We start from the raw sequence: 56,022 nt of genomic DNA on the forward strand, positions 1-56,022 counted from the left end.
GTGTATTCGCATAGCACACCAAATGGAATTGTTGATTTACTAGAACGATGCAAGTGCATTTCCTCAGAGATGATTCGACATACTAAATGTGGGTATGTAGGGCAAATAAGTATTGATAGCAAGCCTGTTCAGCCGAGGAGAAATCATGAATTTATTATCCAATCACTTCCTTGCTCTTATCACGAAATTAGTCATGAAGAGGGCTTGATTTGGAGAGCAAGGAAAAAGGTTCCTTTACTTTGCTCCCAAATCAATATTCAACATCTATCCAGATACTATGAATCGGTTCTATTTCAAATTTATAAAGCTTCAGGTTATGGAACTCTAAAGATTGAATTCTGGTGTATCGAGCCACACAAAAACTACAAGTTTGTTCATCACTGGTTTTGCTCCTACAGGGAAGTTGCTCTAATTGAACTTAACCCACCTTCCGAATAAGCTCTAAGGAAATAGAAAAAACTATGTAATTACCTTAAAAAGAAGTCTTTAAATCTTTACCTCAGTAAACTGCACAATCGAAATCATTGGCAGAAGCGAGGAATGCTAAAAAATAATACAACTCACCTAGTTCCAGATGGAAAAAACCACAACGGCTAGGGAAGCAGCTTAACATTAAGCACTTCTCTAGCCGTTCTTTTTTAGCAAACCAAATGAAAACATGACCGGACTTCTTATTTCCGTTTCAGTTGCTACGAAACCAAGTTCGCACACCAAAGTCTTTCAAAAAGATTAACCCAGCATTAATTCGCAGTTAGTACTGGGCAAATCCCTAATTCATATTTACCAACACTGATTTGCGGTCAGTGCTGGCAGAGTTTTCCGTGAATTAAAAGGAACCTATCTTATGATATCGAACATCAAAGAGCAATCGTCAATTAAAATTTGTATTGAGACTGCACCAACAGCCCCCACGATAAATATCCAATCGAGTCCACCGTTTGCACCAACACTCTATGAATATCTTGCTTTGCTTCCGGCGTTGCTTACTGCTGTTACTCCATTAATTTTGGGATTAAGGAATAACAAATTTTCGGAGTCAGGCAGACTAAATCCTAAGGGTAACGATTCTTCGGAGTTAGACAGACCAAACAAGGATAAGTGACCCGTTTTCAACATCCCGACCAATAGTTCAGCTTCAAGTGCTTATATAGACCACTACTACCAAAATCCAAACAACTCTTAACAAATAGGCGGCGAAGCGGAGTGTCTGCCGATGCCTGCACCGTTTTGGGTAGCTCATCAACGAGTGGATTTGTGGCAGTGGCAGACACCGCTCTTGATTGAGCTTGCTAGGTTTTGAGGTGCGTCATCACCTAGAGGGAAAATCCTTTATTTTGTCTAAGTTCTTGTTGCTGTTCTTCTGATATTATTTGTTGCAATACACGCTCTGCTTTTTGCCAAAGCTGAATATCTTCTCTTTCTACTGTCCCGATATTAATCGGTGAATACTCAAGCTCACCTGACTGGTTTCGGTTGACTGCCACTCGAAAAATCTCACCCCGTTCATCATGGGTAAATACAAATTCTCTACCCTGCTTCTCCAGAGTGGCACGTTTGAATCTAAGGCTATTTGAGCCAGTTTCTCTTAATTGCCAATTGATGAGTTCAACAGCAATTGGCACAGCTTTAGCTAAGAATTCCGATTCAATACACTGCTTTTGGTCGAGTGACTGTTCTGGTTCTGACTTTTGAGTTACCAGTTGATTGCTAGCGATTAGTACCAATTCTCTAGCTTCATCTTGTGTCCATCCGGCTGGACTGGCAAAGATAATTTCTTCAACATCTTGGGGTAGTTTATTATCTTTGAGCGCCCGTATAGCAATTTCTTTATCTCGGTCAGTCACTAATAAGTTTTGCAATTCGGCGCTGTAATACTCATATAACTCGGCTGGAAGATTATCTTTTAGCTTTGGTTCATCTGTGGTTATAGTTGGAGTTTGATTAAGAGCAACTGCATCCACTGGTTTTTGCGATCTATGGAGTTGCTCCAAATAAACAATCGCTGCTTCCAGGTCGTCGAATATGGTTCTTCCGGCTGATAGCTGCTGCTGATTTTGAGAAAGTTGTTGTGTTAATTCTAATACTGTTTCAGTTAATGCTGAAGAGACAGTCGATTGCTCAATATAATCAGAAATTGATGAAATGGCTCTCTTCTCTAGATATGATTGTAACTCAGTCGCAAGAACTGCATCCAGGTCTTTAAATGTAGCTTTAGCTGTAACAAGCTGCTCTTTGTATTGAGAAATTTGTTGCGTTAATTCTAATACTGCTTCAGTTAAGGCTGACTCGACAGTTGATTGCTCAATATAATCAGAAATTGATGAAATAGCTCTTTTCTCTACATGGGATTGTAACTCAGTCGCAAGCACTGTATCCAGGTCTTTAAATGTAGCTTTAGCTGTAACAAGCTGCTCTTTGTATTGAGAAATTTGTTGCGTTAATTCTAATACTGCTTCAGTTAATGCTGAAGAGACAGTCGATTGCTCAATATAATCAGAAATTGATGAAATGGCTCTTTTCTCTACATGGGATTGTAACTCATTCACAAGCGCTGTATCCAAGTCATTAAATGTAGTTTTAGCTGTAAAAAGCTGCTCTTTGTATTGAGAAATTTGTTGCGTTAATTCTAATACTGCTTCAGTTAAGGCTGACTCGACAGTTGATTGCTCAATATAATCAGAGATTGATAAGATAGCTTTCTTCTCTCTATGGGATTGTAACTCTTGAGTAATCGCCGATGATAGCTCGTCGAATGCGGTTCTACCTGCTTCGCTCCTCTGCCGATATTGAGACAGTTGTTCTGCTAATTGTGGTAACGTTTCACTTAAGGTTGACTCAACTGTTGACTGTTCAATAAAATTAGCAATTGCATCCACTATTCTTTGTGATCTAAGTTGCTCAGAAAGAGCAATTGCAGCTAATAGGTCGTCGAATGCGGTTCTACCTGCTGATAACTGCTGGTTATATTGAGAGAGTTGTTCTGCTAATTGTGGTAACGTTTCAACCAAGGCATCATCAACTGCTGACTGTTCAATAAAGTTAGAGATTGTATTTATGAGTTCTGAACTGGCTCGTTGGTCCGCATCTGATTTAGCTTGGTTTAGCTGGTGTTTAGTTTCGGCTATAGCTTTAGCTTCTTTCGGGAATATGGTTGATATTAGTTGTTGATTAACTGGCTTATTATCTAAAGATTCTAAGAAACTATTTAAACGTTTAATTTCGCTATCGTCCCGGAATGGGTCGTAGTTTATCCCCAATTCTGTCTGAAGCTTTGTAAAAGAACACTTATATTTATTGAGATTACCTCCCTGTTTCCAGAGCAAACGGGGGCTACCATCTTCATTAACTGAGCCAATATCAATACCAAACTTGATACCTCTTACCCCACCGTGACCGTAATAACTGACGATGGCTTTAACTTGATACTCTCTCCATAACTGCTCAATTAGCTGGGGCATTGTGGGTTTATTTACTGCCACTTGCTCAATCGCCCGTCGCATTATTTCTTCGCCTGGAAGTCCATCGCGCTCAACTCGTTCAAGTTGATTCCGGGTCATAGCTTTCTGCTTACTCTCCCAACTGCTTTGAACTTGGGTTAGCTGAAATTCTCGCTCTAGCAGTCGGGCGGAGTGTTCCGAATGGGCGTAATTGTTCCAGGTGCGAATAGATTTACCATCTAGGTTATTCACTCTAGATGCAACGATGTGGGTGTGGTCGTGTTCTTTGTCTGAGTGTCGCGCTATGAAGAAGTCATAGGCTGGTAGTTCTGTTTCTATAAATTCATCAACTAGCTCTTTTAGTTTGGTGTCAGTTATCCTTTTCTCAGGCTGTTTGACTTGGGATTCATCACCTTTTAACTGCGACAACACAATGATATTCGCAAAGTGCTTCTGAGACAGATTAGCTAATTCGTCATCATTGAGAGTTCTGTCAGTCTTAGGTACACTAAGCATTAAGTGATAGCATGGGTCTTTTAGTTGGGGGTTAAGGTGGGCTGATAGGGTAAACTGCTCTACCAATTCATTGGTACTTCTCCCGTACATATTCCCGCCAATAATTTTGGCTTTCTCTTTCTCAAGCACATATTTAGTAGTGCCACGAAATGATTTGTTAGCCTTGACTTTGGTAATCATTGCCCTTCTACCGATGCTTGAGTGAGTGATTGGCGAGTCTGCTCTAAAAGTGCTGTCAGTTCTTCAAGAGTTTTCAGATATGATTTCACCTCATTACTCAGGGGTTGGCTACCAATTTTCACAGCTTCGTTAATAGCTCTGGTCTGCTGATTCAGGTTGTTCCCAATCTTCTTTAGCTCGTAAATAGCCTGTCGGTTAACTTCGGGGATAGTTAACTTAGGGTGTGGCAAAGGGTAATCAAATAATCTCGCTCTTATATAGTCGCTTTGCACCACTCCACTACACCGTTGCTCTAACCTAGCTTTCTCGGCATAGCTAGCCCTAAACGTGATGGTTACTTCTCGCTTATCATCTGGTGCTACTGAACGATTGGTTAATGTGTCAGCTAGTTGATTACTGAGATTGGTACGAGGGTCTGCTTGCATAACTAGTTAGGAATTTGATTATTTTAATTTTTCTTTTTCACCGGGTTATTCGCTGTAGCTGCGATGGTGCGAAGCACCAAGCAGGTAGGCGAATAACCCGGAACCTTTTCTCACTTATTAACCCCTTGAAAAGACTTATTTAAAGGGGGTTTGGGGGACACCCCCAACAAGCAACCACGCCGCTTTTACTGAAGGTAAAAGTAGCACGAAGTGCGTTACGGCGTATTGCTTGCCTATGGCCCCACGACAGGCTAGGGTAAACCAGAACTAGGGGGCACAACCGGAGACTGGGGGAGTACGAGACTTTGGCGAACCACGAGTGGCTGTTTGCAATTACCTCGGTGTAACCGAGGGCATGGTCTATTGGGCAATGCTGGCCATACTAGTGATACGAAGGATGTTGATTCATGGGTAACTGCTTTTTTAGACTAGTCTACCTCACGAGGATACAAATCTTTTTCTGTTGATATTCGTCACATCATGACAAGAAACTTAAACTTTTTTTGACCACGATTTTTTTACAATGGAATAATTTATTACTAATGCTGAATATGTCGCGCAAACCAAAATCTGTCCCTTTATCAAAAATAGAAGATATTCAAATCAGTCTCAAACAGAAAGCTGCGACACCTAAAACTATCAGCCTGTCAGATTTAGTTCTCAGTTTGGCTAAACCTATTCAAGATATGTTAGACGCTGGCTACTCTTATGACGATGTTTCTGATGTGTTTAAAGGTCATGGGGTAGAACTAGCGGCCAGTGGTCTGAAGATTTTTCATAAAAAAGCAACAACAATAACGGAGAATAGTTCGAGTAATGAATCATCAAATAAAGCGGTTGAAGAATCAGTTAATTCTGACTCCGAGCCAGAATCAACTGATTCTTCAACCACAACTAATAATGATGTTCCAGCAGTAGAGCAAGATAGTTCACCAATTGATAGCAGTGAACCATCCGGCTCATCATCAACTAAAACTAGTAAACGAAAGAAAACAAATCCTAATACTTCTTCCCAATTTAATATCACTGATAGGAGCGAAATATGAAACGCATCGTGATGATACTGGGGGGCAAGGGTGGTACAGGTAAGACTGCCTTTACTCGCTTGCTATTGGATGTAATGCACAATAAAGGAATTAATTATTTAGCTTATGACGCAGATACAGAGAATCCAGAACTGTACGAGTACTATCAAAACTTTGGCTCAGGAGTAAGGCTGTTAAACTTCCTGGAGGTGGCAGAGGCGAAACGCTTCTTTACGGAAATCAAAGCGGAATCACCCGACTCAATAATAGTAGATATGCCGGGGGCATCAAGCAATAAAACTAGGGAGATTATCAGTAAATTTGGGCTATTCAAGATTGCAGGGGATTTAGGTTATCGAGTAACGCTGGTGACTGTGCTTAACCTTGGTTATTCAGTCATCACTAGCTTAAAAACTATGGCGGAATTCTGCGGCGATAAAGCAGATTATGTCGTAGTGAAAAATCTGTGCTGGGATAAAGGTTCAGGTTTTCAGCGCTGGGAGAATAGTAAAACATCGGCAGCGATAGCCGAATTAAAAGGTATAGAAATAGAAATGCCAGAGCTAGACTACTCGACCTTTGACACGTTGACAGAGAAAGGTCTACCTTACTCGGCTGCTACTGAAGAGAACGGATTTCCCTTTGGAGATTACCTGCTAGTGAGTGGATTTTTAGATCAGGCTAAACCAGAGCTTGAAAAAGCTGGGGCTTATTTGGGGTTGCAGCAACCAGAGGTAAGTCCTGCTGCTGAATCGTCTAAGGCTTCAACATCAAAACAAACATCTATCACTGCATCTACTTCTCGCCAGGGTAAAAAGAAAGCTAATGAACAGCAACGGTAATAGCAACGGCAATCCTCACTCTGAAACTGCTGATTTAGTAGAGAGCAGTGAACAGGGTGAGATCAAGATAGCACTGGGCAGATTATATAGAGAGTTTGAAAATTTTAAGCAGTCACAGAAAACTGAACGCGAAAGAGATAGGGCAGAGTTACAAGCATGGGCGCAAACGAATTTAATTCAGAATCAACTCCTCAGCAAAGCGATGGTGACAATCGAGATGCTGACGACCGAATTGAAGAATCAAAATCTCTCCTCGAACGAGTACGAGCAGAGCAACGAGAGTTTGAGACAAGAATTAACTCCCTTGCTGACGCAGTTAAAGAATATGCCCAAGTCATCAGCGACATTAGAGAGCTTAGAGTTCAAAGGGCTAAAGAGCGAGATAACAGAATTAAAACAGAACTGGAATCAATTGTTGAATCACACGCAGAGATTGACTACGGTTATTCAGGAGTTGAAGAACAGCCCTCGCCCCGAACCCATCACCATAGAGAAAGAGGTTTATCGCTCTGAACCCATAAGTAAATATGGGACGATGGGGTTGTTTAGTGCATTATTTACTTTGTTGATTTTCCTTGGATTCAATCAATTTATTCCGGTAAAAACCTCGGATGATTTCAATAACTATCTACAAGCTATCTGGCAGCGTACTGGTTATAGCAATGTCAAGCTACAACGGATAGAAAAGCGTTTGGGGACTGACCGAAATCGAAGATGAAGGGCAATATATAGTGATTGGGGCAAACAGGCTTAAGGTAATACTTGCCCCAATCATACAAATAATCAGAGATAAGAATCCACAAGTTTACCTTGAGTTGACCACTTCTCATCAAGAAGTCTACAAGCAACATAGACAACTTTTTGAGGGTTACGCTTATGTTTTCCATTTATCCCCCAGCAACGGACAGTGAAATCACTTTGATAACCTAAAACAAGTGCAAGCTCGTCATAAGTTAACTGCCATTTTTTCTTAAATTCTATTGGGTGCATAAATTTAGATCCATTACTAAGATTTCAGAGTTTTGGTGTCTTGATGTCTTGGAAATAATTGAAAGATAAAGGCTTTTTAAGATTGCAGTAATATTAAAAAGCGGTAAACCCTAACTTCTCACTACCGTTCAATTGCTTGGATTCTATAAGTTGTGCAATCGCACACCTTAAATAGCGAACGCCCTTTTTCTCTTCGCCCCACTTTCGGCTATTTCTAATCGCGGCAAAGCTGACTGGTGTTGTAACGGCTGAAGTAACGATATTTAAAATCTGCTCCTTATCAGCCTCAGAAATGCTGACGAATTCTAGCTCTGCAATTTCAGCCTCTTGGGTAGGCTTTGAGAAAATAGACTCAAGCTGATTAACTGCGTCTGGTGGTGCAATTTTCTCCCCTCTGGGCATAACTGCTGGCTGGTGATGCTGCACCAGTTCCGGGAAAAATTTGAGTAATGTTCTAGCTGGATCTGGTTGACCATTTCCTGGGTGTAACTCAGTTTTTAGCCAGTCAGGAATCATGCCGAGATTGCCACCGCTAACAGGTTCTCCAAAGTTATTAGGGGTACAGCCGGGATACGCGCAAATTGGGACACGTTGTAAAGTTATGTTACGCAAATGTTTGCAAATGCTTGATTTTGCGTTGTTTCAACACCAGTTTGAGCGTGCCACTCCCCGCGAAAACATCCCCTAAAAAGGTCATTTATGGGCAAGTTTGAGAGACGGAATCGCCTGAAGAGTTGATTTTAGTGTGCAAAAATTAGAATGTATTATTACCATTTTTGGGCAAGTTAGTAAATTGCAAAATTGGTTTCTGCAACATTTGTTTACAACGTGTCCCAAATTGCAGGTATCCCGGCTGTACCCCTCATACAGGTGGTAGAGAGTTTCGTGCATTTCTTTAACAGTGCGAAACGGTCGTTCTACCTTCCCCTTAGAACGAGCTGTCACCCGTCGTCCATCCTTGCCATTAGGTAAATGGGTACGTACTTCAATCCCCAAATAACCCATAACTTTTTGAAACACTAAGCTCTTAGCAATGGGCCCATTGTCCATGTACAGCATTTGAGGAATGCCTTGAAAGGGAAAGTCTGTCTCTTTTTTGGGTGACATGGCAGCAAACATAAACCGCAGTGCTGCCTCCACATCCTCACCGTAAACACCGTGATATTCTTGGTATGCAAAACCACTACGGTCATCCACGACACTATAGAGCATCAACAAGGGATGTCCACGTCCCGGTTCTATCCAAGCTGGTGCTTTTACGTGTTTGAGGTCTGATGGACTGAGATCAAAATGCCAACATTGATTGCTATATTCTGCCTGGAAGCGAACAGCAGGTGGTTGTCGCAGGAGGGTATCGCGGTCATAACCCCATTTGTTGAGATAACGATTGACTGTGGTTGGTTTGAGCAAACCTACTGGAACTGTGACATGACCCTCTGGAGTGTTTATACCATCGGATTCCAATAAACGGATTGCTTGCACAGTAGATAAATGGCGACCTTTGCGGTTAGAGGTACGTATTTTAATGGCAGCAATGATTTCGCAGTATCGCTCTAGTCCGGCTTTAGGAATCACACGCGGGACATCACAATCAACGCGGCGCACTGAGCGGACAACATTACCTTCTCGTAGTGTTCGATATACAGTATCTTCTGAGATGCCATACAGTTGAGCTATTTCTTGGACTAATACCCGACGAGATGGACTGCGCGGTGGTAGCTGCTCTAAGCGGCGACGTAGGTCTACGATGGCATCAATTGGTATTTGTTTCTTTGGCATTCTATGATTTCTCCACCAATTTGTCGTGGCGTGAGTGGAGATGTTTGCGTGACAACCAATCGTAGAGCGTGGAAGGTGAACAATCGACCAGTTTTGCAATCGAGCGTTTACTGATCCCTTTGGATAGATAGCTGCGAATTTCTGCTTCCCTTGTGTCCAGTTTCAAATGTGCAGATTGTCGTCCTTTGGGTCGTCCCAGTGTTTTCCCTTCAGCTTTTCGTTTGGCTAGTGCTTCGGTTGTTCTCAGTACAATCAATTCCCGCTCAATTTCTGCCGCCAAGCCTAAAACCGTTGCTGTAATTCGGCTTTGCATTGAATCATCTAGCACCATACCTTGTTTGGCGATATGGACGTTGATTCCTCGGCGCACGCAGCACTCCAGCATTTCTAATACTTGTAGGGTAGAGCGTGCCATCCGACTAACTTCTGAAAAAATGACTACATCTTTTGCTTGTGCTGTTTGATTCAATAGTTGTCCTACACCTCGCTCTAACCATTTCTCCCGTCCAGAAACTGTGTCCTCTATAAACTGAATGGGACTCAAAGCATGGGTGTTGGCATATTCTAAAATCCCATGCCGTTGGTTGTGTAGGTCTTGTTTGTCACTGGAGACTCTCAAGTAAGCATAAATAACCATAGCCATATTGGCTGTCGGTTTAAACAGCTTTATGTATTTAATTGAACGGTATTAGTCCAAATTAAACCACGAAAAGCGTACATATGTGTCCAGTAAAAAAGTTCGTTTAATTTGGACACTTAGAGAGCCATAAATGCTGTAACTCAATCCCCATAAGGGTTACGGCTTATTTGCAGTTAATGTGGTTTGAAAACCCTTGTTTGCAGTTTGAAAATTATGTTTGCAGTTTCATTTGCAAATAATGTGGTTTTGAGACCCCCCTTATTTGCAGTTAATGTGGTTTCAAAATCGCCTTGTTTGCGGTTTGAAGCGTTTATGTTTGCAGTTCGCTACATCTAACCAGACAACCGCTTGCCGGAAATTGCACTGATTAACGTGCATCACCAAGTCAATCGCACCGCCAGAGCCTTTGGAGTGTTCGGGAGCAAAGTCATAGAATTTTTCCGCATCTATATTAATGATGTGTCCGTGACCCCGCCACCGCTCACGCTCGTAATTTAGCCCCAGTTCCCAAGCGACATCCTCTAAAGCCAAGTCGCGCAGTTGTTGAGTCTGAGCCTCTAACGATCGCACCCGCTTCTCTAATTGCTGTCGTTCCTTTTCGCTATCCCTCGCCCGTTGCTCCGCCCTCTCCAATCGTTCTATCAGGAACTTTCGGTCAGCCAGTTGATGGTTAATCGCTTGAAAGTGTTCATCAGACTGAATCCTGGCAACGTAATTCCTAGCTGATTCAAAATTAGTTGGTGCTAATTGGTTATTTGTAATGACTGCGGTGAGTGGTTCACTGTTAACGGCTTGGTAATATTCCTTTACTTTGGTGTGGGTTGCTTTGCTACCCTTGACCCCCCGTTCAATGCCCAAAGGAGCAAGTGCAGTAGCATAACTATCTTGGAGTTTGGATAACTTGATTCTTCCCTGTCCACCTCTACCGCCAAACATCGCATCATGACTGACTCTCCCGGTTTTTTCATTCAATGGCACGATGTAGGCGTGAATGTGTGGGGTACTTTCATCTAGGTGGAGTTCTGCCCTGACGCACTTTGATCCATAGTTTTGAGATAGCCAGTCACGAGATGCGATCGCCCATTGCTGCATCAGTGAATCAGACCACTGCCCCGACAGAGATGGATCACCAGGGCGGAAATATTCAGGCGATGCCGAGAGAAACATTTCGGTGCATAACACTGCATCATGCCGAGGGCGATGCTTGAGCGTGGCAATCTTTTCTTTAACTATCTCTTCGAGTGCGCGTTCGTCTTCTCCCCCAATCAACCGGACATTCTCTTTGGTTGGATCTGCGTTGGGTGTTTCTCTATTCCTGGTAACATGGTCATCACTTCCGGCAACGTTGCCGAATGTTTTTAGTTTCTCAATTCTGAGAATTGTTAATGGCGACATCAAAGATTTATGCTACAAATGCAGTACTTTTGTAGTATGAAAAAACCCCTTCGGGCGAACGGCGGTTTCATGTCACGAGCGCAGCGAGAGATGGCGCAGCCACCCGCAGGGCATGAAACCATAGTGAGTATGGTATCACTTATACAAAACCCTGAAATCCACTTTTGGGGGAGAAATCGCGCTTACTGCCTACTGTCAAAATACGCCCAAAAGCACCTTTAGGGTACATAACGACAGTCGTTTGACAGTCATCGGGGTTTTGGACAATGACTGTCAAACGACTGTCATTTGGTACAGTAGAGGGATACTAGGGGTAGTTTACGGCGCATTTTGACAGTCGTTTAAATTTGGTATCAATCAACACGATGGCTTACTTATAATCCCCTCTAATTCGGTAGGAATACAGGACATGGAGCAACCTAATTTAGAAGTGCTTTCGATTAAGCGTAGTCACGACAGTAGCGATGGCCAGTTGCTGCAATTTTTACGAGAGCGTGAGCGTAAAATGTCGGGCAGAGGTTTGACTAAAATTGTTTTGAGTACTTTGAGAATGTGTTGGGGGCCTTTTGTCATGAAGCGTCAGGGTGCTGACAGCGACACTCTCAAGACTGCTGTGATTTACTCTGTCTCACAGTTGGAATTACAGATTCACTTGCTCAAGCAATTACTCGATTGAGCGATTCTTTGAAGTACAGTTGCAACACAAAGGTATTATATATTCTCAATAATTTTAAAGTTATTGAGAATGAGCCAGTTTGATAAAAATGGCTAAAAGCTAATTGGTGTATGTATTAGATACCAATTTTTTGGTCAAAGCGATGTTCTAAATAGCAGACATTTTGTAGTGAATAATCAAAGTTTCCTGACAGCTATAACAGTTAAAGGCGTGTATAAGCTGTGCATAATAGCAGACATTTTGTATATAAATAGGGGTTTTAGGTGCAAAATGTCTGCTATTTGTAACTGTGATTAATCAGACAATTTCACTACTTAAAGCAAGTTTCATCTCTATTGACAAGCGTGGAGATTGTAAAATGAACAATTTCTATTCAGGCATGAAGAAAAAAAATCGGATGTTAAGTGGGCTGGGTTAAGTTCAAGAAAGAATTATTGAAGCACAGTTGCAACATAAATGTATTATATATTCTCAATAATTTTGAAGTTATTGAGAATGAATCCAGCGCTCAAAATTTGCTGTAAGTCATATTCAGTGAGCATTACACCAGAATTTTTCGATAAATGTCTTATGCCCAACTGGTAGCAGTAGGGCTACTGTATAGCTACCAGTTGGGGAATCATCAAATTTTCAACAACTCGCTTTTTTACTACTCAACTGGTAGCTGTGTGTCACCAGTTGAGCTACCCAACAGCTACCAGTTGGGCAAGGTATTTAGAACTACTATTTCAATACTGACAAACTACATAAAACCTGTGTAATAAGTGATGTTTACGTTGTCAAGTCACAGCCAGCGTTGACTGCACCAGTTGTAGCGGTCAATGCCCCAAGCTACAAGAGTAATGTTTTAGAGTCGCCTGAGCTTGAGGGGGAAGCGGCTGATTCAATCAGACCTGCTTCAATAGTTCAAGGTCAGGCTTCGTCGCAAGAATTGGATGCGATTTTTGGAGGAGATTGAGCGAAGAATATTTGAACGATAAGCCGCCGCAGTTGTAGCTGTTAACTGTTAGGCGGCTTCTGTCGTGCTTATGTAGTTTGTTGGTAGTCTTTTTTGATGGCTGTTGCTTCGGCTTCTGCTTTTCAATTTTGGCTGTCAAAAACTTTCCGCCAAATATGGCGTACTGTGCGTCAATAAAAGATGGATTACAGAGCTTATGCACTAATTAGCGTGTTTAAAATTAGTAGGTAAATATGGGGATAAATCGGGTGACTTTTGGGATTTATTGGGAATTATTGAGCTAATGAGAATTTAGTGACTGGAAGATGTTGAAGAGGTAAAAAATCAGGGATGAATTTGAATTTGCGTTCTGTAGGATTGGGATATATTGAGTTTAATTGGTGAGAATTGGTGAAAATCGAGAATTTGGGCGATTTTCGGTGTCATGCACAAAACAGCAAAATCAAAGCACAATTGTAATCTTTCACAAGATTTATTTACAAAAGCTGAAAGCATTACGGTATAGGCGTTTTCGCCTTTTCAGAATAATTCTTAATAAGGGGTCAAAAACGGGGTAAATTTTTGTAGATTTAATGTTGAATCTTGGTTCTGTTTCAAGGAGAATGCTCAACGTTCAATTTGTTTGTGATCAACTACGATAGTCAAGCGATCGCGCACCTTCTGGTCAACCTAATCCAAGATAAAATCAAGAGCGAAGAATTTTAATTGATGATGAGCCAGGGGTAAGCTATGGAAGCCAAAAGCGAAGTGACAATAAAATTTAGTGGCGAACTACCAACAGCTACACCTCTTGAGAATAAGAAAGTTGCAATCGAGTTCACTGATCAGAATGGTATAGTCTTCACTGCTCAAGTTAATGCCAAAAGCTGGCGGAAGGCTGAAACTAGCGCCTCGGAATTCGCAGACTGGGCTGGGGCAGTTTCGGGCAAGCTTGGCCAACGAACAGAGAAGGGCTTTGAAATTATTGATGCCGGAATTCAGCTTTTTGAAAAGAAGGCGAAGGAAGTCAAACCAGATGTAGGATCTGCCGTAGCTGAGGCTGGTGCAGGTTAATAGGCGTATAGCAAGCGTCATGAGCTTTCTGCCTCTGCCAATATTTCATTGCAGAGGTAGAGGCAGTTTAAATTGCAAGTTCAATGAAATTCTGATTATTGATGGACTCAAGTTATTTTAATGAATTTCCAGAATCTTGTTTTTTAATCCTGCAAATCTATGTTATCTTCCAATTCTTCAGCAGTGTCTGAGTAATTGAACATGAAGACAAATTTATTTTTAGGTAGAATTAGTGTTGGAAGATAAAGGGGTTGATCATCCCAATTTTGCTCCTTGTCACCTTTTTCATACATAAGCAAAAGGGTAGGAACATTTGGGTACTGAACTTTAGCTTTACTCAGCACTCTATTATTGATAAAACCAACTCCTCTCCATCCAGACGGCTCTTGTCGTCTCAATGTTAGTCCAGTACCTGTTTTTGCTCGAATAACATTGAGCCGTCCCTTTGAAATACCTTGTGCCTTCATTTGCTCAAGTAAGTCTTTAACCCTGTCATCTTGCCAGGAGTATGCTGGCCAATAGCGGCTTTTTATATAAGAGAGAATTTTGATGAGAAAGTCAACTTCTACTTCGTGATACTCGCCTTTCTCACTTATACTTTCGTAACCAGCCAGTAGCCGATCTAACTCTTCTACATTTTTTTTAACTTCCGAGGCTTTCCACAAAGAAGCGCGAGGAAAAATGTGTGAACCTGGGGTAAAAGCATGAATTTGTGCCAAATTCAAGACATTAGACCGCGTTGGCTCCAGTTTTCGCCCTATCCAAACAGGCTGAATGTTAATATTATTAGGGTCATCACCTATGGCTTGGCGCATTCCTTCATCAGCTTCATGAATTGCTCGGAAATCTTCTAAAATATGCTGAGGTAGAAAAAGGCGAGTTACATCAAGTAATTCCTGACGATAACCAAACATTCGTGCGTGTTGATGAACCGTATCCATCATCTTTTGTTTAGCATCACGAAGGTAATAAGTTACCATTAATCCGTCAATAGTGACACCACGTCCAAGTCTATTACCCCCTATAAGAATATTCATTCCTGGGTTATACTTTAGTTCTTTTTCTGGGTTATTAGCATTAATAACTTTTGCTCTGACACTTTGTAATTCAGGTTTTAATTCTTCAATAAGTTCATTAAGAGGTGGTAAATTTATAGCTGTTTTACTTAATTCTTTATAAGCTTCATCAAGCCACTTTAATGCCTCTTTCTGTTTGGTGATAGAAGATTCCTCACAAATAGCTTTATCAAGCTCTAAAATAAAGCTACTAATAATTTTTTCTAAATTTTTGTGGTTATCTTTTTTGTAACATATATGGGCTAAAAAAGAATATTTCTCATCTTCACTGCTTGATTGCATCTTATAAATTGATCCTAAAAAAAAGCAGCACAGAGCTAATTTAAGCCCACTAGGAATATCCCAGTTATTACCAGGATTTTCTCCCTCCTGCTTTTTTAAGCGATCTAATTCTTCAGCTTGAACTGTACAGGAATATAGGCTGTCTTCCTTAAAAAATAAGTCACCTCCCATGTAACTATTTCCTGGCTGAGGAAGAGCAGCAGAGAAAACTGGTTTGCAAGGATGGTCAAGATTTTGCAGCAGAAGGCTTTGAGGCGTTGCTGTAATTTGTATATATATATGATTAGCTACTTCCTTCCGAATCTCGCCTATTTTGGTAAAAATTGCGCTATCTGGAACTATATCTTTACCTTTCTTACTCTGTTTTGCTTCATTTGTATTCAAACTAGCATTGTCGGCTTCATCGTCGAATATAAGAGTTGGTACACTACTAGCTTTAGCAAACTTGAGAACCTGAAGAAGGTTATCTAAGTGGCGTACATTCTTTGTAGATACTAGAACGACTCCTCTTTTTTTGATATAAGGAAGCAATTTACTTTCAGCAAAATCTTTTGGTATATCATTTCTCCATTCTTCCCAATTAAAAACAACAGGCCCACCTTTAAGTTGTTTGACAAAACGATCGGCAGTTTGTTTACCTAGCCATGTATTATCAGAAGTTAACACAATAAAACAACGGAAAAGGTTAGCCTGAGCAAGCGCAAGTGCAGCAATGGTAGTATTAGTTTTCCCGCTTTGAACCTTGCCATAGATTAGCCCGGTAGTACCATCAGCTATTTCTCCTTTGTGAGGGTTACTAACAATACCTGTACCTGTAGCACCAACATCGCCAAAACCAAACGTTCTGGAGTAGACATCAACACAATTGCGGACTACATCAATAGCAGTTTGTTTTAATTGCTCTGCTGCTGTATCTCCGTTTTTGCTTTTTACTTTGTCAATAACCTTATTAATACAGTATCCATCTGTTGCAATATTTATCCTACTCATAAGTATTATCCTGGTTGCTAAAAAGTATACGAGGCCAGTCATTTTGAGGCACTGTCTGCTCCATACGCTGCCTACCTGGGCCACTAACATGATAACTGCTGTGTGCCTTGCGAGACACGGATATGTGTTGGTCAGCAATGCTACTATTTTTGTCTAAGATACTCCAAAGCCTTTTTTCGGAGATACAACAGATGCCATCTTTATGGCATATAAATGCCAAAAATACAGTTGCATCGTAGTATTTGATACGTAAAGTATCTAAAGCTAATCCTTCTTGGTTGCTTAAGGTAAATGGCCATGCAGATTTTGGTTTCTTGGAAACCTTAAAGAGAACAGCTAAATTACTGCTATCAGTTTCAACTAAATAGATTGAGGGATGTATCCAAGATGCGTAAGTTATTTTTAGGCGCTCTCCATACTCAATTAGTCGCAAAAATGCCGCGCCATAAAGAAATTCTTGATCATTGATCATGATCAAAACTATGCCAAGTTAGCTTCAGGGGAATAAAGACAGTCCGGTTATTCATTTAAACAGCAACATCATTGTTAAGTACACTATTATATTAAATTTGTTAAAAAAGTCACATATTATTGGGGTGTTGCTTCTATCTTTTCACTAATCCTCCCCCAACTACTGAGCAAGCCGTGAATAAATTGGCAACCAAGTATAAGCCAAGACATAACAAAAAATCAGCAATATGGACTAGAAAAACTTGATTTTGCATTATCAAGAACCCTGTCATAGTGACTAGGTTTTTTAGCATCCACTTATATCCTCTTAAAAGTATTGCTATTACTCGATTGTGGGATACACAATTCATGTAACGAAAAAACGAAATCTTGATTTCGTCAAATATGTTTTTCTTGTTTTAGCGAAATCGTCTTTGCATTATGACGAAAACACGATATAACTAATTCGCTATAGGGCGAAAGGACGAAATTTGATGACCGTATTGGTGGGTGTCATTTCTCAAAAAGGAGGGGTAGGTAAAAGCACCCTTGCTCGGCTTATTGCCCGTGAATATGCTGCTGCTGGCTGGGATGTAAAAATTGCCGACCTAGATATTTCTCAAGGTACGAGTACGGATTGGAAACAACGCCGCGAAGTAAATGGTATTCAGCCGGAGATTGCTGTTGAACCATTCCGCACTGTAGCTCAAGCTCTGAAACACGCCTCGGTTTATGACCTCATGGTTATGGATGGGCCACCGCATTCTATGCAAGGCACTCTAGAAATTGCCCGTGCAAGTGATTTACTTGTCTTACCCACTGGTTTATCACTAGATGATCTCAAACCGTCTGTACTGTTGGCGCATGAATTGGTAAACGCCAAAATTCCTACAGATAAAATTATTTTTGTTTTATGTCGAGTCGGCGATCGGGAGAATGAAATTGAGGATGCCCGATCATATATTCATAAAGCTGGATATGTCACAGTGGCTGGTTCAATTCCAGAAAAGACTGCTTACCGTCAGGCAAGTGATAACGGTCGTGCTGTTTCTGAGGTCACGTTTCCAACCTTAAAGCAACGGGCAGAACAAGTAGCCCAAGGAATTATTGATCTGTTGAGTAAGCAAGAGTCCTAATTATGTCAACTAAACCACCTCCACCACCTCGCAAACCAAGCAAAGGTGAACCCCCTAGCATTAAGGAAACAAAAGATAACTTGGAGAAGCCCGATCCAGGGGAAATTTCCAACTTAAATTTTAAAGTACCTGCCGAGTTTAAAAAGGATTTTAAGATTGCGGCTGCTACTTACGGTTGTACCCAAGTCGAGCTATTGCAACGGATTTTTAAATACTGGACAGATAATCACGGTTAATCGTTATTTCGTCCTTTCGCTAAATCACGAAATAACGATGGGACTCTTAAGTGATGACAGCGATCGCTCTTTTAGCACTTGTAAATACTCCTTGTTCACGAGGAAGGGCTGAAACCCTTGTTTTTAGTTCATTTCCAAAAGTTTGTGATTGACTGGTAATGAACGAAAACGATAATTTTGTGTTGACACCAGGGCGATATGTAGGTATTCCTGATGAAGTGGAGGATGGGGTGAGCTTTGAGGAGAAAATGAGTGAGCTTACAATGGCATTAGGTGAGCAGATGCGAGAGGGGCAATTGTTAGATGAGGAGATTAAACAGCAATTGTTAAAGGTGGGATTTATCGTTAGTGATGAGTTAGTTGATTTTTAAGGAGATGAATATGACTCAAGTTATTTTGAAACAGCTTAATCCCATTGTTATAGAAAAACTAAAACGTCTGGCTCAGAGTCATCAGCGGACTTTGGAAGAAGAAATCACATCAATCCTTGAGGATGTAACGGAAAATACACCGATAATTACATCTAAAAGTAGGGACTGGTCGCCTGGTTTTTTTGAGCAGACTTGTGGTGGTTGGCAGGGGGAATTGTTAGTTAGAGAGCCTCAGCCAGAAGCACAGGAACGAGAGCCGCTATTATGAGTTATTTGTTAGATACTAATGCCTGTATTCGGTATCTTAATTCCAGTAATAATCCAGTTTTTTATCGCTTAAATTCACTGCCACCAGATGATGTTTTTCTGTGTGATATTGTAAAATTTGAGCTTTATTACGGAGCTTACAAAAGTTCTAATAGAGACAAAAACTTGGCAACATTAAAGATATTTTTTGATGAATTTGTTAGCTTACCTTTCGATGGTCAATCGGCAGATATTTGTGGTTATATTCGTTCTGAATTGAATAAAAAAGGAACACCAATTGGAGTTTATGATTTACAAATTGCTTCAATTGCTCTTGCTAATAATTTGGTGTTGGTAACTCATAATGTGGGAGAGTTTAGCCGTGTGGAAGGGTTGCAGTATGAAGACTGGGAAGTTGCGGTATGAATTAATAAAAATGCCAAACTTATTTTTAAGGAGATGAATATGACTCAAGTTATCTTGAAACAGCTTAATCCTATTGTTATAGAAAAACTAAAACGTCTGGCTCAGAGTCATCAACGGACTTTGGAAGAAGAAATCACATCTATCCTTGAGGATGTAGCAGAAAAAGAGGAAGAACAAACAAGGTCTGAGGGCTTTTGGGATATGACTTTACAATTTAGAGAAAGGATGCAGCAGGAGAATATTACTTTTGATGATGCAGATTTGGCGGATCTGCGCGATGCCTACGGCGAGCGCAGCTAGCGCTCTGTCCACAGTCAAGAATTAATGGTTGCTAAAAGTTCTTCTTTTCTTTTTTCTAATTCCGAGATTTTTCGGTTCAAACTTCGGATTTCTGTATTGATTTTTGATAATTCAGCTTTGCACTTTTGAGTTTTTAAATAATCCGACCCATATTTTTCAATGATAAAATCTTCTACCTCATTCCTTAAGAGTTTGAAGCAGGGATTTCCATATAAAGTATTGTGCCGATATTGCAATTTTCCTGATTTGATAGCCTCAAGAATTTCTGCTAGATCAAGGTTAAATTCTTTTTGGGCTGTTTTCTCGCTCAGAGTAGCTCCCTTTTGCCCCCAAGCGGAATTGTCTTCTTCATGATTCATAAATCCCCCCAATCAAAATTCATAAAACGTTGAGCATTCAGCAAGGTATATTTTTCAGTGTGTTTGAGGGAAGCGGTGTCCGAGAAAGTCTTGGATTTCCCTAGTGTTGTAACCCTGATTCATTAAATAGTACCCGCAGGCATGACGCATCATGTGACAGTGAGCTTTGTCGGTGTAGATGTGAGAAATATTATCTACTTTGTTGAGCAACCTGCGGAATGTAGGGTTTAATGACTCCAATTTCCGACTCTAATTTTCTTTCCTCTCGGTTAGGTTAGGAATAAGTAACTGTATCTAACTGAGTAATCCACTGCGTAATTTGTCCGCGCCTATCATTACTTACCAGATCAATCGCGGCTTTAATCGCTGGCTTTTTATAGATTTCCCATAAATCAGAAATCATCTCAATGTCTTCACAGATTTCCAGATCACCCGCTATTGCTACCAGATTTTCTTCGGTCAACCATTCCTTCATTTCGTTTTCATACTGTGCTTTCATTTGGTTGAGTCTGTCTTTTTCTAAACCAGACAAATTACTCCAAATAACTTTCTTCACATTGTCTGGACGACGAGACATAATTCGGGTTACATTTTCCCATTCAATAGCGTTGCGAACACGGGAGACTAAACATTTTATGCTGTACTCAAATGCCCATTCTGAACATTCAAGTAGTTGAATAGCGTAAATTAGCTCCGAGAGAGTTAGTTCTTGGCAATTTAAAAACCAGTTTTTGATTGTGTCATTATAGAATAATAGCTTTTTTTCTTGGCTTCTAAACTTGCGCTTTTTGGCTTCAATAATTGGGAGCAGCAAAACAGGACGGACTTCAGCAGGAACTTCTTTAAATTCAATCTCGTTGCTAGAAACAATCACTGGTACTCCACTATTTTCTATTCCAGAATCCTCTGACAATATCCACTTAAAAGATTCGCCGCAGTTGGGACAATCCGCCTCATATTGAGTCACAAACTCTAAGAAGGTGGAATTAAAGTATTCTTTAGTACGAATTAGGGCTGGCATTGGTTTGAAAACATGGTGACAGTGCGGACAGCATCTCGCCCCAAAGCTATCCGGGTCGCAGGATATCGGCTCAAGGCTCCATTCCCTGTTGTCACAGGGACGACCAAGCCGAAACCAGTTATCAGTCATGTCTAGGACAGTTGCATATTCCTTAAGCGGTGCAGGGCGTAATATTCTGCCAATCATTTGCAACCAGAGAGTAACACTACTGGTGGGACGAGCAATCACCGCTGCAAGTGAGTCAGGACAATCAAATCCCTCAGTCAGAATTGCACAATTGCTAATCACCTGCGTCTGACCATTACGAAATCTATCTAAAATTGATTTGCGCTCAGAGTGTGGTGTATCTCCATCAAGATGCTCACAGGTGATGCCATCTGCACGAAATATTGCTGCGATATCTTGAGAGTGCTTCACGTTGACCGCAAAAATAATTGTCTTTTGACCAGTACAAAATTTTTTCCATTGCTTTAACACCTCAGACGGTTTGTAATCAGAAGCAACTTCTTCTAATTCTTTTCTGGTGAAGTCGCGTTTTTTAGGGACTTTGTGTTTGGAATATTTAAAGCCAGCGATTAGCTTATAATCTGTCAAATATCCAAGGGCCATTAATTCTTTGGTCTTAATTGAGCAAATCAGGTGGTCGAAAATATCTCGCAGTCCGTAACCATCCTCACGTCTTGGTGTAGCTGTCAATCCCAAAATGAGTGCATCTGGATAAGCATCCAACAATTTGCGGTAACTGTTAGCTGAAGAATGGTGAGCTTCGTCGATAATGACAAGCTTCGCTATTGGGTAAGTTTGGCGACGAAAAAGAGTTTGGATACTGGCTACTTGAATTAAGGAATCAGTTGGCTTGTATCCTGCTTTTATGATTCCTGGTTCTACTCTTGTGGCTGCGGTCAGTTTCTCGCTCGCCTGGAGAATTAATTCTTCCCTGTGCGCTACTACCAACACACCTTCACCTTGGGCTATAAATTCAGATGTGATTGCAGCAAAGATAATAGTCTTGCCGCCACCCGTACTCAGTTGCAATAATACTTTTCTAATTCCACAAGACCAAGCAGTAAAAGTTTTTGAAACTAAATCTTGTTGGTAATCGCGCAGAATCAACATTTCTTTTGTATGTCGCTCCTTGTTCAAATTGCTTTCTTGCTTTATTTCCTGCTTTCTTTATAACCTTCCTCTTCACCTGAGTTCATAAGATTTACTTGAATAGATCCGATGATGAAGGCGAAGATGGGGCGAACACCACAAAACTCAATGGAAAGCCTGGAATATCAGCATAGTCCGAAACCTTTTCCCAAGTAATTGAGTTAAGTAATTGAGTAACTTATTCCTCTAACTCAATTTGCTCAAACGCTTGCTCTACTGTGCCTAAACCAGTGCGCTGAAACATTCATGGCATTCTCCAATTCTGCTGCTGCCGCCCGCTTCACCAATAGTCTAGCAACCCATTCAATCCAACCCATCCATCAATAATTCAGACATCTCCAGTTGATCACGATTGCGGTTGTCATCGTAAATCTGAAGCGTGTTTAATTTAGCGTGTCTACTAAGTTTCTGGGCTTTCCGCACATTGCCATCAGTCTTTTCAAGTACAGCAGTGATAGCACTGTGGCGGCAACGGTGCGGACTCATGTGTTTTTCAACACCAGCCCGTTTAAACAAGCGCTTGACTATTTTATAAATGCCATCCCCAGTTAACCTGTTACCATAATTTTGGAAGTCCACCGAGGTAAACAACGGACGCGATGAAGACATATCCCCACCACGGGCAATCAGCCAGTCAGTAATCGCTATCACAGTGACTTTTGGCAGGTTAATTGTCACTCGTACTTGCTTGCCCTTCCCAAAAATTGATAGCGTCCCTCTAGATGGGTCAAAATGTCTTACATCTAAGGTGCTAATCTCATTTCTCCTCAAAGCATTGCCCCACAGTAGGAGCAACAAAGCATAGTCCCGCTTCCCCGCTAACGTAGAGCGATCGCACCCCTTAATGACTGTCAAAAATTCCTCGCCTGTACAACCGCTAGTGTCGCGGTATGACTGCACTGGGATGCTGTCAACATCCACAGCATAGTTGCATACACCCAGCTTTCGGCCAAAAGCAACTAGAGATTTAATTGCAGCTAGTCGGCGGTTTATCGTGTTAGGTGCTAGTCCAGCTTCATTGAGTATGGCTCTGTACTTAGTCACTACCAGCGTGGCTTTGTGACCTGATAGATGCAAAAACTCCAAGATAGAATCTCTGTTAGGACGCACTCCCGTCATGCGCGTAAAAAAATCGGTGATATCTTTGCGGTAAGCTTTACGGGTTCCCTCGCTGTTCTTGGATTTCAGCAATTCTTCCAAAACATCGGGGTCAGAGTCAATGGAGCCAGCAAAGTATGCCTCAATTTTGGCACTGAGGGCATTTTCCAATTTTTGGACTACAACTAACTCGACGGATTCCGTATCTTGGCTCATAACTCCCCCCGGCTACGGTATCGAGAATGGCTCTTTCCAATACCGACTACCATTATCCAGCACTCTTGGTCACAGTGTTGGGGTTTTGCTCCTGTTGCGACTTGCCTTCATTGTCTGTACTCCCTTCTATACCCCGTTTGGTGAATCGTTGCTATCAGTTTTGATATCATTTTTGGCAGAAGGAGGGCGATCGCTTTGTTTCCACAAGGAATTGACTATGACTCCCCCTGCGTAAGTTGGTTGTATTTTCCTAATCCCGTTTGAATTCCATTTGGGCGAAGTGGTCTTGCAGCAGTTTGTGGATGAAGCGGTAGCGTCCGCCGACACGCTGGAGGAATAATCGCTCGGTGCAGTAGTCAAGGAAACGGGCGTAGTTCCAAGGAATATAGCCGTTGCGGTAGAGGATGAGGCGTAGGATGAAGTGTTGAATACAAGCTCCGCCACCACCAAAAAACCAACCAAAAATAAACCCAATAATTAGGTCATTAATTATATGGTGGAAGTTAGGTAGATGGTATAAGTAAGGACTTTTATACACAAATTTATATATAAAGTTTAAAAATAAGTCTACAGATATATTAAATGCAACCCAAATTAATCCTATGATAATTCCCAAAATAATAGCATTTATTAATGTTTTCCAAATTCCTTCATTAGCTCTAGTTTTTACCTCTATTTCAGAACCAGTTAACCAACTAATCAACCCAAGTATTCCCCCCCAGAAAACTCCTGTCCATGAACAAAATACAAAGTAACCAATTAAAGAAGAAGATCCCAAAATGCCTAAATAAAAAATAAAAAAAATAACACTTCCAAAATTATCAGTATAAATCACATCTAAATTAATACTAAGCAGAATAAATTTAGGGGAAATTCCCTTAAGATATACAAATATCCATAAAAACAAAATTGCTAAACCTAACACCACTAATTCATGCAAACCTTGAGGAATTCTATCAAATACTTCTATCATCCTCTGAAAAGGTTTAAAAAGAAACTGTATAAATTTCTTACAAATATTTATAAATATTTGGGTTTTTCTTTTAACTGGTAAACCGAACAGTATTTCTACTGCTTCCAACATTTTTAATTCTGCTGAAAGGTTAATAATTATTAGAAAGTTTACCATCACAAAAGTTACAAAAGACAATATATTTATTAAGATTGAGTTGAAATTTAAAAAACTTTCTGTAAACTTAAACTGTATGTTTGGAATTAAAGGCATACTTAATAAAGTCAAAAAAGAGGATAAAAACCATAGAATCAAAATTAAAAAATTTTTCCTAATTAATAAGCCCGCTTTGAATCCTTTTAAAATTTGCTTTTTTACTTCTATCCATTTATTAATAGTTAAAGTTTCAATAATTTGAATTTTTTCTTTATTAGCAAAAAATAATGCTAGTATTAAACCATAAAATAATCCCGAGGATTTAGCACCAATTAAGTAAAAAAATAGCCATAATGTTGCTGAAATACTTATTAGTAACTGTAGACGAAATGTTCTAATTTGTCCTAAAGATAATAAACTACTAGGCTGTATTTTTTCAAGTATAAATTCATTTTGCAATTCTTTTTGTAATTGCTGTGCTAACCAAATTAGCCACATCCGAGTTTGTTTAGCATTAGGAGATTTGTTTTTAAAATATGTTCTACTGTTGATATTCCGTGTCAACATCCGTCCTATATAGGCATCTAGCAAATACTGAATTTGGTCTGCTGTAGAGTTCAAATGCTGCCACTCTTCAACAGATATTTCTTGAGATACTAGAACAGTAATGCTGAGTAGTAATGGAGTTTTCATTAACTCTAGTAAGTCTAAGTCGCTACTGATGGTTGACCACAGTTCTATAGAATTTATAGAGGTTAGATAATCACAAATTTGATTGCTGGTTAAAGGCTGTAAGTAGATAGCACCGTTAAGTTGTAATTGAGTTGAGTAGTTACTATATTCCTCAATCCGACTACAAACAACTAGATAAAGTGGTCTAGTTTCACCTGCTAAAAACTGATTAATTTTTTGGACACAAAGTTCTTGACGCTGTGGTTCAAGTTCATCCAAACCATCAAGCAATGGTAGTAATTGGTGATTGTTTACCCACTCTTGACCAAGCTTTTTTGAGACACCATACTTAGATTTAAGTTCTGCCACTAACCAATCAGTTATAGATTGGCGGTCATCTTTCCAAGTGGACAAGTTGAATAAAACTGGAACGGGATAATCAGGCTGTTCTTCCGCACGACCAACTAAAGCTTGAGCCAGTTCTAATTGTGTAGTCGTCTTTCCTGACCCCGGCGCACCTAAAATTAAAAGCTTACCTGCAATTTCTGGGGAATCAAAAACTTCTAAAATTGTTGTCGTGTCTGGGAGAGGTTCAGGAGGTTTTATACCAATTTTTATCTCTGCATCCCAAGGTCTTTTTACCTGCTGGGGTTGTGACTCTTTACCCAAATTAATCAGCACGGCATTGTGGAGAGATTGCCTTAATCGTGCTGTAACTTCTTCCTTGACTGCGGCTAATAGTATCCGTTCGTTCTTTGGTCGGGCAGGGTTGCCTACTGGTGTTGTCTGCTGACCAAGAATTAACTCCTTGATGGTAAGCATCAAGTTGTTATTACCCTGAATTACTGTGTTGCTGTCACCTAAAACAGATTGGTTTTCATTACCTTGAACTACTCGGTTTTGATTACCTTGAACTACATTTTGGGGTGTAGAACTATCAGCCTGTTGTGTTGAATTTGCATCAGGCTGTTGCGAATCAGAGTTTTCTGGTAGCTGCTGACTCATAATTCAGTTCTACAATCCCAACAGGTGAGAACCAGCAGCAACACCTAACCAAGTTGCAATTTTCACAATAATCGGCTTGGCTATTGTCCAGATTTTCTGACCACCTTCTATGCCCTTGCTCGTTTTTTCAAGTGTTTCTGCCACCGTTCCCAAACGCTCTAATGCTCGTTGCTTATTTGGTTCTTCTTTATCCGTTGCTTTCTTAGCAGCACTCAAGTCTTCAATTACTTCTTCTTTAGTGTTGGCTGGGAGTTCTGCGCCTTGAATTAAAGCTTCCAGTTGAGCGAGTAACTTGACAACATCCTCTTTAGTGAGCGATTCTCCGGTATCTGCCCCCACTTGATTTTGTTGAGTTACTTGATTACCATCACCAAGGACAGCCTGATTATTATCTCCTTGCACTGCGCGGTTGCCGTCCCCTTGCACATTATTGACGTTGCCGCCTACAGAACCACCAACTGAAAATCCGCCGGGATTGTTAGTCATAGTACCTACCTGTTCTACATTTGAGTAATAACTAGGGCGTTGTAGTGCCTGGTTTACAAAAATTTCTAAACTACGAATTCTACTATCTTTTTCTTCTAGTAGTAATTTAATTTCTCGCTCTGGCAAGCTTTTTATCTCGTTATAAGTGTCAAAATATTCTGTACTTAGTTGGGACTTATCAGCCGCGATCGCTGTTTTGGCACGAAGTAAAAACTTGTCTTCACCTCGTACTTCCATGCCGACAATTCGTAAATCCGCCTCTGGGTGATTCTCTGCCAACTGTTTAAATGAAATTGCGATCGCTCTTGGGTCAACACCTTGGTTGTGGTAGAGGTCAAGGGTATCGAAAATTGGTTTGATAAAATCTCCAAACTCCCCATCTGCAAATACTTCTTTGTTATTATCAGGTTTGCGAAAGGGATCGGGATTTTCTTTTGTAGGCAGTCGCATATAAACGTATTCACATCTCACTCCATCAAATTTGGTGTCAGTGCTAATACCCCAGTCCTGGATGTATGTCCCGGTGAGAGTCGCACCTGTAAAGTCTGTGCCATCCAGTTGAGTTTGTACTAACTTTGCCCTAGATAAATCAGCATCCCGTAAGTTAGCCCCGCTTAAAGAAGTGCCAATAAAACTGGCATCTACTAAATTGGCTTCTTGAAAATTTATTCTCCGCAAATCTTCACGGTCAAAATTCTTGTCTTGTCCCTGTCCTGTAACTAACACCTGACGAATTTGTGCGTTTTGCAAGTAAGTTGTACCTGGACGAACACGGTCAAGTTTTTTAGTTTCATGGAAACAGGTGCGAGTTAAATTAGCTTTTCTAAAATCTGTACTTTTAAGTGTGGCTGCTGTAAAGTTAGCATCTGTTAGGTTGGCTCTACGGAAGCTTGTACCACCACTCGCAGCAAAATTAAAAGCGATGTTCTGAATTAAAGAGTATTTTTCATCTCCCTTGATTGCTCTCCAAACGATGTAAGCACTAAGTAAGGCTGCGGTGAAGGTGAAAGCAATCGCGAAGGTGAAAGTGATAGCGAAGGCTTCGACGCTACCATTGGCGAAAAGGCTAGCGAAGACGAAGGCGATAGACGAAGCGATAGCTAAGGCGACGGTGATCACAATGGCAATAGCTAAAGTGAAGGCTTTGATTCCGGCAATAGCGAAGGCTACGGCGAAAGCGAAGGCGTTGCCGAAGGCGATAGCGTTGGTAAAGGCGATGGCTCCAATAAAAGCGAAACCTCCGGCTCCGGCAATAGTTCCGATGGAGGCGAAACCTTCGGCTCCGGTTCTGAGTCCGGGGATGGGGATGAGGAACGGGAAGCCGAAACCGTGAGGAGAGGTGTCGGTGATGGTGGTGGTGGCTCCGGCAAAGATGATAAAGATAACTCCGGCAATAGCTCCAGCAAAAGTAAAAGCAATGGCGATGGCTGAGTTAAATCCTTGGCAAAGAATAACTATAAAAAGAATGATTACTACTATTAATATAGTTTGTCCAACAACCTGATTCTGTAGATTTGAACTGTTAAATATTAAAGCTATTAAGGCTCCAGCACAGGCTGATAAAAATCCAGAAATTCCAGACAGCAACCACGAAACACAGACCAAAAAAATAGCCCAACGCCTTTGCAGCCCAGCAGTAGCATGGCTAAAGTTTGCGTTCCTCAAATTAGCACCAGTAAAATCTGCGCTTCGGATATCTGCACTACTAAAGTTTGCACCCTCAAGATTTTGACCTTTAAAGGAACGGCCTCTGAGATTATGACCGGAGAAGTCTTGGGGCATGGCTGGGCGCTGTATACAAATTTCTTTTTGGATACAGATATACCATAAACAATTTCGTAATTACAAAGTTTTAAAGCGATTCTTTTTTCTTAACGCCAGTTTTTATGCTTCAATCCCCGACTTAATCCTTTCGCTCTCCTCACCAATACATCATTCATTCATAATCAAGTTATAGTCTATATAACCAAGCATCGCCCCTCTTTTTATCGCCTCATAACGGTTCTTGACGTGCCATTTACTGTACAAATCGCTGGCATAATGTTTGACTGTACTAACAGAGAGAAACATTTCTCTGGCAATCTGTTCAAAAACTAAACCCTGAGCCAGTAAACGCAGGACTTGTATTTGTCGCTCAGTGGGAGAGTCAAGCAAGTTTTTTTCAGCAAACCTAGGGTCGATATATCTGTTTTGATAAAGGCTTTCTAACAGTTTTTTAGCCAGCTTTGGGTCAAGTAGACATTCATCAAAGTAAGCTCTCTTGATGGCTAGTTCAATCAATTCTATATCAGCACTCTTGAGCATATAAGAATCAGCCCCATGACGGAAAGCCGAGTTAATAAAATCTGAATGAGTCTGATTAGTAAAAATCACCACTTTACTATTAGTTTTCCTTTTGATTGAGCTAGTCAGTTCTAAACCACTCATGTCGGGTAATAGTAAATCAACTAACACAACATCAGGATTCATCTGTTCAATTAATTTAAACCCTAGCTTTCCACAGGTGGCATCACCAGTTACTTCTATATCTGGAGATTGTGAAATAGCGCCTTTGATACCTAAGAGCGTGAATGTTTCTGGTTCAACAATTACTATTTTCAGCATGATGTTGATAATCCTCTAATAATAGATAGTTCTTGATTGGGGAATTTATTATTGGTGTCTGTGCCGTGACTGTCCGTCTTGCCGTGAAGCTGCCGTAGGCTACGACCTATACATGGCATGGATTGCCGTGATTGCTGCCGTATGCCGTGGACACTCAGAAAAGCCGGTTTTACATTTGTTAGTGTTACCACGGCATCACGGCAGGACGTTTACCAATTAGGCAGGGAGTAGTTATCATTGCCGTCACAATTTATCTTCTCCCTCTCTACTAATTCAGCTAAACCATCACTTAATTCTGACTCTGAATAACCAGATAACCTGTCTGCTTTCTTCAAATCGCGTAATGTTTTTGGTGTTTTATTCTTCACATTTTGGAAGTATTCATAAATCTTGTTAGCCACCTCAGATAATGGTTTGGGATGTATCTGGTGAGCAGCAGTTAAATTAAATTCCAGGTCAAATACTCTATCTAGATATTCCTGCTCCGAAGCAATCGGCTTGACTTGATTAGATAATTGTGGCATTAATGCCACAACAAAACCACCAACAGAAGCAATCATAACTGGACGTAAGTTTTGATAAGAGACTGCTTTGACTGACAGATATTTAGATTTAATTTGCTCCCGTTCTTGCTTACCTGGAATAATGTCACCTCTATTTAAAATCAGTTCCAGCACCCCATAAGATTCTTGTTCCCTTCCATTCTTGATATACCTGTTACCTAACAACAATAAATTGAGACACATTCTCGTTTGAGCATCCATCTTTTCAATGCCCAATGCCGCCAAATTAAAAGACTGTAGGGAGGCAATAAACTTAGTATTAAACTCTCGACCAATCAGCAGAACATCAAGCAATTTACTCCCATAATTCCAGTCAGAGTAATGCTTACTTAATTGATCAGCAATCACTAACCAGTCATCCAGAATTAGAATCAATGGTGGTAAGGATTCGCGCTTTGATTCTAGTAGTTGCTTACGCTGTTTGTACGAGGTGTAAAAGTTATCAATTACCTCTTTCGCTAGGTCTGGGTTTTCCCCGTCGAAGACAATTACTCTTTCTTTCTCTCGTAAACCGCAGAAACTATCATTCTTAGCACTAATCACCCAAATATCGGCACTTGGACAATCTGCAAGGATTTTCTCAATCAAATAATTGAGGGTGACAGATTTACCACTCCCTGGTGCAGCAACCAAAGCAGTGGAACTATCTGCTCTGGCTAGGGCTTGCAAAGTATTTAGGGCAAGACCTTCTGATGGGTGAAGGTAATCACCTGTTGGGGTTGCTCCCGGTGCGATTGCGCCCTGTTCATCTCCAGTAACCTTGTCGTTGGGGTCAATCGTCCCCTGTAAAGTCTGGCTACCTTGTAGATAGGGCGTTTTCATCTCTCGCAACTGCTTAATATACTCTGCTTTCTGTTGCTCGGTCATCCCCGCCGTTTGCGCCTCAAAAATGGCATCAGTTGCCTCCATTTGGGTAACTTCAATTTCAGTGTGGGCGTAAATCTCAGCTTTTTGGATATCCACAGTGCGATCATTGGCTATCAAATCTAAATCGGCTTGTAGTTGGACTTCTGCGATCGCAACGTCTCGGCAACTCTCTAGTAGCTCGGAACGTGCGGCCATCTCTGCCTTTGCTGCGTCCCGTTTTTGGGCGATGTCTTCAAAAACTGCTCTCTGCTTCTCCTCATCTTGGCAATGGCGAAGCATCCACCCAGCAAGAGCAAACCCCAGGAATCCCCCAAAACCCCAAAACGGTTTGTATGGGTTAGTCGCTTTCACCAGCCCATTTACCCCCATTGCTGGATCTCTCACTATTTGGCGCGGCATTCCTTCTAACTGCCATTGTGACCAATAAAAAGGGGTCATGCGAAACGGTCGGTTATCTTTATCCCGGCACACCAATGTTTTCTTTGGGGTTTTAATGCAGAAGTAGATCCGATCGCTGCTAGTTCCCTGCCACGCCATCGCAGCTGATCCAATCCCTACTGTTAAACTCAGCCCAATTGCAACAGCTTTTTTATCCATCGGTAACTGTCCGAACCACTTCATTAAACCCGATTGTTGTGACTCGGATAACTGTTTATGTTTGTCGGTTAAATAATTCATTTACCTCTCCTACCACCAAATAGAAAAAACATTAATATCGCTAGAAATATGCCTACTCCTGCACCATCCATCCAACTTGAAGATTCAGCAGTTTTTGGCTTATAAACCGACTCAATTGAAGTATTAGCAGTAATAGTAGAAGTTCTCGATTCATTCCACTCACTAATGGGTTCATTGAGCGCACACAATAGAGCTAATGACGCACTGCATCCAGTCATTAGATTAGTGACAAAATTGTTAAATCCTTCACCTGTTGCAGTGGCAGTAAAGTACAAGTGTGCAGTCCCAACAGCTAAGAACATTCCAACTGGGTGAACTTGTAAGAGATGGAAAGTAAAAATTACTGCCGAATTTAGACAACTGCCAGCGACAATCTCACAAGCGTTACCAGCACGTCTAAATGTCCGACCTCTATTATTTTCTGGTAATGGTTGTGGCTGTTCTGGTTGTTGATGCTGATGTTGTTGTTGTGGTGTTTGTGCCAGCCCTTCATGCAAAAAAGGGCTGACGCTATGAGGATCTTCATTTCGTTTCCTTACTAGCATCAGCCTTACCTAATTAATTGATTATCTGTCGCCTAGTTTCTGCCACAAGTTACCTAACATTGCACCCCAACCGCGAACTGTTCCGGTTGCAGAAACACTAGACGCTGGTGCAGAAGTTTGGCTAGTAACTGGTATCACTTCTTGGGGGGCAATATTAGGCTCTAATGCCCTTGAGCCAAACCTCGCACGGGCTAAAAGTTGTTGTCGTTTCTCTCTCAGTCCTGTTGTGATTGCTTGCCTTTCGGCTTGCACAGTTTGCTTATTTTCTATGCTGCTGATTTTATTTTCATGTCTCCACAATTCTGCTTGTAAATCGTGGTGTAATTGGGCGGCAACTTCGGTCAGTGCGTGCTTCCGTTTTTGGTCAATTCGCAACAAGTCGGCTCTATCTTGGGCATCTATCTTGCCCATCTCTGAATCAAATTCTGAATTTAACTTGCGAATCTTAGCGATGGCAGTAGCAACGTGAGAGCCATATTGTTTACGAAGTTCTGTCCAAGTAACTTGGCCTTTAGTCAGCTTCTCCATTGCCTCAAAGACCACCTTGGCGTTGTCCAAAAATGGTTCTAATCGGTCAGATAATTCTTGGGCATTATTCGCGTAATCCGCAAACTGTTCAAGCTTATTTATATCCGAAAGATAGCCCAGAAGATCAGACTCAAACCCTCCCCATGCTTGTGCTTTTTCATCAATATGGGAACTATGACCAACTACCGGATTACGTATTGCAAAATCCATTGCTGACACTCCTAATAAGGTATGTTGTCGTAGTCGATATCGCTCGACTCTTGGGGCAATTTATCCCAGTAACCCATCTCTTCAAATCGGCTATAAATTCTCGTTGCCAGTTGCCTTACGGGGTCGTCAAAATCATCAGAGATTAAATCAAATCTCTTCTCACCAAATGCCAGAATATTTGCAATATCAGGGTCAATACCATTACCCAAGAATTGACCAAATGCTGCTGCATAAGGATGGTCATCGATGGTTGAATGAGTTGCTAAGAATTCCGTTCCTGTGAGGGGTAAGTTTTGGCTGCAAAGAAAACTATTTATTTCGCGCTTCGTAGCTGTTGGGTTAAGAGCCTTAAATTGCTGGAGTTTCAAAGCATTATCAGTGAAAGAACAGCGTCCCCAATCGTTGGGATTTTTGTAATCGAGTGCCATGCTGTTAAGATCCTTGTAACGATGTGTACTTGATGCACTTTCGGGTGAGGCGATTGCACTTACTTTGGTCGGTCGGGGCAATCGCTTCATCATCAGTTCTCACAAAACTCAACAAGTTCAAAAACCTCCAACTGCACTTGGTTTTGACTTAGTTCCTTGCGCTTGCCCTTAGAGTCATTGAAAACGAAAGGCGTATTGACTCGACAATTAGAGTGGTGGCTGTAGCGCAGTTGTTGACCACGGAATTGGTACAGGTGGTTACGCTGTAAGGCTGTCATTGAAAGCATAAGTTTGTCCCTCAACTTGCGAATAAAACTCGATATTTAGAATCGCTTCGTGAATCTCCATCAAGGCTTGAACTGCATCGCCCATTTTTAGGTCATTCGATGTACTGAACCGTTCGGACGCTTCAATTTGTTTGTAATTTGGAGATGCTTGCACGAACCTAAGAGTCTGTTCGCAACCCAGGATGATGGTCATGATTTCGGTTGTTGTTAGGCTTGGTTGGGTCTTTTGGGTGTCTTGGTCGCTCATGACTTTCTCCCTTTTCTTTGGGTTTTCATCGGTGTGGGTTGGGGTTCTGGCTGATTACTTGGGGATTGTGGCTGGTTCGGCTTTTGAAGTACATAGCTGATAGCCCCTCCACCCCCGACAGCTGCGGCGATGGTAAACATATTGTTTCTGCCGAAGTACTGCACTCCGAAATAGCCAAAAGCGATCGCTGCTGCTGTTGCTCCAATGCCTAAAACCGTGTTTCTTAATGTGGTTCTGCTCATGCTGCCCCTTTGAAATTAGTGACCATTGCGCTAAGTGCTGATTTATTAGGCTGTGTAGATTGCGCTGTTTCAACTTTGGGCGATGGTTGTACATTACCGTGTTGAAAAATCAGCTTCTCTACACCTGCTGATAATGCTTGTGTCGGTGCATCCTGGGGTAAATCAAACATCTTGCACAATTCAATTACTGCTAGGTAGGAGATGGTTATACGCCGAGATTCGTAATTCATTGATTAGGCTCCCAAAGATATTTGAGTTAATAGTTTCAACCCCAAGGCATTGATGAACTGGGGATTATTCAAGACCACAAAGCCTAAACCGGCTAAGTTTTGATCCACCACTGGCAGCGAAACACCCCCACCCCAGGCGACAAGATATTTAGCACGATCTAGATAATTACCAGCAGTCACAAAGTTGGCGAATTTCTCAATTCTGGTACTCCACCACTGATCAAGGCATTGGCTGTACTCTGTTTCAAACTTTTTACCTGTGAGGTGGTTGCCGCCGTATGTGAAAGTCCCTTCTACAATTCCCTGGTTCACCAAACTAGGCGAGTGCTTCACATCTTTGGACAGCAGACTCACTCGGTCGTTTCGCTTGTCTAGTGCCTCTGCAATCATGCTGTGCAGTTCACCGGCTCCACCCTCAATCAGGTGTCTGTCAATCACTGCACCACTGCCGTTAAACACGGTAATCAACCAAGTTGATGAACCGATATCGAGTGCGATCGCTAATTCTGAGGGGTCTAGTACCAGGGATGCTTCACCGAATAAGCAATGGGCAATGCTGCCGAATCCTTCGGGGTAAATGCCTGTGACTACAATCTCAACTGTCTTGCTGACAAAGGAACGAGTTACAGGGTGCAAATGCTCAAAGGTGTGAGTCCCTTCAACCCTGCGTTTAATCTCTTGGCCCCAGCGTTCGGGGTTATGGTTGCTCAAACTAATCGAAAGCTTGAACCCATCGGGAATATTCAGAACTGCTAAGTCTGCAAGGATGCTTTCTAATGCCAGTTCTGCTTTTTTGGCTTTGTCCTCGTGCAGTAAGGTGTGATCTGCTTGTGCGATCGCTGCACTGCCCCAAAAGAATTGAACGTCTTTTAAGTCTAGGCGTGAACCTTGTACATAACGCACCCATGCCCCATCTTTTGAGATGGTTTCGTGGTGCATGATGTTGCGGTTGCGAACAAGTGAGTATGCGGCTGGCATCATGATGGAAAAATCACCGATGATTGCCTTGCCATACCCTGCACCTGAGTCTTTTCCGGCGATCAGGTCAGTTAGCCCTGATTTGGCTAACAAGTCTGCTTGAACTAGCCAGTTTTTGGCATTGGAATATATAGCTGTCATGGTTCAGATGATTGGTAAAGTCTTGATTTTTCTGGCTTTGGAGAATTTAGAGGCTGAATCGCCTTAAATCCACACATCCAGTTAGGGGTTAGCCATAGCATCACTTTCTGGCTTCTGTTGCCTTTGTTGGGTGGCTGTTTTTGGCTAACAATCACATCATATCACATCATGATGTGATTTTAGATGATAAGATCGTATGTGATCGGACAAGAGAGCATATCATGATGTCAGGTGAGCAAACGAGTTCTGACTTAATGAGCAAAAAGTTAAATGCAATTATTCCAGATGAAACTTGGGAGGCGCTAGAGCAAATTGCTAATGGAGAGATGAGGACTAAAAGCCAGATGGCAGCTATTCTGCTTGGTGAAGCGATCGCGGCTAGACGTGCTAAAAAATCAGAATCTCAGAAGCAGGAAAAACCAGAAGCATGAGGTTTTTAACTTCCGTGTCCTACTAACACTGGATAAAGAGTCTAATAAATTGCTATTGATTCAAAAATACAGTGTCAAGTATTAGTATCAGTAAAGTTCGTGCTAATTTCACATTATTAATTTTGAGTTCGCCATGTTAGCTGTGAAAGACCCACATACCGATTTTCAACTCCCCCTGCATAACGAAGCAGCATTAAAGTGGATTAGGGAGACGAAAAATTACTACTCCACTGTTGCTCTAGCAGTTGGTGGTACTGCGCTGGTATCTGGCAGCTTCATTAATCCGGCTGCCTGGGCTGCTTTTGCATTGGCTTACAAACCGTTGGTGATCATTCAAAAACTTGCACGGTTGGAAAAATTAACCGACCTACTTTTACAAGAGTTTAAAAGCCAGGGGATAGAAATCTTTCCATTTCCGGGAGGAGAGAAAAACCCTATTGACTTGTTTATTAGATTTCCACGAACAACTCACCTGTTTATCTCCATTCGTTCGATAGGAGATAGGGAGGTAGTCTACAACGAAGCCAGGGAAGCTTTACAACTCAGAAAGAAGGATAAGAATGGTTTGACAACCTGGAAACCTTGTCCACTACTTGAGTTGGCTGATTACGAAAAGTGGCTTAACAAAAACAGAGACTTGTTCGCAATGTCTTCTCGTGAAGCCACAAAAACGCCAACAGCAAAAGTTTTAGCCCTATGGCCTCCTACTAGAGCGGCTTCAAATCTCAATGAACATTTATATTCGTCCGTGGGAAGTATGAGAATTCTGGCTCTTAGGAGAAAAGGTACTATGTTTGTGATTCAAGAGGGGGAAGTAATCGAGTTTGTTAGGGCTTGGTTAGCCCAATACAAATAGGCTAAAACTTGAAAACTCCTTCGTCCAGTGTGGACAACGGAGTTTTCAAAATTGATTCCATTGGAATTGGGGGATTGGGTGTCACGCCTAATTAATATCCCTAATAGTAATCTTATCAAACCTTTTGGAGTGTTAAGCAATTGTAACACTGACTACACAAAAAACGGCAACTCAGGAATTTTACCAGATTAAATTTCTGGAAGTTGTAGAAGATTACTTTCGGGATAGCTCCAATTCCTCCACTACACATACTGGAGGATTTGTAAAGTGTCACAAAAACAGCTATTTCATACCGATACTAGCAACAAGCTGCTATTCGCAACTATTGCGAACCCTTGCCCCCACTGCGGTCAACCAGACTGGTGCTACTCAATAGAAGAATTTACAGTCTGCGATCGCGATCGCTTTCATCAGCCTAGCTATGCACTGGCTCAACCGAAACAATCGCCAACTTATGTATTAAGCAATTGTCAAAAATTAAATAATGTTCAAGGAGGTATCGCGTAATGGTTGCACAATTCCCCAATCAACAGGCGTTCGCCTCCTTCGACATCCGAAATTTTCAAGACCAGCTAGAACCGTCCAAAGCTAAAAATAAGTTTATTTGTCCAGTTTGTGGCGGGAATGACTTATCTATTGTCCCAGAAACCGGGAAGTACAGATGCTTCAATAATTGTGAGTGTAAGGACATCAGAGAGGCGATCAAACCTTGGGCTGAAGTGGTGGCAGAAAGAGCAGGGGCTAATTACACTCCATCTCTAAACCAAAATGCTGCCAAACCCAAGAGAATCTTGCCCAAACCAGCACCAATTCCAGATGGTGAATTAGGTTTGGTGATGTTGACGGATATTGTAACAGATATACCCCAACCGAAAAAATTAACGAGTAGACCACCAAAAGATGTTGAGGGCAGTGCCACCGAAACAATTTATCCTTACTCAGAATCGCAATGGATAGTTCGCTACCAGTGGCCAGATGCGAATAAAGAGAAAGGTTACAGCAAGACCTTTCGGCAATGGCATAGGCTTTCGGATGGCACACCCCAAATGAAAAAAGGCGATTTGCCTTGGGGAGCATACCGCATTGATGAAGCGATCGCCGCAGCTAAATCAGTAAATGGAACTCCGGCACTACTTCAGCATGAAGGCGAGGGATGCGTAGAAGTTGGTCGCTCACATGGTCTTGCTGGAATTACGTTTCAGGGCAGTGGATGGGATAAAAAGACTATCACGCCTGAATATCAACGCGCAATTGAAGCAGGCATAGGATTAATCGTTTTTCTGCATGACCCCGATGACACTGGTTTGAAAAAACTCCAAACCTGCCAGGACTGTGCTGACGAGGTTGGGATTGGATTTATTGGAATTAACCCTCACGACATCTGCCCCGATTTACCATATAAATCAAGTGACATCAAAGAAATTTTGGGGCAAATGGAACCATCAGAATTTATCCGTCGGTTAGAGCAGGAGATTCACGCGGCCGTAGCGCAGCGATCGCAACAGGTAGAATCTGAAAGTATTGAAAAAGAAGTTACGGATTTATCTAATTTCAGTATAGATATTGACCCAGCAGACCCGGAGGCATTTTACTTGCCTGTATGCACTGCCATGAATTTACCCTACTCTAACTGCGTGACGGCGGGTACTTTTGATGGCTGGGCTTACCGAAAAATCTTTCCTCAAACTGAATGGATGGTACTGAATTCATCCTTTTACAAGTGGTCACAAGAGAATAAGCAATGGCAACACCAAGATGATAATAAAGCTTACAAGCTCCTCGCTGACGCTGGAGAATCCGCTTACAAGCTCTCTTATACAAAGACATTTGGTTGGAGAATAACCAAGCCTTACGAAACTAACGCACACAAGGAATCTGCCTTTAAATATTGCCGCAGTCGCTTAGAACCAGCAGAACCACTGCCAACCAATACTCATTTATTAGGGTTTAACAATTGTGTTGTTGATTTGCGAACTGGTGAACAAATGCCTCATCGCAAAGATTTTTACCTCACTAATATCATTCCCCACGATTACGAGGCCAACAAACCATGCCCAGAAGTTTTTCTCAAATTTCTAAATGAGAGCTTTGGGTCAGAATTGGTTGAAGTGATTCGGGCGTTCACGAGTATGTTTTTAGACCCAACTGCCCCTTATGGTCGGTTTCCCCACTTAATTGGCTTATCCGGTGGGGGCAAGGGGACGCTAGGACGGTTTTGGAGTAGTTTATTTGGCGAATCCGGCTCTAGTAGCGCTTCACACTTTGCGGATATTTCTACACCTGAAGGACGGCATCAATATTTAAGTGGAAAGCGGATATTTGGATTCCCTGACGTAGGAGGTTATGCCGAAGGAGTCCGAGCTTTTTACGAATTAGTTGACAATGGGCCAATGAGCGGACGCGCTTTATTCAATCCAGTCGCTTATTCAATCCAGTGGTACATTCGGTTTTGGGTTGCCTCTGTAAGTCATCTACAGATCGAAAATGCTGGCGACGGCTGGATGCGTCGAGCTTACCCAATCCCAGTAAAAAACCGAGATATAAGCCCTGACCCAGACTTGTGGTTGAAGCTACAAGAGGTGAAGTCCGACATAATTTCTTGGGCTTTAGCAATGCCACGAGCAGAACGCGATCGCATTTTGTTATCGCCTCCAAGTTCGGATCGTGCAAAGAATCTGGCGCTAGAGGCATCTTTGTACGGGGACTCTACCAAATCCTTTGTGGACTTGTGCTTACGCCCCTCAACGACCGAAACATTTATCCCACAAAGTCGTTTACACAGTTGGTATGTACTTTACTGCCGGGAACATGGTTATGCACCTTTGGGGATGTCCAAATTTATTAGCCATTTAAAAACAGTCTTGCCCCACAACTTCAAGGAACGTAGCTGGACACCCACGGTCAACGGAAAGCGTGAAAGAATTCAGTCCCACTTTGCATTCATTGAACCACTGGCTGGGGTATTTGAGATGAAAGTACCGGAGGGGCCACCGGATTCATCACTTTCCAGGGCGGAATTTTGGTATTGCTTTAAAGATAAATGCCTTGAAGGGGGAATAGAAGAATTCGAGGAGTTTTTTCACCCTACCAAAACGCCAGAACCCTTACACAGCTTGGCTGTCCACCCTGTCCACCCACTAAATGCCCCAACATTTGACCCTGGACAGGCTGAAACCCTTACACAGCTTGGCTGTCCACCCTGTCCAATTGTCCTCCCCCAAGAATTAGCATTGCAAAAAAAAGATGAAGAAAATTTTGATTGTGGAGTTAATCAAATTGTCAATTTAACTGATAACCCTTCAGTCCCCAATGACTTTGTGTCCAACCTGGACAGCCCTACTGTGACTGGGTTTGAGCCTGTCCAACAAGGAAATCTTGCCGAAAACGGGGTGGACAGCCAGGACAGCCCTGCTGTGACTGGGTTTTCTCCTCGACAAGATGGTGAATTGATAAATACACGAGAAAGCGAATTATCTCGCCCGGAATTGAAAGTTGGGGATAAAATTGAGTTTTTCAACGACAGTGTTCGCAAGTGGCAAGTCGGAATCATTAAGAGCGTTCAACTAATGGAAACATATTTTTGTAGCGCAACAATTGACTATCGAGGCTTTAAAGGTAAAGTATGCTCCATAGAAATATTCAGGAGTGATTGGATCAAATTTCTGCATCATTTGCGTTAAATGAGTTAACTCTTAACTGTTCGAGTCTGTGCAATCGCACTGGGGGGCAAGTTGTTAAATGCCTCAAGTCTTTGTCTGTTCAGCTTTCGTCCCGATGTCGAGATAACAATATTTGTGTGGTATTCAAACTCTATGCCCTGCCGTATACCCAAGTCTACTGATAGTGCTGTGATAGGAGACAGATGGCTGGTCAAGTAAGAATTCTTAAAACGGGTTAATGAAATAAGACGAGATTTTCTTATAAAAATGGGAAGACTAAAACTAACGGGTTCTAAAGATGTGTCTTCACATCTGAATTAAGGCTGGAAAATAAACCAAATAATCTGTCAAAATACTAAGGTGAGTAAAAATGGCATTAATTGCAAATATCGCTAGTACATATATTGAAGAAAACAAAGATATGTTTCTTAAAAAGTATTACAACCAACATAATTGGGGAGGTGTAATACTTTGTTTCAACAAAGATGGTTCTTTATATAGAGATGAATACATGACCAAAACTGAAATTAAAACATCTCGTACATTACCAAGAAATGCTTACTCTGAAGCTAAAGAATACTGGGATACCTATCCTAATCAATTAATTTTTCTGTCTTGGTTATATCCAATTCAAGAAGGTAATCCGTTCAGTGTTTATGCGTTAGGTACAATTCGTGTAGAACATACTATTAAAGTATTAAGTGAAGATCAGAAAAATGAATTGCTTAGAAAACTTAATGAAATTACAAAAAAATAAAATTAATAATATTAATTATTAATTTTTGCATTGTAGTCTGGTGCGATGGCACAGCGTAAAGGGAAGGTGAGAGTTACCCTCTCACTCCTACCCACGACAATGAAATGGCTGAAAAACACGATGCCAACGGGAATATGAGTCAGTGTACAGATGAAACAGAACCTCTCTATCATTTCAGTAATTTTGCTATTAGATTAAAGCCTAAAAGACAATATGCTTAAAAACAATTTAAAATATAAAATAAACATGGCTACACCAATAAAAGTAGATATAACTTCGATTGACGGAACAGTTTCTTCCAGAACAAATATAAGTCCAGAAAAACTACTACAAGAAATATCAGATTTATTAAATCAAGAAAATGACAGGGATCGTAAAACTTTAGAACTAAAAGTAACTTTTTTATCTAAAAACGCCTAAACCGCCTCACAAGGGCGGTTTTGTACCTTTCACTGTTACTAATTACAGCGATCGTAGGAAGTGTGATCGCCCCATTCTCCATTCCCCAATACCCAATCACCCTGAATACAGAAAACCATCACGACTATCAGGTTTGTATTTGACCCAATCCCGCACAGCTTACCGTCAAGCCTGAAAACATACCCCGACTACGCGAGTTGATGAATAATTCTGAAGTTGACGACTAACCCCGCCCTCGCCACAAATCAGATAACCCCATGATTCCCCACTGCGATCGCAGTGGGGAATCATGGGGTTATCTGAGTACAAATTCGCTAGGTTGTATCAGGTTTAGAGTTTTTAGCTGAGTAAAAGTTTCCGTCACCCACAATATAGACAGAGTAAACGTTTCAGCCGATTGAATCGGAAAAACTTCCATTTCCCATAGCGAACAGAAGTCATCTACAATTAGCGAAATTTAATGATTATATTCATCTGGATCATACATACCTAACATTTCATTTATTATTGGAATTTTTTTGCTGTAACTTAAGGGAACTGATTCAATAAATATATCAGGATTAATAAGTTTACTCAATCTTGATAATGTTTTAAAATCTAGTGGCGATTCATTAATATCTATAAGCCTGTTATCAAAGCAATATTGATGAAACCAAGACACTCCGTATGGTTTATACCAAACTTCAGTTTCCCATTCACTAACAAATTCTGGAAAGTCTAATATAGAATAATTCGCATCTTGTATTTTTTTAACTGATCTAATAATTACTTCTATTAAATTGAATGGGTCATATTTGATACTATCTTCATATATAATTATCTCACCTGGTATTGATATAAAATCAAAACAACAACAGCCTTTTTTCCATTGGTAACGACCACAATTAATCCAACTTGTCCTATAACATTTTCCTTGGTTAGTTAAAATAACATAATAGTTATTACGTGCTTGTAGTTTAGGATAAACTGCCCAAATTTTCTTGATATAAGCCTTTTCCTCAAAACCTCTGTTTATCACATTAAAATCAGGAAAACCTTTTGAATAAAAATAAGATGTTTCTGTTGCTTCTTGTGTAACGTCAAACCAATATTTGTCAAATATACTTTCTATTCTGAAAATATAAGTGTCAATAGATTTTTTAAATTGTATCAGATGAAGCTTTTTATTTTCAATAGATTGAATAATAATTGTTTCTAATGTTTCTAACGACCATTCTTTATAAGGTTGTACTTCAATACATTTTTCTTCTAGACAAATAGCATAAGATATAACTTCCTCTAAATTAAACTTTTCGGCTAATTTAATTATATTAATAATTAAATTGGAGAATCTTCCACTATCACTAGTAGAAATATTATTACTAGACATTTTTTTTGCTGTCATGTTCCAAACATCAAGTATATATTCAATTTCAAGATTGTAAAATTCTTTTCTTACACGGATAAAATAAGGATCTTTTCTGATATCTAATACATTATACCCAATTATTAATAAGATAAATAATGTCAAACCGAAAAATAAGATAAACAGCATAATCAGTAAATATTTCACTCAATATACTCAAGGCTGTGGAAATCTGACTCTCACAGCGAACGGGGTGTTCGTAAGTCAAATAGAATTGCTATGTAGTTAAATATTAACTTGGTAAAATCTTCATATTAATCAGTAAATACGCGCAATCGTTTCTTATTTTTAAGCGTAGATATAACAAGGTTGAAACCACAGACAACGTACTGAAAACCGAGTTAAAAATCCTGTAGAGGGTAAAAAGAAACGCTGTGCAGCCTAAGAAAGGTGCGATCGGTGGATTACTTATCAGAACTAGCGTTCTCATAAGTTAATTAGCCTTACTTCTACTTCACCAAGGGTTTACTACGATCGCATCTCAAGAATTGTTTCTAATCAACTGCACCAAAATAGATTCAAGGCTTTGCAGCGCCGCGTTTGTGGTGCGCTGATGTTCTTCAAAATTACGCTGATGTTGTTCATGGCTATCACGTAACTCAAGTAACACATCATCCAAAATCGCACTACGACCTAGTACCCGGTCAACATTACTGGTAAGCTCTCTCATTTCTTGGCTTAGTTCGCTCAAACCTTGTCTGAGTTCATTAACTTGTGTTTGTGTCTCAGCTTGTCTTTCAGCTAATCCTAAAATTATTTGTTCTGCGCGGTCGAGTCGGTTGGGGAAGGGTGCGTCAGTCATTTTCCTTGTGTTGAACTCCTACAATTTTACTTTTTGTTTGATTAATATTGTATTTTTGGGAATCATATCTAGTAATGTCTACTTAATAACTTGTATGAAGCCTTTAAAGCCTCTTTCTTTATTACTGCTAATATTACTAGTTTCTTGTACTGCTAATTCGAGCGCTTCAAATAATACAATCACCTCTAACCCTAATAACAAAGATGCCGATTATGTAAAAAATCTGCGAGAAAATATTGTTGGTGATTACCAAAATGCAGGTTTTAGTCAAGCTTTATTAAAAATTGATCTAAAGTCGCAGTTACAACTTATTGAAGATGAAGACCTTATTAATGCTGGAAAATTAAGCTGTAAAGTATTAGATAATTTGACCCCAGAAGACGATAAATATAATCCCATAACTATGAGACCTATTGCTAAAGATTCAAAACATCCTTATGTATATACGAAGATTTTTGACGATATGAAAGGTAAATTTAAATTTAATCCCCAGGATTTAGATTACAAGAGTTTAAATAATGATGATCAGCTTACTTTTCTTGGTCATGTCCCTCATTTTATAACTAACAATATTTTAAACAATTCCATCAAATATTATTGTCCCGAAAAGATTTCATATCGTTAGAATGTGGTTTTGACAAGAGATCGTCTTTCGGGTATTACCGGGTCTAATCGACCTTGCGATCGCAACCCAGTAAACAAGTCACAAAATACCTAAACCCTTTGTGTGTTAGGCTTTTACTCCGATATTGTCTAAATTTCTATAACCTGGTCTAAGATTTATAGCGATCGCATCTCACTGGTAAGAGTCTACTATCAATAATTCATTCATTTGGTGGTAAACCAAGCTCGGCGCGAAATTCATCGTTGTATATTGCTAGCTCCCAATTTCTTGCTTTTTTAACTTGCTCAACAGTGATATCTTCCGCGTTACTGAGGTCTACTTCCTGAAGGTTGGCATAACTGAGGTTGGTTTCGCTGAATTTGGTTTCGTAAAGGTTGGCTTCACGAAGGTCGGCATAACTGAGGTTGGCGTAACTGAGATTGGCATGACTGAGGTCGGCTTTGCAGAGGTAGGTCTGACTTAGGTTAGCTTTCGGGAGTTCTACAGATATAAGAAAGGCTTCGTTTAATTTGGCTTTACTAAGGTTAGCTTCGTCAAGATGTGCATAGTTAAGTTGAGCTTTTTCTAGGCACGCTTCTGTAAGGATAGTTTTGCACAGTATGGCATCACTGAGGTTGGCATAACTGAGGTTAGCGTAACTAAGATTGGCATGACTGAGGTTGGTATTATTGAGGTTGGTATTGCTCAGGTCTGTGTAACTTAAATCTAAATTACTTACAAGTTCAGTATCAACCAGAAATCGAATAACGCTCCCCTTTCTTTCTACGTCTTGATCCAGCCTTCGTAGAATTGATAATGTTCTAGCACGCGCGATATCAAGCGCGGCATCTCTTACATGATACTCATTATCTTTTTTGCCTAGTACTAATTTTTTGCTTATTAATATTTTTAGGTTTTTATCAATCAGTAGTTCTGACATTCTATCAATATAAGCTTCAAGAGCTTGTTCACGTAAATTATTATCAGCTAGTTCTTTCTCACGTTTAGCATTTGCTTCAGCTAGTTCTTTCTCACGTCTAGCATTTACCTCAGCTAGTTCTTCCTTACGTTTAGCATTTGCTTCAGCTAGTTCTTTCTCATTTTTATTTTGTTCTTCCAATTCTAAAGAGCGTTTTTCAGAACGTCTCTGTTCTCTACTCTCAAAGTTAAGCACTGCAAAAGGAATAGCGATTGTACCTGCCAAACCTAACCAATCCCACAAAGTTTTGGCGGATTGATGGCTTGTCGTTATTTCGGTGAATTCGATTTTTTTACCTGTTTTTGGATTTATTAATACTTTTGTAGTCTCTGATTTATTTTCGTCTTTTCCAAAACCACTCCACTCGAATTGAGAAAGAATAGCGATCGCCACAAATGCAACAACGATATAAATTAGTGTTTTCTGCCCACTAGACAAAGACTTGACCCAATTAGTAAACTTCTCGCGCCATACAACCATAAATCACAGTAAATAACGTTGATATCTCATGATTAGAGATATCAAATTTAGCTTGTATGTGATTAATATGGTGATTTTACTGTAATGTCGTCAAACTCCACTTTTCCGACATCCTCCTAATTAAAAAAGCATCTTAGATGCTTTATAAAGGGCTAGATGCTTTTGATCCTCGTTTTACACAAGGAATTTTCTTGATTATTTGACCGACAACCGCGATGACTACGCCCGCCGCAGGCATCGCAGACTGACTATTTGGCATTGCGCCAAGATGGACGTATTTAGCAATTGATAACAGTTCGCAATAACTCTTGAGTGGCGCGTCTCTCAACGTCGGAATAGGGATCGTGGCGTAGTAGACTGTCCATAATACATCGCCTAAACCGGACACTACCAGCAAGAGTAAATGAGGCCGCCACCCCCAATCCGTTTACCTAACAAGCATTACAGGTCTAGAGAATACCTTACACCAAGTGAAGTGCGATCTCTACTAAATGCCGCACTCGATCGCAAAGCTCGTTATGCTCACCGTGATTATACACTGATGTTGCTTATGTTTCGCCACGGGCTGAGGGTAGGGGAAGCTGTAGGGGCTAAGTGCGGTTTAAGGTGGGATGCCCTGATGTGGGCCGAACGTCAAATTTTTATCACCAGGGAAAAGGGCAGTGACTCTGGGGTGCATCCCTTGAGAGATGATGAACTGGAATTGCTCAAAAAACTCAGAGAGATGCTGCCTGATAGCAAATATATTTTCGTTTCTGAGCGTGGTGAGGTGATGTCAACTGATGCAGTGCGAAAGCTGCTTGGGCGGCTGGCGGCACAGGCTGGGCTTGATATCAAGGTACACTGCCACATGATGCGCCATGCTTGCGGTTACTATAGAACTCTTGCAAAAGTGTTTTGTGGTATAATTAGGGGTTTGGCAATTTGTGATTAGGACTTTGAGGAGCAGTGAAAATAGAGAAAGCCAAGCAGCTTACTGCAAAAAAATTTAAGCGAATGACTGGAGTGAGCCGTAAAACCTTTGAATTAATGGTTGATGTAGTTAAAGCTGATGCTCAAAAGAAGAAGAAGCCTGGTCGCCGTCCTAAATTAATTATTGAAGACCAAGTTTTAATGGTCATCCAATATTGGAGAGAGTACCGCACTTACTATCATATTGGATTAGATTTTGAGCTTTCAGAATCTGCGGTTTGCCGAATAGTTTTTAAAATCGAAAATATTTTAATTAAGTCCAGAAAGTTTAGTCTACCAGGGAAAAAACAATTATGGAAAATATCATCTGAGGAAGGTTTAGTCGTAATGGATGTTACCGAGAGTCCAATTGAAAAACCTCAGAAAGGTCAAAAAGGATTTTTTAGCGGAAAACAGGGAGAACATACTTTAAAAACGCAGGTAGTAATCTACCAAAAAAGCAGCCAAATCATCTGTTTGGGGCATGATAAGGGAAAAATCCATGATTTTCGCTTATTTAAAAATAGTGGAATAAAATTTGGAGAATTAGTTAAGGTAATAGCGGATAAAGGCTATCAAGGAATTGCTAAAATTCATCAATTAAGTGAAACACCAATTAAAAAACCGAAAGGAAAAAAGTTGACGAAAGAACAGAAAAAATACAATCGGGAACTCAATCGATTAAGAATTGTTGTTGAACACGTAAATCGTCGTTTAAAGATATTTAAAATTTTGTCTGATAGATATCGAAATCGTCATCGACGTTTTGGGTTAAGATCGAATTTAATTGCGGGAATTTATAATCACGAATTAGCCATATAAATCGGATATAAATTGGATAAAAAAATCGAATTAATCCAATAACTTCAGTATTAATCAATAACTGAAGTGATGTTTACTGCCATCTTCTTGACTAGCGGTAAGCAAAGCCATGCCGTAGGCTTATCGCCAGATAATACTTGTTAGAAGAAAATCATAATCTCTTACTATTTTAATGTCCCTAAATTGAAAATAAAAATAACCCTTAATTATACCACAAAATATTTATGCAAGAGTTCTTATCTGGTGAATCAGGGTTACAACACCAGGGAAATCCAAGACTTCCTGGGACACCGCGATATCAAACACACTGAAAAATATACCAAGCTGAATGCTCGACGCTTCCTGAATTTTGATTGGGGCGATTTGTAAAAGTTGAGAAATGCAGTTTAAACGACATCACACAAGAGGGGGTGCTTAAGCCACTAGCAAAAGATTAGCGATCGCCTGTTTTCTAAGAGAACTAAAAGCTGTTAACAAGTTATCTCCTATAGAGATGCAATGGCACGGAGCGCCCGCATGAAGTGCGATCGCAGTTTCGTGTTATTGTTATGTTTCAACTTAATGGCAATAGCAATGTATCCTCAATCTTTTGCCGCACTTCACGGCTTACATAACAATCGCTATTGAGACAATCAACTAGTAGCTTGTTTGTATCGTAGTACTGCTTCAATAGTTCCTTCTGAGTATCGCTAAACTGCCAGTCATGCCCAATATTGCGATGCTTAATCATCACGGTTCTGAGTTTTTCAGCCCAAGCTTGACCATTTTCCGTCCACCAATGCTTGAATACTTTCCTATCTTCCATTGGATCGGGCAGTTGGTCTTTGAGTTGTTGTAGCGATCGCTTTAATTCCATGTCATGGTCGAGGTCGAGGTCGAGGGTTCGGGAGAGGGAGAGGGAGAGGGAGAGGGAGAAGGAGGGGTCGAGGGTTCGAGATAGGGATAGGGATAGGGATAGGGAAAGGAAGAGGTCGAGGGAGAAGGAGAGGTCGAAGTCGAAGTCGAAGTCGAGGTCGAAGTCGAAGTTGAGGTCGAGGGTTCGGGAGAGAGAGAAATCGAGGGAGAGGGAGAAATCGAGGGAGCGGGTTCGGGAACGGGAGAGGGAGAGGGAGATAGAGCGGGAGAGGGAGAGGGAGCGGGAACGGGAGAGGGTTCGGGAGAGAGAGCGGGAGCGGGAGAGGGAGAAGTCGAGGGAGAGGTCGAGGTAGAAGGCCCGAACAGTAGCAGGTTTATAGCGGGTTTCTACAGAACAAAATTTTTCATTAATCCAAGTCATGAATTGCTGTAGTTTTTCATCGTCTGCTAGATGCGTATCAATCTGCTGTTTCATTAACTGCAACAAATCATCTGCACTTTTCAACATCCCAATTGTTAGTAAAAAAACTTCTTGCCAACGTTTTTCAGTAATGTGGCTGACTAAATTTAAAGTCTTTTCTTGGTTAGAACTATAAACAATCTCTCTAGCAGTAAAATACTCCTGAAATGTCAGATGAGAAAAGGAGTAAATACCCCTAGCCCGCTCCACCAGTAGTCCATGTTGCGCCTCTATTGACTTCAGCACTGCTTCACTATCTAAGAGCAATGCGTCTGGGTTGTTTTTAGCTTCAGGTATATTGCGAATGTAATCGGCAATGTAACGCTCAACATCTCTCTGCTTAAAGAAGTAATCATTATTATTAAACGTAGTCCAAGCAACTTCGCTTAGTAAATCTTCTTTATGCTTGACTGACAACTTTTTGTAGACCTCATTTTTGTATACCTCATCTCGCACAATCCAGCGCGTGGAATCCCATTTTCTTAATAGAGTATGAATTGCCCTGTTATATAACTCTGCGCGGTCAGATGGAAAGTCACCTGAATCTTGAAATTCCAAACATAGTAATGTCAGCAGTAGGGGATTAGTAGCTAGTTCCTTAATTGGATTATTTGATTCCAACTGTTGCATAAATCTTTCAGGTACGCCTGATTCTTTTTGCTGAAACCACTTATTTACAAATGTTTTTATCTGCAACTCTTCAAAATCAGCTACTTCAACTTCAGTGAATTGTTCAAAGGTGAATTCACGTGCTGCAATCCGGCAAGTCATGACAAATTGATTAGTGCAATAACGCTCGGAAAATTCCTTAACCTGATTTATAACTCGGCTACTGTCTTCTTCCCTAACCTCATCTAAGCCATCTAGCAAAATTAGAAACCTACCTGATTTTACCAGTTGATTTTTTTGAGTATCTGTTATCGCATTATTACCTAAATATTGAATAATAGTTTCATGCAAGTCTTGCTGATTTTGAGTTTCAGCAAATTGTTTGAGAGTAATAAAAATGGGAATTTGATTTGCTTGAAACCCTCCATTAATACATTGGATAGCTAAATACTTCAAAAAAGTAGTTTTTCCCGCGCCTGGTTTACCTAAAACCATCAGCTTAGAGTAACGTTTTACCACCTCTAATCCGGGAACACGCTCTTCTTTAACTCTGCCCAGTCCAAAGCGCTCAAATTCACCTGACTCTGTACTATTAAAGTTTTGCAGCAGTTCAGAAATATCTAGCCGTGTACGCCCAGTAATTTTATCTAAAATATTGACATCAGTGTAAATGTCACCTAACCCAATAGGCTGTGTCATATCCAGCACGCGCATCGTGCCGCAGCGTTCTTGGACGTTGGGTTTTATCTTTTCACGTAGCTCTTGTACAAGGGAATCAATGTCAACGCTACTCTCTTGCTCTACTCTAACTGGCTCTGGTGGCTTACCATGTAATAAATCAACTGAGTCAGGTGAATCCTCTAAACCTGCAACTGCTTCCCAATCTGACTCAAGTGTCAGCGCTTTGCAAATTTCTTGAAACTTATCAACTTGAATTTCCTCGCCTTTAAAAAATTTTTGGATAGTACTGCGACCAACTAAACCTTGCAGATTATTTGAAAGGTTTAATTGTGTTCCATGCAGTCTCTTCAAAGCTTTATCAGCTCGTTCTAAACCTTGAGGAGTCACTTTGACAGTTAATCGCTTCTTACTCATGCCCAGCATCTAACGGTTTATAAATTACATTATTTGCACAATCACAAGCCAAGCATAAAGTAATCATAAGATAATTTTAGACAAACCTTTATGCAGTCAGGAGTTGAGGAATTTGGCGTGATGCTAGAAGTAACAAATCCAGTTACTTGAAACCAATATGCAACCCACACCTCAATTTCTCGGCTCCAACTCAGTAGAAATGAGCATCGCCCAAGAACGCTTGCGCCAATCACGTTACAGTTTCAACCTCGCTCTAATTGCAACTGCACTGTCTGCCTGTATTAGCCTTGTAGGAGGTGGACTTCTGCTATCAGGCAAAGTTTCAGAAGGAACCGTTACCGCTGCTGGTGGAATGGCTGCAAGTGTGCAATGCATTCAACTTGCCAAAGACGCTAACGACAGGCTCGACAAGATTTTCCCCGAACTAAAGGATGAAGATTAAGTGTAGTGATCGCCCCTTTCAGTTCTCTAGAAATTGCCTTGATAAAGGGCGATCGCGCTTTATGTCGGGATTTGATAGTTTGGCGACATCCCTGTGAGGGAGGAAGCAGCACCACAAAACGCGATGACGTACCCGCCCTCTGTCAGCGATCGCCTTCACTAATTTTTTATGATCTTTTATATGACAGATGATTTAACCTTGCTTTGTAGTATTTTTTGGATGCGATTATAAAGCGACCAGTCAATTTTATTGTTACTAATAATTCGAAATCGTTCGAATTGAGCTAACATCGCTGTTAACTCAGGTATAGTCAATGATGTTCTTAATAACTCCGAAAAAGTTGCGATCTCAGGCTTTAGCTTTAGAGACTCTGCATAACATACAAAGCATTTATTCGGTCGCATCCAAAAATATTTTTTCTTCTCTTCATACCATTGCTGTTGAAGACTTGCAGTAAACTCGGAATACTCCCCACAACCAATACACTTATACATATAAGATTCGTAATAGTTGGGAATTCCCCACGAGCGTTTTGATGCTTCTGATAATTCTGCAAAATTTACTTTTATCTTGTTTTGCGAAATCCCAGTTTTTTTTCTTTGAGGATTCGTTGTTATTTTAGATTTCTTTTTGATGGACATTATAAATACTATGTAATCTTGACTCGGATATTCTATTTTTGTACCTTTTATATGCTTTTTTGGTACTTTTTTGGTACTAAAAAAGTACTTAAAAGGTGTTGTACTCCTAAATGGTGCGATTAGTTTCAGAGAAAAAATATAGTTTTACCTAACTTTATTTAAATAAAACTCAGTCAATATTCAATTGGTAAATTTTGATTATTCATCGGTAAACAAAGATTCTAAATCTCGATAACCACTGGCAACACGAGTAACACTAATCCCGGATTCTCTTGGATAGTAAAATATAATGTAATCATCTACAACAAAACCGCGCAGATTTTGTACAAGCCTTCCATAACTTTTTCCCATATTGGGGAAACTAGCTACTAATTTACACTTCTGACGAATGTCATCAAAAAGCTTAGAGGCTGCTTTTGGATTACTCCGAGCAATATATTCACAAATTTCATCTAAATCTCGAATTGCTGCATCTGAAAGTGAATAATTACTCATTCAGAGGACTCCTCAGCAATTAGACGAATTTTTTCTTGGAATTTGGCAAATACAACTTCGCCATCAGTTACTTGCCCTGCTGCAATTTGTTCAGTTCCTACAGCAATTTTTTGCCGTAATTCTTCAATTCGCTGTTCTCTTTCTTGTAGCAGCTTAAAGGCTTCATTTATGACATCATCTGCACTAGTGAATCTACCAGTTGCAAGCTGTGCTTGAATAAATTGCTCTAGTTCTGGTTTAATTTGGATGTACATATTTTCTACCTGTAGATAATTAATACTCTTACCCAAGTTCTAGCAACATCGCCACATTTTCAACAATTCTTGCCTCGAACTTCCTCGCTTATGTTAGGTTAACCAGGAATTTTTACAACAAGTTGTTGGACAATTTATCAGAGTAAGCTGAGAGCAAAAGCCCTGCTAACTACAGCCGTCCTTCCCGTTCCAGTTTTTCAATAGCAGCAGTCAGCAGCCATGCCCGGCGGCTGGTCTTAGTCAAAGAGCGTGCATTATCAATGAGCTTACACAACTGGTCTGGTATCGCCATCTGAAACCGTACTTCTTTGGAGGTATCGTCTTTTTCATCAGCTTGAGTTGGCGGACTGCCAGCATTAATCACACGCTCAATATCTACTTGGTTTGGCTGCTGACCATTGGGCTGGCTTGGCTTCTTGATTGTCATTTTGTACCTTTATTATCCTGATTTAATACTATATTAGTACTAAAACAGTACTGATATAGTATCTCTAACTCCTGAACCGCCTTTGGATCGCGTGGCTTAAGTTCAGTTACAGCCAAGCCTTGTGTATGGGCATTGGGAAAAGATTTTCTATCTCCAAGCCTTGGTGAAATCAAATCAATTCCTGGAGTCTCCTGAATGATTTGCATTGCATCCTCGTTATCCCGCCCGGATGCGTCGGCACGATTAAGGAACGCCCAGGCTTTGAGGTCTGGGTTGACAGTTCGCACTTCTTCTAAAAGTGCTGCTACTTTTTCCAATGTCCAAATATCAGGCCCTCGCGGTGGAATAGGTAACAGAACAAGATGAGCAACGGTTAACGCCGCCCTTTGAGTGGTTGTATCGCGCCCACCTACGTCAATAATTACATCTTGATAACGGGGAGCTAATTTTAAAACTTCATCTCTGGCTGCTCTGCCGCGAAGCTGTACACAGGTCAGTTTTTGGCTACCTTCAGGATAATGTTCGCTGCGGGTTGAAGCCCAAAGGGTGGTTGTCTCTTGCTCGTCGCCATCCACGAGCAACACATCGTAACCGTCTGCTACGCGCCGAGCCGCTAGGTTGGCGGCTACAGTACTCTTGCCAGCCCCGCCTTTGATGCCGCCGATAACGACAATCATGGTACTCAAGTAGTATTTAAATGGCTCTAATATTACACTATTTCAGTACTAAACAAGTACTAAATATCCGTGATATTAGTGTGCGTGATATTAGTGTGCGTGATATTAGTGTCACGAAAATTTCTTCATAGCATTTAGTCTAAAGTCCATTACCGTATATTAGAGGGGGTAAAGAAAAGCCTTGATTATAGAGCTTCCTTGTTACTTCAAATTTCAGGAATCCTTCCACTCCACCACCTTGAGCAAGTGTTTTCTTTAAGTCCTGCAAAATTTGTCTCCCTACTTTTCGGTTTTGTGTTTGCATGGTGTATATCCGGACATTACCTAAATTCGGTTTATACAAATCTAAATAGTAAAATCCAGATTCGAGGAACTTTTTATCTACCTTGGAATTGACTTGATGAAGGGCTAAGTGAATATCGCACGCCTTAACAATTCCTTCTGAGCAGGGGCTTGGACTTAGTTTAGGGAGAAGTTTATCCCAAATAGCTTCATCCAAAGGTAAATTTGAGATTGGCTCATCGACCGCAATTACTTCCTCTTCAATGTATCCAACAAAACTTTTATCTTGTTTGATATAAAACTGAGACTTTTTAAAGCAGATATCTGCCTCTTGCACAGTTGAAAATTTTTTAGACCAAAGGTGTTGCATTCTCACACAAGAATCGCCACCTATGATATTCTGCTCCGAAAACCCAGAGTCTCTGAAAAAATTTGCCAGTTCTACAGAGATTGAGTTAGCAATCACATGAGTATCACAAAAACCAACTTTAGAACTTGTAACCATGAATTTATCTTCTAGATTTAGGATCATTATTAATTAACCTCATATTTATTGATATATGCTGCGTTGATATATACTGCGTTTAGATTCTCCTCTCAGGAGAAGTTTTTTAAGAAAATAATGCGTTAACACAGATAGTACGCTTAAGGAAGTTTGCAGAAGTAAAGATACTCCACCACAAGCCATAATTCCCAAATATACTGACTCGTAGTTTTGATTGAGTCTTGCACTATTAATGTAATAACCAATTCCGTGGGAGACATCACCGATTTGCATTTCTGCAACTACTACTAAAATTAGTGACCAGCGCAAACCTTCCCTAGCTGCCAAGTATACACTTTCCGAAATATTACTAAATTTCCATAGCCAAACACCTAGAGATGAGTAACCTAAATTTTCTAGCATTTTTGATAAATCTATATTCAAACTTAGAAGTACTTTTAAGAGAATTAAAGAAGTAGACAGAGTAGCACCAAAAACTCCTAGAGCAATGATACTGCCAGATTCTAAACCTAAAGCTAAAGAAAAAATCGGCAATAAAGTTACAGGAGGAATGCCGCTCATTGCTTTAATAATTGGCTCAAATCCTTGGCGGAGATTTGTGGATATGCAAAGTAATATACAAATAATTAGAGACAGGCAAAAAGAAATTACAAAAGCACTAGAGGTATGGATATAAGTTTTGATAGAGTCAGTGATTAGACTGCCTCTTGTTAACTCGAACGGTATTGAAAGTATTACATTTAAAGGAGAAGAAAGAAAGCGCCAGTTTGGAATTGGGGGCTGCCAAGCGAATAATTTCCACACATAAGAAAGTAGGAAAAAATGAGAGTAAGCTATTAATTGCCAAACTAGTAAAATGAGTAAAAAGGCAAAAGTTGCTTTCCAATTAAAAGACTTAATTGTGCTATAAAATAGTACTCTCATTGTAAAAAATCAGTCAATATTCGTCTCAAACTTGTGTATTCTTGGGTATCAATATCTTGAAGCTTCCGAGGATGTGGCTTATCCACAAATATTTCTTTGACAATTTGACCATCTCGAAACAAAAGTAATCTATCAGCCAAAAACAGAGCAGCTTCTAGATCGTGAGTCACTGATAAAACAGTAATACCAACTGTTTGTCTTAAAAATTCAAGAAAAGCTAGAAATGAACCCTTTGTAGAAAAGTCCAACCCATTTGTTGGTTCATCCAAAATCAGTAAGCCAGGGTTGATGCCTAAACCTTGGGCTAAACAGAGACGACGCAATTGCCCCGATGAAAGTGCAGATGGCTTATGTTGAGACACTTCTGTTAAACCAGTTAGCTTGAGTAACAATTTAGTTGTTTTTCGTCTCAATTCTGGATCGTAGCAAATAGTTGCTAAAACAAGGTATAAATTTTCTTCAACTGTTAGCTGAGGTAAAGCGTTGGAACCATCAGCAAACACCATATACCCATTCAAGGAGCGTGTTCCTCGAAAGAGATAGTCCCACCAAGACCACTTTGTACGCTTTTGAGTCTGCATTTGTTTCCAAAATTGAGCAATTTTGTGGGCATACTGACTATTCTCGTTAGCTGAAGGTAAAACACGCAAATCTTCTGTTTCCAGCAAGTTATTAACAATAAGTTTGCCTGAGTCGAGCTTGGAATAGCCAGAAATACATCTTAGTAGCGTGGTTTTTCCGCTACCAGATTTTCCAAACAGAACTGTGGATTCTCCTTGATATAGGTTCAGCGATATTCCATTTAAAATGGGCTGCTTGCTGGAGTAGCCGAATTTCAAATTTTCGCAGCTTACTATAATTTTGCGTTTTTGCTGAATCATTTGTTTGGTTTGCATAATCATTACCTTACTAACTTGAAAATACGATTTTTATACACTGTGATGTATGCAGTACATGATGACTATTTAGATTCAGACGTTGTGGTTGACTTATAAATCATGGAACTAAATTCTTGCGGAGCTTTTTTGAGGGAGCCGTAACGTACAAGTTGATTGGCTACGTACTCTAAACCTGCTTCTGTTGGAGAAGGAAG

63 protein-coding genes and 2 pseudogenes (1 of these 65 only partly in view) are annotated in these 56,022 nt (G+C 40.6%); 26 read left to right on the forward strand and 39 right to left on the reverse strand.

From position 1 onward, the window contains the following. The first annotated feature begins 844 nt into the window (after positions 1-844). Positions 845-1,102, forward strand: coding sequence for a hypothetical protein (locus FD724_RS33870; RefSeq protein WP_179076089.1), 258 nt, complete (start codon positions 845-847; stop codon positions 1,100-1,102). A gap of 211 nt (positions 1,103-1,313) precedes the next feature. Here FD724_RS33870 and FD724_RS33875 read toward each other — a convergent pair whose 3' ends face one another. Beyond that, positions 1,314-4,133 (reverse strand): relaxase/mobilization nuclease domain-containing protein, encoded by a 2,820-nt coding sequence (locus tag FD724_RS33875; RefSeq protein ID WP_256874679.1) that lies wholly within the window; start codon positions 4,131-4,133, stop codon positions 1,314-1,316. After that, the gene (gene mobC / locus FD724_RS33880) at positions 4,130-4,558 is read right to left on the reverse strand and encodes a plasmid mobilization relaxosome protein MobC (RefSeq protein ID WP_179076090.1); all 429 of its coding nucleotides are present in this window, start codon (positions 4,556-4,558) and stop codon (positions 4,130-4,132) included. Before mobC ends, FD724_RS33875 begins: the two co-directional genes overlap by 4 nt. A gap of 551 nt (positions 4,559-5,109) precedes the next feature. Here mobC and FD724_RS33885 point away from each other — a divergent pair. Genes FD724_RS33885 through FD724_RS33895 form a run of 3 tightly spaced genes read left to right on the forward strand, consistent with a single transcriptional unit; the run spans position 5,110 to position 7,143 of the window. Continuing rightward, on the forward strand, positions 5,110-5,604 hold the full coding sequence (locus FD724_RS33885; RefSeq protein ID WP_179076091.1) for a hypothetical protein: 495 nt from the start codon (positions 5,110-5,112) through the stop codon (positions 5,602-5,604). Further along, positions 5,601-6,425 (forward strand): hypothetical protein, encoded by an 825-nt coding sequence (locus FD724_RS33890; protein WP_179076092.1) that lies wholly within the window; start codon positions 5,601-5,603, stop codon positions 6,423-6,425. Before FD724_RS33885 ends, FD724_RS33890 begins: the two co-directional genes overlap by 4 nt. Then, positions 6,409-7,143, forward strand: a complete 735-nt coding sequence (locus tag FD724_RS33895) for a hypothetical protein (RefSeq protein ID WP_179076093.1) — start codon at positions 6,409-6,411, stop codon at positions 7,141-7,143. The genes FD724_RS33890 and FD724_RS33895 overlap by 17 nt, the downstream gene beginning before the upstream one ends. A 65-nt stretch (positions 7,144-7,208) precedes the next feature. Here FD724_RS33895 and FD724_RS33900 read toward each other — a convergent pair whose 3' ends face one another. After that, positions 7,209-7,415: a hypothetical protein gene (locus tag FD724_RS33900; RefSeq protein ID WP_179076094.1), complete on the reverse strand. Its 207-nt coding sequence runs from the start codon at positions 7,413-7,415 to the stop codon at positions 7,209-7,211. Positions 7,416-7,508: 93 nt separating this feature from the next. After that, a complete protein-coding gene (locus tag FD724_RS33905) occupies positions 7,509-7,931 on the reverse strand; it encodes a hypothetical protein (protein WP_179076095.1) in 423 nt (140 codons plus the stop codon). On the opposite strand from FD724_RS33905, the gene FD724_RS40450 reads away from it, so the two are divergent. Further along, a complete protein-coding gene (locus FD724_RS40450; protein ID WP_218651553.1) occupies positions 7,930-8,103 on the forward strand; it encodes a hypothetical protein in 174 nt (57 codons plus the stop codon). The genes FD724_RS33905 and FD724_RS40450 overlap by 2 nt on opposite strands. A gap of 146 nt (positions 8,104-8,249) precedes the next feature. Here the strand turns inward: FD724_RS40450 and FD724_RS33910 are convergent. The 3 genes and pseudogenes from FD724_RS33910 to mobV all read right to left on the reverse strand — a co-directional run. Next, positions 8,250-9,194, reverse strand: a pseudogene (locus tag FD724_RS33910) (IS481 family transposase); the annotation flags it as partial. A gap of 1 nt (position 9,195) precedes the next feature. Beyond that, entirely contained in the window at positions 9,196-9,831 is a 636-nt protein-coding gene (locus tag FD724_RS33915; RefSeq protein WP_179076134.1) for a recombinase family protein, read from the reverse strand. Positions 9,832-10,113: 282 nt separating this feature from the next. Further along, positions 10,114-11,229, reverse strand: a complete 1,116-nt coding sequence (gene mobV, locus FD724_RS33920) for a MobV family relaxase (protein ID WP_256874680.1) — start codon at positions 11,227-11,229, stop codon at positions 10,114-10,116. A 36-nt stretch (positions 11,230-11,265) separates the two neighbouring features. Here mobV and FD724_RS33925 point away from each other — a divergent pair, with 36 nt between their 5' ends. From FD724_RS33925 to FD724_RS33935, 3 genes are all read left to right on the forward strand, one after another. Continuing rightward, entirely contained in the window at positions 11,266-11,451 is a 186-nt protein-coding gene (locus FD724_RS33925; RefSeq protein ID WP_179076096.1) for a hypothetical protein, read from the forward strand. 187 nt (positions 11,452-11,638) lie between these two features. Further along, positions 11,639-11,905, forward strand: a complete 267-nt coding sequence (locus FD724_RS33930; protein WP_179076097.1) for a hypothetical protein — start codon at positions 11,639-11,641, stop codon at positions 11,903-11,905. A gap of 1,687 nt (positions 11,906-13,592) precedes the next feature. Beyond that, complete coding sequence (locus tag FD724_RS33935; protein WP_179076098.1) at positions 13,593-13,916, forward strand: hypothetical protein; 324 nt, start codon at positions 13,593-13,595, stop codon at positions 13,914-13,916. Positions 13,917-14,059: 143 nt separating this feature from the next. Here the strand turns inward: FD724_RS33935 and FD724_RS33940 are convergent, their stop codons facing one another. Both FD724_RS33940 and FD724_RS33945 read right to left on the reverse strand, forming a co-directional pair. After that, on the reverse strand, positions 14,060-16,264 hold the full coding sequence (locus FD724_RS33940) for a Z1 domain-containing protein (RefSeq protein WP_179076099.1): 2,205 nt from the start codon (positions 16,262-16,264) through the stop codon (positions 14,060-14,062). Beyond that, positions 16,257-16,736 (reverse strand): hypothetical protein, encoded by a 480-nt coding sequence (locus FD724_RS33945; RefSeq protein ID WP_179076100.1) that lies wholly within the window; start codon positions 16,734-16,736, stop codon positions 16,257-16,259. The genes FD724_RS33940 and FD724_RS33945 overlap by 8 nt, the downstream gene beginning before the upstream one ends. 472 nt (positions 16,737-17,208) lie before the next feature. Between FD724_RS33945 and FD724_RS33950 the strand changes: the two genes are divergently transcribed. From FD724_RS33950 to FD724_RS33975, 6 genes and pseudogenes are all read left to right on the forward strand, one after another. Continuing rightward, positions 17,209-17,850, forward strand: coding sequence for a ParA family protein (locus tag FD724_RS33950; RefSeq protein WP_179076135.1), 642 nt, complete (start codon positions 17,209-17,211; stop codon positions 17,848-17,850). 2 nt (positions 17,851-17,852) lie between these two features. Further along, positions 17,853-18,086 carry a hypothetical protein gene (locus tag FD724_RS33955; RefSeq protein ID WP_104910315.1) on the forward strand — a complete coding sequence of 78 codons (234 nt, stop codon included), beginning with the start codon at positions 17,853-17,855 and terminating at the stop codon, positions 18,084-18,086. Positions 18,087-18,250: 164 nt separating this feature from the next. Continuing rightward, a pseudogene (locus FD724_RS33960) lies at positions 18,251-18,457 on the forward strand (DNA methyltransferase); the annotation flags it as partial. 10 nt (positions 18,458-18,467) lie between these two features. Then, entirely contained in the window at positions 18,468-18,725 is a 258-nt protein-coding gene (locus FD724_RS33965; RefSeq protein ID WP_179076101.1) for a hypothetical protein, read from the forward strand. Beyond that, complete coding sequence (locus FD724_RS33970; protein ID WP_179076102.1) at positions 18,722-19,129, forward strand: type II toxin-antitoxin system VapC family toxin; 408 nt, start codon at positions 18,722-18,724, stop codon at positions 19,127-19,129. The genes FD724_RS33965 and FD724_RS33970 overlap by 4 nt, the downstream gene beginning before the upstream one ends. Positions 19,130-19,168: 39 nt before the next feature. Then, entirely contained in the window at positions 19,169-19,429 is a 261-nt protein-coding gene (locus tag FD724_RS33975; protein ID WP_256874681.1) for a hypothetical protein, read from the forward strand. A gap of 14 nt (positions 19,430-19,443) precedes the next feature. Here FD724_RS33975 and FD724_RS33980 read toward each other — a convergent pair whose 3' ends face one another. From FD724_RS33980 to FD724_RS34055, 16 genes are all read right to left on the reverse strand, one after another. Continuing rightward, on the reverse strand, positions 19,444-19,788 hold the full coding sequence (locus FD724_RS33980; RefSeq protein ID WP_179076103.1) for a hypothetical protein: 345 nt from the start codon (positions 19,786-19,788) through the stop codon (positions 19,444-19,446). Positions 19,789-19,842: 54 nt separating this feature from the next. Next, on the reverse strand, positions 19,843-20,028 hold the full coding sequence (locus FD724_RS41775) for a tyrosine-type recombinase/integrase (RefSeq protein WP_306297114.1): 186 nt from the start codon (positions 20,026-20,028) through the stop codon (positions 19,843-19,845). Between the two features lie 34 nt (positions 20,029-20,062). Continuing rightward, the gene (locus tag FD724_RS33990) at positions 20,063-21,952 is read right to left on the reverse strand and encodes a DEAD/DEAH box helicase (protein WP_256874682.1); all 1,890 of its coding nucleotides are present in this window, start codon (positions 21,950-21,952) and stop codon (positions 20,063-20,065) included. A 315-nt stretch (positions 21,953-22,267) separates the two neighbouring features. After that, positions 22,268-23,278 (reverse strand): tyrosine-type recombinase/integrase, encoded by a 1,011-nt coding sequence (locus FD724_RS33995; protein WP_179076104.1) that lies wholly within the window; start codon positions 23,276-23,278, stop codon positions 22,268-22,270. Positions 23,279-23,528: 250 nt separating this feature from the next. Then, complete coding sequence (locus FD724_RS41295) at positions 23,529-26,063, reverse strand: NACHT domain-containing NTPase (RefSeq protein ID WP_256874683.1); 2,535 nt, start codon at positions 26,061-26,063, stop codon at positions 23,529-23,531. A 9-nt stretch (positions 26,064-26,072) separates the two neighbouring features. Next, positions 26,073-28,331, reverse strand: coding sequence for a pentapeptide repeat-containing protein (locus FD724_RS34005; RefSeq protein ID WP_179076105.1), 2,259 nt, complete (start codon positions 28,329-28,331; stop codon positions 26,073-26,075). Between the two features lie 150 nt (positions 28,332-28,481). Continuing rightward, positions 28,482-29,153, reverse strand: a complete 672-nt coding sequence (locus tag FD724_RS34010; protein ID WP_179076106.1) for a response regulator transcription factor — start codon at positions 29,151-29,153, stop codon at positions 28,482-28,484. A gap of 209 nt (positions 29,154-29,362) precedes the next feature. After that, positions 29,363-31,261 (reverse strand): type IV secretory system conjugative DNA transfer family protein, encoded by a 1,899-nt coding sequence (locus tag FD724_RS41300; protein ID WP_256874676.1) that lies wholly within the window; start codon positions 31,259-31,261, stop codon positions 29,363-29,365. Next, positions 31,258-31,806, reverse strand: a complete 549-nt coding sequence (locus FD724_RS34020; RefSeq protein ID WP_179076107.1) for a hypothetical protein — start codon at positions 31,804-31,806, stop codon at positions 31,258-31,260. The genes FD724_RS41300 and FD724_RS34020 overlap by 4 nt, the downstream gene beginning before the upstream one ends. A 21-nt stretch (positions 31,807-31,827) precedes the next feature. After that, on the reverse strand, positions 31,828-32,544 hold the full coding sequence (locus tag FD724_RS34025; RefSeq protein ID WP_179076108.1) for a hypothetical protein: 717 nt from the start codon (positions 32,542-32,544) through the stop codon (positions 31,828-31,830). Positions 32,545-32,555: 11 nt separating this feature from the next. Further along, positions 32,556-33,065 (reverse strand): hypothetical protein, encoded by a 510-nt coding sequence (locus FD724_RS34030; RefSeq protein ID WP_256874677.1) that lies wholly within the window; start codon positions 33,063-33,065, stop codon positions 32,556-32,558. Continuing rightward, positions 33,065-33,259, reverse strand: coding sequence for a hypothetical protein (locus tag FD724_RS34035; RefSeq protein ID WP_179076088.1), 195 nt, complete (start codon positions 33,257-33,259; stop codon positions 33,065-33,067). Before FD724_RS34035 ends, FD724_RS34030 begins: the two co-directional genes overlap by 1 nt. Beyond that, positions 33,231-33,506 (reverse strand): hypothetical protein, encoded by a 276-nt coding sequence (locus FD724_RS34040; RefSeq protein ID WP_109013541.1) that lies wholly within the window; start codon positions 33,504-33,506, stop codon positions 33,231-33,233. The genes FD724_RS34035 and FD724_RS34040 overlap by 29 nt, the downstream gene beginning before the upstream one ends. After that, the gene (locus FD724_RS34045; protein ID WP_179076109.1) at positions 33,503-33,748 is read right to left on the reverse strand and encodes a hypothetical protein; all 246 of its coding nucleotides are present in this window, start codon (positions 33,746-33,748) and stop codon (positions 33,503-33,505) included. The genes FD724_RS34040 and FD724_RS34045 overlap by 4 nt, the downstream gene beginning before the upstream one ends. Then, positions 33,745-33,978: a hypothetical protein gene (locus tag FD724_RS34050; protein ID WP_179076110.1), complete on the reverse strand. Its 234-nt coding sequence runs from the start codon at positions 33,976-33,978 to the stop codon at positions 33,745-33,747. The genes FD724_RS34045 and FD724_RS34050 overlap by 4 nt, the downstream gene beginning before the upstream one ends. A 3-nt stretch (positions 33,979-33,981) precedes the next feature. Further along, positions 33,982-35,097 carry a ParM/StbA family protein gene (locus FD724_RS34055; RefSeq protein WP_179076111.1) on the reverse strand — a complete coding sequence of 372 codons (1,116 nt, stop codon included), beginning with the start codon at positions 35,095-35,097 and terminating at the stop codon, positions 33,982-33,984. Positions 35,098-35,318: 221 nt separating this feature from the next. Between FD724_RS34055 and FD724_RS34060 the strand changes: the two genes are divergently transcribed. The 6 genes from FD724_RS34060 (at position 35,319) to FD724_RS34085 (ending at position 41,220) form a co-directional block, all read left to right on the forward strand. Beyond that, positions 35,319-35,528 carry a hypothetical protein gene (locus FD724_RS34060; RefSeq protein WP_138505373.1) on the forward strand — a complete coding sequence of 70 codons (210 nt, stop codon included), beginning with the start codon at positions 35,319-35,321 and terminating at the stop codon, positions 35,526-35,528. A gap of 133 nt (positions 35,529-35,661) precedes the next feature. After that, on the forward strand, positions 35,662-36,384 hold the full coding sequence (locus FD724_RS34065) for a hypothetical protein (protein WP_179076085.1): 723 nt from the start codon (positions 35,662-35,664) through the stop codon (positions 36,382-36,384). 267 nt (positions 36,385-36,651) lie between these two features. After that, positions 36,652-36,891: a hypothetical protein gene (locus tag FD724_RS34070; RefSeq protein ID WP_179076112.1), complete on the forward strand. Its 240-nt coding sequence runs from the start codon at positions 36,652-36,654 to the stop codon at positions 36,889-36,891. Next, entirely contained in the window at positions 36,891-40,064 is a 3,174-nt protein-coding gene (locus tag FD724_RS34075; RefSeq protein WP_179076113.1) for a primase-like DNA-binding domain-containing protein, read from the forward strand. The genes FD724_RS34070 and FD724_RS34075 overlap by 1 nt, the downstream gene beginning before the upstream one ends. Positions 40,065-40,413: 349 nt before the next feature. Further along, entirely contained in the window at positions 40,414-40,800 is a 387-nt protein-coding gene (locus FD724_RS34080; protein WP_179076114.1) for a hypothetical protein, read from the forward strand. 246 nt (positions 40,801-41,046) lie between these two features. Then, positions 41,047-41,220, forward strand: a complete 174-nt coding sequence (locus tag FD724_RS34085; RefSeq protein WP_179076115.1) for a hypothetical protein — start codon at positions 41,047-41,049, stop codon at positions 41,218-41,220. A 457-nt stretch (positions 41,221-41,677) separates the two neighbouring features. On the opposite strand, the gene FD724_RS34090 is transcribed toward FD724_RS34085, so the two are convergent. Both FD724_RS34090 and FD724_RS34095 read right to left on the reverse strand, forming a co-directional pair. Further along, entirely contained in the window at positions 41,678-42,772 is a 1,095-nt protein-coding gene (locus tag FD724_RS34090; RefSeq protein WP_179076116.1) for a hypothetical protein, read from the reverse strand. A gap of 334 nt (positions 42,773-43,106) precedes the next feature. Continuing rightward, positions 43,107-43,427, reverse strand: coding sequence for a hypothetical protein (locus tag FD724_RS34095; protein WP_179076117.1), 321 nt, complete (start codon positions 43,425-43,427; stop codon positions 43,107-43,109). 94 nt (positions 43,428-43,521) lie between these two features. Here FD724_RS34095 and FD724_RS34100 point away from each other — a divergent pair, with 94 nt between their 5' ends. After that, on the forward strand, positions 43,522-44,052 hold the full coding sequence (locus FD724_RS34100; RefSeq protein WP_179076118.1) for a hypothetical protein: 531 nt from the start codon (positions 43,522-43,524) through the stop codon (positions 44,050-44,052). A 199-nt stretch (positions 44,053-44,251) separates the two neighbouring features. On the opposite strand, the gene FD724_RS34105 is transcribed toward FD724_RS34100, so the two are convergent. Then, a complete protein-coding gene (locus FD724_RS34105; RefSeq protein ID WP_179076119.1) occupies positions 44,252-45,490 on the reverse strand; it encodes a pentapeptide repeat-containing protein in 1,239 nt (412 codons plus the stop codon). 142 nt (positions 45,491-45,632) lie between these two features. After that, positions 45,633-45,887 carry a hypothetical protein gene (locus FD724_RS34110; RefSeq protein WP_218651552.1) on the reverse strand — a complete coding sequence of 85 codons (255 nt, stop codon included), beginning with the start codon at positions 45,885-45,887 and terminating at the stop codon, positions 45,633-45,635. Between the two features lie 6 nt (positions 45,888-45,893). On the opposite strand from FD724_RS34110, the gene FD724_RS34115 reads away from it, so the two are divergent. The 3 genes from FD724_RS34115 to FD724_RS34125 all read left to right on the forward strand — a co-directional run bounded on the left by FD724_RS34115 (position 45,894) and on the right by FD724_RS34125 (position 47,632). Continuing rightward, positions 45,894-46,424 carry a tyrosine-type recombinase/integrase gene (locus FD724_RS34115; RefSeq protein WP_256874678.1) on the forward strand — a complete coding sequence of 177 codons (531 nt, stop codon included), beginning with the start codon at positions 45,894-45,896 and terminating at the stop codon, positions 46,422-46,424. A 14-nt stretch (positions 46,425-46,438) separates the two neighbouring features. Beyond that, positions 46,439-47,263, forward strand: a complete 825-nt coding sequence (locus FD724_RS34120) for an IS5 family transposase (RefSeq protein ID WP_179076121.1) — start codon at positions 46,439-46,441, stop codon at positions 47,261-47,263. Between the two features lie 243 nt (positions 47,264-47,506). Continuing rightward, positions 47,507-47,632 carry a tyrosine-type recombinase/integrase gene (locus FD724_RS34125; protein ID WP_306297113.1) on the forward strand — a complete coding sequence of 42 codons (126 nt, stop codon included), beginning with the start codon at positions 47,507-47,509 and terminating at the stop codon, positions 47,630-47,632. Positions 47,633-47,816: 184 nt separating this feature from the next. Here the strand turns inward: FD724_RS34125 and FD724_RS34130 are convergent, their stop codons facing one another. After that, positions 47,817-50,282, reverse strand: coding sequence for an NACHT domain-containing NTPase (locus FD724_RS34130; RefSeq protein WP_179076122.1), 2,466 nt, complete (start codon positions 50,280-50,282; stop codon positions 47,817-47,819). A 157-nt stretch (positions 50,283-50,439) separates the two neighbouring features. Between FD724_RS34130 and FD724_RS34135 the strand changes: the two genes are divergently transcribed. Together FD724_RS34135 and FD724_RS34140 are read left to right on the forward strand one after the other, a co-directional pair. Further along, positions 50,440-50,724, forward strand: a complete 285-nt coding sequence (locus FD724_RS34135; RefSeq protein WP_179076123.1) for a hypothetical protein — start codon at positions 50,440-50,442, stop codon at positions 50,722-50,724. Positions 50,725-50,729: 5 nt separating this feature from the next. Continuing rightward, positions 50,730-50,915, forward strand: a complete 186-nt coding sequence (locus FD724_RS34140) for a hypothetical protein (RefSeq protein WP_179076124.1) — start codon at positions 50,730-50,732, stop codon at positions 50,913-50,915. On the opposite strand, the gene FD724_RS34145 is transcribed toward FD724_RS34140, so the two are convergent. From FD724_RS34145 to FD724_RS34185, 9 genes are all read right to left on the reverse strand, one after another. Then, a complete protein-coding gene (locus FD724_RS34145; RefSeq protein ID WP_179076125.1) occupies positions 50,901-51,365 on the reverse strand; it encodes a hypothetical protein in 465 nt (154 codons plus the stop codon). The two genes, FD724_RS34140 and FD724_RS34145, sit on opposite strands and share 15 nt — an antisense overlap. A 198-nt stretch (positions 51,366-51,563) precedes the next feature. Next, on the reverse strand, positions 51,564-51,860 hold the full coding sequence (locus FD724_RS34150) for a type II toxin-antitoxin system RelE/ParE family toxin (RefSeq protein WP_179076126.1): 297 nt from the start codon (positions 51,858-51,860) through the stop codon (positions 51,564-51,566). After that, the gene (locus tag FD724_RS34155) at positions 51,857-52,114 is read right to left on the reverse strand and encodes a type II toxin-antitoxin system ParD family antitoxin (RefSeq protein WP_179076127.1); all 258 of its coding nucleotides are present in this window, start codon (positions 52,112-52,114) and stop codon (positions 51,857-51,859) included. Before FD724_RS34155 ends, FD724_RS34150 begins: the two co-directional genes overlap by 4 nt. Before the next feature lie 169 nt (positions 52,115-52,283). Next, entirely contained in the window at positions 52,284-52,541 is a 258-nt protein-coding gene (locus tag FD724_RS34160) for a hypothetical protein (RefSeq protein ID WP_100903315.1), read from the reverse strand. Continuing rightward, positions 52,538-53,218 carry an AAA family ATPase gene (locus FD724_RS34165; RefSeq protein ID WP_179076128.1) on the reverse strand — a complete coding sequence of 227 codons (681 nt, stop codon included), beginning with the start codon at positions 53,216-53,218 and terminating at the stop codon, positions 52,538-52,540. The genes FD724_RS34160 and FD724_RS34165 overlap by 4 nt, the downstream gene beginning before the upstream one ends. Positions 53,219-53,357: 139 nt before the next feature. Beyond that, positions 53,358-54,005 carry a hypothetical protein gene (locus FD724_RS34170; RefSeq protein ID WP_179076129.1) on the reverse strand — a complete coding sequence of 216 codons (648 nt, stop codon included), beginning with the start codon at positions 54,003-54,005 and terminating at the stop codon, positions 53,358-53,360. Between the two features lie 45 nt (positions 54,006-54,050). Beyond that, positions 54,051-54,566, reverse strand: coding sequence for a hypothetical protein (locus FD724_RS34175; protein ID WP_179076130.1), 516 nt, complete (start codon positions 54,564-54,566; stop codon positions 54,051-54,053). A 359-nt stretch (positions 54,567-54,925) separates the two neighbouring features. Next, positions 54,926-55,825, reverse strand: a complete 900-nt coding sequence (locus tag FD724_RS34180) for an ATP-binding cassette domain-containing protein (RefSeq protein ID WP_179076131.1) — start codon at positions 55,823-55,825, stop codon at positions 54,926-54,928. A gap of 65 nt (positions 55,826-55,890) precedes the next feature. After that, on the reverse strand, positions 55,891-56,022 hold the 3' portion of the coding sequence (locus FD724_RS34185; RefSeq protein ID WP_179076132.1) for an ABC transporter substrate-binding protein. Its footprint extends 969 nt past the window's final position; the window shows 132 of its 1,101 coding nt (coding positions 970-1,101); the start codon falls outside the window, past its right edge; its stop codon occupies positions 55,891-55,893.

The organism is Nostoc sp. C057 (assembly GCF_013393925.1).
GTDB lineage: Bacteria > Cyanobacteriota > Cyanobacteriia > Cyanobacteriales > Nostocaceae > Nostoc > Nostoc muscorum_A.

What these genes read in the sequence shown, in the direction of transcription:
- FD724_RS33965 (WP_179076101.1), top strand. Translation starts at nt 18,468, where the DNA reads ATGACTCAAGTTATTTTGAAACAGCTTAATCCCATTGTTATAGAAAAA.
- FD724_RS34085 (WP_179076115.1), top strand. Translation starts at nt 41,047, where the DNA reads ATGGCTACACCAATAAAAGTAGATATAACTTCGATTGACGGAACAGTT.
- FD724_RS34055 (WP_179076111.1), bottom strand. Translation starts at nt 35,097, where the DNA reads ATGACAGCTATATATTCCAATGCCAAAAACTGGCTAGTTCAAGCAGAC.
- FD724_RS34115 (WP_256874678.1), top strand. Translation starts at nt 45,894, where the DNA reads ATGAGGCCGCCACCCCCAATCCGTTTACCTAACAAGCATTACAGGTCT.
- FD724_RS34045 (WP_179076109.1), bottom strand. Translation starts at nt 33,748, where the DNA reads ATGAGCAGAACCACATTAAGAAACACGGTTTTAGGCATTGGAGCAACA.
- FD724_RS34025 (WP_179076108.1), bottom strand. Translation starts at nt 32,544, where the DNA reads ATGGATTTTGCAATACGTAATCCGGTAGTTGGTCATAGTTCCCATATT.
- mobC (WP_179076090.1), bottom strand. Translation starts at nt 4,558, where the DNA reads ATGCAAGCAGACCCTCGTACCAATCTCAGTAATCAACTAGCTGACACA.
- FD724_RS34130 (WP_179076122.1), bottom strand. Translation starts at nt 50,282, where the DNA reads ATGAGTAAGAAGCGATTAACTGTCAAAGTGACTCCTCAAGGTTTAGAA.
- FD724_RS33875 (WP_256874679.1), bottom strand. Translation starts at nt 4,133, where the DNA reads ATGATTACCAAAGTCAAGGCTAACAAATCATTTCGTGGCACTACTAAA.
- FD724_RS33915 (WP_179076134.1), bottom strand. Translation starts at nt 9,831, where the DNA reads ATGGTTATTTATGCTTACTTGAGAGTCTCCAGTGACAAACAAGACCTA.
- FD724_RS34030 (WP_256874677.1), bottom strand. Translation starts at nt 33,065, where the DNA reads ATGATGAAGCGATTGCCCCGACCGACCAAAGTAAGTGCAATCGCCTCA.
- FD724_RS34010 (WP_179076106.1), bottom strand. Translation starts at nt 29,153, where the DNA reads ATGCTGAAAATAGTAATTGTTGAACCAGAAACATTCACGCTCTTAGGT.
- FD724_RS33980 (WP_179076103.1), bottom strand. Translation starts at nt 19,788, where the DNA reads ATGAATCATGAAGAAGACAATTCCGCTTGGGGGCAAAAGGGAGCTACT.
- FD724_RS33900 (WP_179076094.1), bottom strand. Translation starts at nt 7,415, where the DNA reads ATGCACCCAATAGAATTTAAGAAAAAATGGCAGTTAACTTATGACGAG.
- FD724_RS34095 (WP_179076117.1), bottom strand. Translation starts at nt 43,427, where the DNA reads ATGACTGACGCACCCTTCCCCAACCGACTCGACCGCGCAGAACAAATA.
- FD724_RS33870 (WP_179076089.1), top strand. Translation starts at nt 845, where the DNA reads ATGATATCGAACATCAAAGAGCAATCGTCAATTAAAATTTGTATTGAG.
- FD724_RS33905 (WP_179076095.1), bottom strand. Translation starts at nt 7,931, where the DNA reads ATGATTCCTGACTGGCTAAAAACTGAGTTACACCCAGGAAATGGTCAA.
- FD724_RS34180 (WP_179076131.1), bottom strand. Translation starts at nt 55,825, where the DNA reads ATGCAAACCAAACAAATGATTCAGCAAAAACGCAAAATTATAGTAAGC.
- FD724_RS34035 (WP_179076088.1), bottom strand. Translation starts at nt 33,259, where the DNA reads ATGCTTTCAATGACAGCCTTACAGCGTAACCACCTGTACCAATTCCGT.
- FD724_RS33950 (WP_179076135.1), top strand. Translation starts at nt 17,209, where the DNA reads ATGACCGTATTGGTGGGTGTCATTTCTCAAAAAGGAGGGGTAGGTAAA.
- FD724_RS34040 (WP_109013541.1), bottom strand. Translation starts at nt 33,506, where the DNA reads ATGAGCGACCAAGACACCCAAAAGACCCAACCAAGCCTAACAACAACC.
- FD724_RS34020 (WP_179076107.1), bottom strand. Translation starts at nt 31,806, where the DNA reads ATGCTAGTAAGGAAACGAAATGAAGATCCTCATAGCGTCAGCCCTTTT.
- FD724_RS40450 (WP_218651553.1), top strand. Translation starts at nt 7,930, where the DNA reads ATGCCGAGATTGCCACCGCTAACAGGTTCTCCAAAGTTATTAGGGGTA.
- FD724_RS33895 (WP_179076093.1), top strand. Translation starts at nt 6,409, where the DNA reads ATGAACAGCAACGGTAATAGCAACGGCAATCCTCACTCTGAAACTGCT.
- FD724_RS33935 (WP_179076098.1), top strand. Translation starts at nt 13,593, where the DNA reads ATGGAAGCCAAAAGCGAAGTGACAATAAAATTTAGTGGCGAACTACCA.
- FD724_RS33890 (WP_179076092.1), top strand. Translation starts at nt 5,601, where the DNA reads ATGAAACGCATCGTGATGATACTGGGGGGCAAGGGTGGTACAGGTAAG.
- FD724_RS33940 (WP_179076099.1), bottom strand. Translation starts at nt 16,264, where the DNA reads ATGAGTAGGATAAATATTGCAACAGATGGATACTGTATTAATAAGGTT.
- FD724_RS34160 (WP_100903315.1), bottom strand. Translation starts at nt 52,541, where the DNA reads ATGACAATCAAGAAGCCAAGCCAGCCCAATGGTCAGCAGCCAAACCAA.
- mobV (WP_256874680.1), bottom strand. Translation starts at nt 11,229, where the DNA reads ATGTCGCCATTAACAATTCTCAGAATTGAGAAACTAAAAACATTCGGC.
- FD724_RS34100 (WP_179076118.1), top strand. Translation starts at nt 43,522, where the DNA reads ATGAAGCCTTTAAAGCCTCTTTCTTTATTACTGCTAATATTACTAGTT.
- FD724_RS33955 (WP_104910315.1), top strand. Translation starts at nt 17,853, where the DNA reads ATGTCAACTAAACCACCTCCACCACCTCGCAAACCAAGCAAAGGTGAA.
- FD724_RS34145 (WP_179076125.1), bottom strand. Translation starts at nt 51,365, where the DNA reads ATGTCCATCAAAAAGAAATCTAAAATAACAACGAATCCTCAAAGAAAA.
- FD724_RS34080 (WP_179076114.1), top strand. Translation starts at nt 40,414, where the DNA reads ATGGCATTAATTGCAAATATCGCTAGTACATATATTGAAGAAAACAAA.
- FD724_RS34060 (WP_138505373.1), top strand. Translation starts at nt 35,319, where the DNA reads ATGATGTCAGGTGAGCAAACGAGTTCTGACTTAATGAGCAAAAAGTTA.
- FD724_RS34150 (WP_179076126.1), bottom strand. Translation starts at nt 51,860, where the DNA reads ATGAGTAATTATTCACTTTCAGATGCAGCAATTCGAGATTTAGATGAA.
- FD724_RS34005 (WP_179076105.1), bottom strand. Translation starts at nt 28,331, where the DNA reads ATGCCCCAAGACTTCTCCGGTCATAATCTCAGAGGCCGTTCCTTTAAA.
- FD724_RS34065 (WP_179076085.1), top strand. Translation starts at nt 35,662, where the DNA reads ATGTTAGCTGTGAAAGACCCACATACCGATTTTCAACTCCCCCTGCAT.
- FD724_RS33885 (WP_179076091.1), top strand. Translation starts at nt 5,110, where the DNA reads ATGTCGCGCAAACCAAAATCTGTCCCTTTATCAAAAATAGAAGATATT.
- FD724_RS33975 (WP_256874681.1), top strand. Translation starts at nt 19,169, where the DNA reads ATGACTCAAGTTATCTTGAAACAGCTTAATCCTATTGTTATAGAAAAA.
- FD724_RS34170 (WP_179076129.1), bottom strand. Translation starts at nt 54,005, where the DNA reads ATGGTTACAAGTTCTAAAGTTGGTTTTTGTGATACTCATGTGATTGCT.
- FD724_RS33925 (WP_179076096.1), top strand. Translation starts at nt 11,266, where the DNA reads ATGAAAAAACCCCTTCGGGCGAACGGCGGTTTCATGTCACGAGCGCAG.
- FD724_RS34165 (WP_179076128.1), bottom strand. Translation starts at nt 53,218, where the DNA reads ATGATTGTCGTTATCGGCGGCATCAAAGGCGGGGCTGGCAAGAGTACT.
- FD724_RS33995 (WP_179076104.1), bottom strand. Translation starts at nt 23,278, where the DNA reads ATGAGCCAAGATACGGAATCCGTCGAGTTAGTTGTAGTCCAAAAATTG.
- FD724_RS33970 (WP_179076102.1), top strand. Translation starts at nt 18,722, where the DNA reads ATGAGTTATTTGTTAGATACTAATGCCTGTATTCGGTATCTTAATTCC.
- FD724_RS41300 (WP_256874676.1), bottom strand. Translation starts at nt 31,261, where the DNA reads ATGAATTATTTAACCGACAAACATAAACAGTTATCCGAGTCACAACAA.
- FD724_RS34075 (WP_179076113.1), top strand. Translation starts at nt 36,891, where the DNA reads ATGGTTGCACAATTCCCCAATCAACAGGCGTTCGCCTCCTTCGACATC.
- FD724_RS34155 (WP_179076127.1), bottom strand. Translation starts at nt 52,114, where the DNA reads ATGTACATCCAAATTAAACCAGAACTAGAGCAATTTATTCAAGCACAG.
- FD724_RS34050 (WP_179076110.1), bottom strand. Translation starts at nt 33,978, where the DNA reads ATGAATTACGAATCTCGGCGTATAACCATCTCCTACCTAGCAGTAATT.
- FD724_RS34105 (WP_179076119.1), bottom strand. Translation starts at nt 45,490, where the DNA reads ATGGTTGTATGGCGCGAGAAGTTTACTAATTGGGTCAAGTCTTTGTCT.
- FD724_RS34175 (WP_179076130.1), bottom strand. Translation starts at nt 54,566, where the DNA reads ATGAGCGGCATTCCTCCTGTAACTTTATTGCCGATTTTTTCTTTAGCT.
- FD724_RS33945 (WP_179076100.1), bottom strand. Translation starts at nt 16,736, where the DNA reads ATGATCAATGATCAAGAATTTCTTTATGGCGCGGCATTTTTGCGACTA.
- FD724_RS41295 (WP_256874683.1), bottom strand. Translation starts at nt 26,063, where the DNA reads ATGAGTCAGCAGCTACCAGAAAACTCTGATTCGCAACAGCCTGATGCA.
- FD724_RS34135 (WP_179076123.1), top strand. Translation starts at nt 50,440, where the DNA reads ATGCAACCCACACCTCAATTTCTCGGCTCCAACTCAGTAGAAATGAGC.
- FD724_RS33930 (WP_179076097.1), top strand. Translation starts at nt 11,639, where the DNA reads ATGGAGCAACCTAATTTAGAAGTGCTTTCGATTAAGCGTAGTCACGAC.